This is a genomic window from Streptococcus sp. HF-2466, from assembly GCF_015594645.1.
GTDB classification, from domain to species: Bacteria; Bacillota; Bacilli; order Lactobacillales; family Streptococcaceae; genus Streptococcus; species Streptococcus anginosus.
Genome location: NZ_JADNQU010000002.1, coordinates 57672 through 115342 on the forward strand (window position 1 = coordinate 57672; position 57671 = coordinate 115342).

52 protein-coding genes, 2 tRNA genes and 1 other RNA gene (2 of these 55 cut by a window edge) are annotated in these 57671 nt (G+C 39.5%); 49 read left to right on the forward strand and 6 right to left on the reverse strand.

What is annotated here, in order from left to right; genetic code table 11:
- The 16 genes from mraY to IYQ91_RS03030 form a co-directional block, all read left to right on the forward strand.
- On the forward strand, positions 1-60 hold the end of the coding sequence (gene mraY / locus IYQ91_RS02955) for a phospho-N-acetylmuramoyl-pentapeptide-transferase (RefSeq protein ID WP_195673036.1). It extends 924 nt beyond the left edge of the window; the window shows 60 of its 984 coding nt (coding positions 925-984); its start codon lies off the left edge, out of view; it ends in the stop codon at positions 58-60.
- Between the two features lie 523 nt (positions 61-583).
- Positions 584-2542 (forward strand): peptide ABC transporter substrate-binding protein, encoded by a 1959-nt coding sequence (locus IYQ91_RS02960; RefSeq protein ID WP_022526819.1) that lies wholly within the window; start codon positions 584-586, stop codon positions 2540-2542.
- Between the two features lie 199 nt (positions 2543-2741).
- Positions 2742-2827 (forward strand) — tRNA-Leu (locus IYQ91_RS02965).
- Between the two features lie 203 nt (positions 2828-3030).
- Positions 3031-3912 carry a class II fructose-bisphosphate aldolase gene (locus IYQ91_RS02970; protein WP_003025917.1) on the forward strand — a complete coding sequence of 294 codons (882 nt, stop codon included), beginning with the start codon at positions 3031-3033 and terminating at the stop codon, positions 3910-3912.
- A 153-nt stretch (positions 3913-4065) separates the two neighbouring features.
- Positions 4066-4138 (forward strand) — tRNA-Thr (locus tag IYQ91_RS02975).
- A gap of 216 nt (positions 4139-4354) precedes the next feature.
- Complete coding sequence (locus tag IYQ91_RS02980; protein ID WP_003031093.1) at positions 4355-4801, forward strand: LytTR family DNA-binding domain-containing protein; 447 nt, start codon at positions 4355-4357, stop codon at positions 4799-4801.
- A gap of 5 nt (positions 4802-4806) precedes the next feature.
- Complete coding sequence (locus tag IYQ91_RS02985; protein WP_106101130.1) at positions 4807-5469, forward strand: LiaF transmembrane domain-containing protein; 663 nt, start codon at positions 4807-4809, stop codon at positions 5467-5469.
- A 134-nt stretch (positions 5470-5603) separates the two neighbouring features.
- Complete coding sequence (gene rpmB / locus IYQ91_RS02990) at positions 5604-5792, forward strand: 50S ribosomal protein L28 (protein ID WP_003025909.1); 189 nt, start codon at positions 5604-5606, stop codon at positions 5790-5792.
- A gap of 173 nt (positions 5793-5965) precedes the next feature.
- The gene (locus tag IYQ91_RS02995) at positions 5966-6331 is read left to right on the forward strand and encodes an Asp23/Gls24 family envelope stress response protein (protein ID WP_003025907.1); all 366 of its coding nucleotides are present in this window, start codon (positions 5966-5968) and stop codon (positions 6329-6331) included.
- A gap of 2 nt (positions 6332-6333) precedes the next feature.
- Entirely contained in the window at positions 6334-8001 is a 1668-nt protein-coding gene (locus IYQ91_RS03000; RefSeq protein ID WP_117644944.1) for a DAK2 domain-containing protein, read from the forward strand.
- 284 nt (positions 8002-8285) lie between these two features.
- The gene (locus IYQ91_RS03005) at positions 8286-9161 is read left to right on the forward strand and encodes an ABC transporter ATP-binding protein (RefSeq protein WP_003025904.1); all 876 of its coding nucleotides are present in this window, start codon (positions 8286-8288) and stop codon (positions 9159-9161) included.
- Between the two features lie 13 nt (positions 9162-9174).
- Positions 9175-9906, forward strand: a complete 732-nt coding sequence (locus IYQ91_RS03010; protein WP_049506846.1) for an ABC transporter permease — start codon at positions 9175-9177, stop codon at positions 9904-9906.
- Between the two features lie 4 nt (positions 9907-9910).
- Positions 9911-11008, forward strand: a complete 1098-nt coding sequence (locus IYQ91_RS03015; RefSeq protein WP_195673037.1) for a sensor histidine kinase — start codon at positions 9911-9913, stop codon at positions 11006-11008.
- Positions 11005-11604 carry a response regulator transcription factor gene (locus IYQ91_RS03020; protein WP_024052143.1) on the forward strand — a complete coding sequence of 200 codons (600 nt, stop codon included), beginning with the start codon at positions 11005-11007 and terminating at the stop codon, positions 11602-11604. Before IYQ91_RS03015 ends, IYQ91_RS03020 begins: the two co-directional genes overlap by 4 nt.
- A 117-nt stretch (positions 11605-11721) precedes the next feature.
- Complete coding sequence (locus IYQ91_RS03025) at positions 11722-12609, forward strand: SPFH domain-containing protein (protein ID WP_022526805.1); 888 nt, start codon at positions 11722-11724, stop codon at positions 12607-12609.
- Between the two features lie 109 nt (positions 12610-12718).
- Entirely contained in the window at positions 12719-12934 is a 216-nt protein-coding gene (locus IYQ91_RS03030; RefSeq protein ID WP_003025899.1) for a hypothetical protein, read from the forward strand.
- A gap of 514 nt (positions 12935-13448) precedes the next feature.
- Here the strand turns inward: IYQ91_RS03030 and IYQ91_RS03035 are convergent.
- On the reverse strand, positions 13449-14189 hold the full coding sequence (locus IYQ91_RS03035; protein ID WP_003031085.1) for an amino acid ABC transporter ATP-binding protein: 741 nt from the start codon (positions 14187-14189) through the stop codon (positions 13449-13451).
- Positions 14186-15751 carry an ABC transporter substrate-binding protein/permease gene (locus IYQ91_RS03040; protein ID WP_195673038.1) on the reverse strand — a complete coding sequence of 522 codons (1566 nt, stop codon included), beginning with the start codon at positions 15749-15751 and terminating at the stop codon, positions 14186-14188. Before IYQ91_RS03040 ends, IYQ91_RS03035 begins: the two co-directional genes overlap by 4 nt.
- Before the next feature lie 126 nt (positions 15752-15877).
- On the opposite strand from IYQ91_RS03040, the gene IYQ91_RS03045 reads away from it, so the two are divergent.
- From IYQ91_RS03045 to sufU, 8 genes are all read left to right on the forward strand, one after another.
- Positions 15878-17767, forward strand: a complete 1890-nt coding sequence (locus tag IYQ91_RS03045; RefSeq protein ID WP_195673039.1) for a DUF2207 domain-containing protein — start codon at positions 15878-15880, stop codon at positions 17765-17767.
- A gap of 66 nt (positions 17768-17833) precedes the next feature.
- On the forward strand, positions 17834-18676 hold the full coding sequence (locus tag IYQ91_RS03050) for an undecaprenyl-diphosphate phosphatase (protein ID WP_126466499.1): 843 nt from the start codon (positions 17834-17836) through the stop codon (positions 18674-18676).
- 125 nt (positions 18677-18801) lie between these two features.
- Positions 18802-19557, forward strand: a complete 756-nt coding sequence (mecA, locus tag IYQ91_RS03055) for an adaptor protein MecA (RefSeq protein WP_003025888.1) — start codon at positions 18802-18804, stop codon at positions 19555-19557.
- Positions 19548-20714, forward strand: a complete 1167-nt coding sequence (locus tag IYQ91_RS03060; RefSeq protein WP_003036405.1) for a glycosyltransferase family 4 protein — start codon at positions 19548-19550, stop codon at positions 20712-20714. Before mecA ends, IYQ91_RS03060 begins: the two co-directional genes overlap by 10 nt.
- A gap of 90 nt (positions 20715-20804) precedes the next feature.
- The gene (gene sufC / locus IYQ91_RS03065) at positions 20805-21575 is read left to right on the forward strand and encodes a Fe-S cluster assembly ATPase SufC (protein ID WP_003025885.1); all 771 of its coding nucleotides are present in this window, start codon (positions 20805-20807) and stop codon (positions 21573-21575) included.
- 39 nt (positions 21576-21614) lie between these two features.
- Positions 21615-22877, forward strand: coding sequence for a Fe-S cluster assembly protein SufD (sufD, locus tag IYQ91_RS03070; protein WP_195673040.1), 1263 nt, complete (start codon positions 21615-21617; stop codon positions 22875-22877).
- Between the two features lie 15 nt (positions 22878-22892).
- The gene (locus IYQ91_RS03075; protein WP_195673041.1) at positions 22893-24125 is read left to right on the forward strand and encodes a cysteine desulfurase; all 1233 of its coding nucleotides are present in this window, start codon (positions 22893-22895) and stop codon (positions 24123-24125) included.
- Complete coding sequence (gene sufU / locus IYQ91_RS03080) at positions 24112-24567, forward strand: Fe-S cluster assembly sulfur transfer protein SufU (protein ID WP_195673042.1); 456 nt, start codon at positions 24112-24114, stop codon at positions 24565-24567. The genes IYQ91_RS03075 and sufU overlap by 14 nt, the downstream gene beginning before the upstream one ends.
- 456 nt (positions 24568-25023) lie before the next feature.
- Here the strand turns inward: sufU and pbp3 are convergent, their stop codons facing one another.
- Positions 25024-26265 (reverse strand): D-alanyl-D-alanine carboxypeptidase PBP3, encoded by a 1242-nt coding sequence (gene pbp3, locus IYQ91_RS03085; protein WP_195673043.1) that lies wholly within the window; start codon positions 26263-26265, stop codon positions 25024-25026.
- A 157-nt stretch (positions 26266-26422) separates the two neighbouring features.
- On the opposite strand from pbp3, the gene IYQ91_RS03090 reads away from it, so the two are divergent.
- The 9 genes from IYQ91_RS03090 (at position 26423) to pepC (ending at position 36523) form a co-directional block, all read left to right on the forward strand.
- Positions 26423-27766 (forward strand): DEAD/DEAH box helicase, encoded by a 1344-nt coding sequence (locus tag IYQ91_RS03090; protein ID WP_195673044.1) that lies wholly within the window; start codon positions 26423-26425, stop codon positions 27764-27766.
- A gap of 159 nt (positions 27767-27925) precedes the next feature.
- Positions 27926-28735 carry an amino acid ABC transporter permease gene (locus IYQ91_RS03095; protein WP_195673045.1) on the forward strand — a complete coding sequence of 270 codons (810 nt, stop codon included), beginning with the start codon at positions 27926-27928 and terminating at the stop codon, positions 28733-28735.
- The gene (locus IYQ91_RS03100) at positions 28735-29478 is read left to right on the forward strand and encodes an amino acid ABC transporter ATP-binding protein (RefSeq protein WP_195673046.1); all 744 of its coding nucleotides are present in this window, start codon (positions 28735-28737) and stop codon (positions 29476-29478) included. The genes IYQ91_RS03095 and IYQ91_RS03100 overlap by 1 nt, the downstream gene beginning before the upstream one ends.
- A 108-nt stretch (positions 29479-29586) precedes the next feature.
- Positions 29587-29811, forward strand: coding sequence for a DUF4059 family protein (locus IYQ91_RS03105; RefSeq protein WP_003025868.1), 225 nt, complete (start codon positions 29587-29589; stop codon positions 29809-29811).
- 62 nt (positions 29812-29873) lie between these two features.
- The gene (trxB, locus tag IYQ91_RS03110) at positions 29874-30785 is read left to right on the forward strand and encodes a thioredoxin-disulfide reductase (protein WP_003025866.1); all 912 of its coding nucleotides are present in this window, start codon (positions 29874-29876) and stop codon (positions 30783-30785) included.
- 379 nt (positions 30786-31164) lie between these two features.
- Positions 31165-32541: an amino acid permease gene (locus tag IYQ91_RS03115; RefSeq protein ID WP_195673047.1), complete on the forward strand. Its 1377-nt coding sequence runs from the start codon at positions 31165-31167 to the stop codon at positions 32539-32541.
- A gap of 215 nt (positions 32542-32756) precedes the next feature.
- Entirely contained in the window at positions 32757-34217 is a 1461-nt protein-coding gene (locus tag IYQ91_RS03120; RefSeq protein WP_195673048.1) for a nicotinate phosphoribosyltransferase, read from the forward strand.
- Positions 34214-35038: an ammonia-dependent NAD(+) synthetase gene (gene nadE, locus IYQ91_RS03125; protein WP_195673049.1), complete on the forward strand. Its 825-nt coding sequence runs from the start codon at positions 34214-34216 to the stop codon at positions 35036-35038. Before IYQ91_RS03120 ends, nadE begins: the two co-directional genes overlap by 4 nt.
- A gap of 147 nt (positions 35039-35185) precedes the next feature.
- Positions 35186-36523, forward strand: coding sequence for an aminopeptidase C (gene pepC / locus IYQ91_RS03130; protein ID WP_021001315.1), 1338 nt, complete (start codon positions 35186-35188; stop codon positions 36521-36523).
- Between the two features lie 315 nt (positions 36524-36838).
- Here the strand turns inward: pepC and pbp1a are convergent, their stop codons facing one another.
- Positions 36839-39007, reverse strand: a complete 2169-nt coding sequence (gene pbp1a / locus IYQ91_RS03135; RefSeq protein ID WP_195673050.1) for a penicillin-binding protein PBP1A — start codon at positions 39005-39007, stop codon at positions 36839-36841.
- On the reverse strand, positions 39000-39602 hold the full coding sequence (recU, locus tag IYQ91_RS03140) for a Holliday junction resolvase RecU (RefSeq protein ID WP_024052121.1): 603 nt from the start codon (positions 39600-39602) through the stop codon (positions 39000-39002). The genes pbp1a and recU overlap by 8 nt, the downstream gene beginning before the upstream one ends.
- A 69-nt stretch (positions 39603-39671) precedes the next feature.
- On the opposite strand from recU, the gene IYQ91_RS03145 reads away from it, so the two are divergent.
- The 7 genes from IYQ91_RS03145 (at position 39672) to ahpF (ending at position 45933) form a co-directional block, all read left to right on the forward strand.
- The gene (locus IYQ91_RS03145) at positions 39672-40199 is read left to right on the forward strand and encodes a DUF1273 domain-containing protein (protein WP_195673051.1); all 528 of its coding nucleotides are present in this window, start codon (positions 39672-39674) and stop codon (positions 40197-40199) included.
- A gap of 69 nt (positions 40200-40268) precedes the next feature.
- On the forward strand, positions 40269-40610 hold the full coding sequence (gpsB, locus tag IYQ91_RS03150; protein WP_003036439.1) for a cell division regulator GpsB: 342 nt from the start codon (positions 40269-40271) through the stop codon (positions 40608-40610).
- Positions 40611-40623: 13 nt separating this feature from the next.
- Positions 40624-40990, forward strand: an RNA gene (gene rnpB, locus IYQ91_RS03155) — RNase P RNA component class B.
- A 55-nt stretch (positions 40991-41045) separates the two neighbouring features.
- On the forward strand, positions 41046-42200 hold the full coding sequence (locus tag IYQ91_RS03160; protein ID WP_195673052.1) for a THUMP domain-containing class I SAM-dependent RNA methyltransferase: 1155 nt from the start codon (positions 41046-41048) through the stop codon (positions 42198-42200).
- A 12-nt stretch (positions 42201-42212) separates the two neighbouring features.
- Positions 42213-43721, forward strand: coding sequence for a cell division site-positioning protein MapZ family protein (locus IYQ91_RS03165; RefSeq protein WP_195673053.1), 1509 nt, complete (start codon positions 42213-42215; stop codon positions 43719-43721).
- Positions 43722-43823: 102 nt separating this feature from the next.
- Entirely contained in the window at positions 43824-44390 is a 567-nt protein-coding gene (gene ahpC / locus IYQ91_RS03170) for an alkyl hydroperoxide reductase subunit C (protein WP_003036466.1), read from the forward strand.
- Positions 44391-44400: 10 nt separating this feature from the next.
- Complete coding sequence (gene ahpF, locus IYQ91_RS03175; protein ID WP_195673054.1) at positions 44401-45933, forward strand: alkyl hydroperoxide reductase subunit F; 1533 nt, start codon at positions 44401-44403, stop codon at positions 45931-45933.
- A 46-nt stretch (positions 45934-45979) separates the two neighbouring features.
- Here the strand turns inward: ahpF and IYQ91_RS03180 are convergent, their stop codons facing one another.
- A complete protein-coding gene (locus IYQ91_RS03180; protein ID WP_003025827.1) occupies positions 45980-46462 on the reverse strand; it encodes an S-ribosylhomocysteine lyase in 483 nt (160 codons plus the stop codon).
- Between the two features lie 216 nt (positions 46463-46678).
- On the opposite strand from IYQ91_RS03180, the gene IYQ91_RS03185 reads away from it, so the two are divergent.
- From IYQ91_RS03185 to liaF, 9 genes are all read left to right on the forward strand, one after another.
- The gene (locus IYQ91_RS03185; RefSeq protein WP_049507081.1) at positions 46679-48286 is read left to right on the forward strand and encodes a ribonuclease Y; all 1608 of its coding nucleotides are present in this window, start codon (positions 46679-46681) and stop codon (positions 48284-48286) included.
- Positions 48287-48450: 164 nt separating this feature from the next.
- On the forward strand, positions 48451-49077 hold the full coding sequence (gmk, locus tag IYQ91_RS03190) for a guanylate kinase (RefSeq protein ID WP_049516857.1): 627 nt from the start codon (positions 48451-48453) through the stop codon (positions 49075-49077).
- A 25-nt stretch (positions 49078-49102) separates the two neighbouring features.
- Positions 49103-49417, forward strand: coding sequence for a DNA-directed RNA polymerase subunit omega (rpoZ, locus tag IYQ91_RS03195; RefSeq protein WP_003031464.1), 315 nt, complete (start codon positions 49103-49105; stop codon positions 49415-49417).
- Between the two features lie 58 nt (positions 49418-49475).
- Entirely contained in the window at positions 49476-51857 is a 2382-nt protein-coding gene (locus IYQ91_RS03200) for a primosomal protein N' (protein WP_195673055.1), read from the forward strand.
- A gap of 73 nt (positions 51858-51930) precedes the next feature.
- A complete protein-coding gene (gene fmt, locus IYQ91_RS03205) occupies positions 51931-52866 on the forward strand; it encodes a methionyl-tRNA formyltransferase (protein WP_049516855.1) in 936 nt (311 codons plus the stop codon).
- Positions 52856-54169, forward strand: coding sequence for a 16S rRNA (cytosine(967)-C(5))-methyltransferase RsmB (gene rsmB / locus IYQ91_RS03210; protein ID WP_049516854.1), 1314 nt, complete (start codon positions 52856-52858; stop codon positions 54167-54169). The genes fmt and rsmB overlap by 11 nt, the downstream gene beginning before the upstream one ends.
- Before the next feature lie 18 nt (positions 54170-54187).
- Entirely contained in the window at positions 54188-54928 is a 741-nt protein-coding gene (locus IYQ91_RS03215; protein ID WP_144209537.1) for a Stp1/IreP family PP2C-type Ser/Thr phosphatase, read from the forward strand.
- The gene (pknB, locus tag IYQ91_RS03220; protein WP_195673056.1) at positions 54925-56799 is read left to right on the forward strand and encodes a Stk1 family PASTA domain-containing Ser/Thr kinase; all 1875 of its coding nucleotides are present in this window, start codon (positions 54925-54927) and stop codon (positions 56797-56799) included. The genes IYQ91_RS03215 and pknB overlap by 4 nt, the downstream gene beginning before the upstream one ends.
- Positions 56800-57059: 260 nt before the next feature.
- On the forward strand, positions 57060-57671 hold the 5' portion of the coding sequence (liaF, locus tag IYQ91_RS03225; RefSeq protein ID WP_003025810.1) for a cell wall-active antibiotics response protein LiaF. Its footprint extends 87 nt past the window's final position; the window shows 612 of its 699 coding nt (coding positions 1-612); the start codon lies at positions 57060-57062; its stop codon lies beyond the right edge, outside the window.

Genomic DNA, 57671 nt, shown 5'->3' on the forward strand with positions numbered 1-57671 from the left:
TTTTTCTGGGGAATTGGTCTTGTAGCTAGCTTACTAACACTTGCAATTTTATATTTATAAGAGAAACGAGGTGGGGACAATATTATTTCTGCCTCGCTTTTTTGTGACGAAAACTTCGTCCCTACCTCACTAGTCTTCTAGATTGCTGAATAACCACCCCTCTGAGAGAGGAGGTTAGAAACTAAAAAATGCAAATTTTATCTCTGGATGTCTCTTTTTTGTTTTTAAATAGCAGAAAATCCGAAAAATATATTAAAAAATCATGATTTTTCTTGTACTTATACGAAAAAAGTGTATAATAGGTTCAATATTTAGTTGAGGGAGGGGAGCAGTTGCTATCTTCATAAAGTAGAATGGCTTATTTTTTAACTTTAAAAGAATGTTTATTCAATTTGAGTCAAAAGATAAATTTATTGTTTTTGCTTCTTTATGTATTTTGCGGCTTATTTTAATCATATTATGCAGCAAATGACTAGTATTTTGAATAAATAATATTTTCTGTCAAAAACAGCTCTTTACTTTTTGAAACTATTTCGGTATAATATTCAATGTAACAAGATGTGACATTAGAGGAGGTTTATCTATGAAATCATCAAAATGGATTATTGCAACAGGAGTTGTGCTAAGCGCTGGAATCCTATTATCAGGTTGTGGCAAGTCAGCTTCTAGCACATCAACTTATTCATACGTGTATACACAAGATCCAGACACGCTAAATTATCTGATGGCGAACCGTGCGACAACTTCAGATGTTGTGACTAACTTAGTTGATGGATTATTGGAAAATGACCAATACGGAAATTTAGTTCCGGCGCTTGCTAAGTCATGGACAGTCTCCAAAGATGGCTTGACATATACGTATAAATTACGTAAAGATGCTAAATGGTACACATCAGAAGGTGAAGAGTACGCAAGTGTAAAAGCGCAAGACTTTGTAACTGGCTTGAAATACGCCGCAGATAATAAATCAGAAGCCCTTTACCTCGTTCAAGATTCTGTCAAAGGTTTAGATGCTTACATCAAGGGTGAAACGAAAGATTTTTCAACGGTTGGAGTAAAAGCTCTAGATGACTATACAGTACAGTATACACTCAGCCGTGCAGAGACTTATTGGAATTCAAAAACGACCAATAATATCCTCTTCCCAGTTAATGCAGATTTCTTGAAATCACAAGGAAAAAATTTTGGTTCTGTAAAACCAACCAGCATTCTATACAATGGTCCTTATCTATTGAAGTCTCTGACAGCCAAGTCTTCTATGGAATTTGCTAAAAATCCTCATTACTATGATAAAAAGAATGTTCATTTGGATAACATTAAATTGACATATTATGACGGCTCTGACCAAGAAGCCCTTATCCGTAACTTCACAGATGGTGCCTATAGTGCAGCTCGTCTTTATCCAAATAGCTCTAGTTTTGCTTCTGTTAAGAAACAATATGCTAACAATATCATCTATAGCTTGCAAGATGCGACCAGCTACTATTATAACTTTAATTTAAATCGTCAGTCTTACAACCATACATCGAAGAAAACAGATGCTCAAAAGGCTGCGACACAAGAAGCGGTGCTAAACAAAGCTTTCCGTCAAGCTATCAACTTTGCCTATAATCGTACTTCTTATGGTGCACAAAGTAATGGGAAAGACGGAGCAACAAAGGTATTGCGGAACACACTCGTGCCACCAACATTTGTTTCTATCGGTGATAAAACGTTTGGTGATGTTGTGTCTTCTAAGCTAGTAAACTATGGCTCAGAATGGTCAAACATGAATTTAGCCGATGCACAAGATGCTTATTACAATCCAGAAAAAGCTAAAGCAAAGTTTGCTCAAGCTAAAGCAGAACTGCAAGCAAAGGGTGTTCAGTTCCCTATCCACTTAGATGTACCAGCTGATCAGACAAGTAAAATTGGTGTTCAATGGGAAAGTTCCATGAAGCAATCTGTTGAGTCCGTCTTGGGCACAGAAAATGTTGTCATTGATATTCAACAAATGAGTTCAGATGAATTAAATAATATCAGTTATTTTGCTAATACAGCTGCTCAAAAAGACTACGATCTGTATAATGGTGGTTGGTCTGGTGACTATCAAGACCCATCTACTTATCTAGATACTTTGAATACAAAAAATGGTGGTAGTTTACAAAACTTTGGTCTGGAACCAGGTCAAGAAAATGATAAGATCAAGGCAGTTGGACTGGACACATATACAGAGATGCTAGCAGAAGCAAATGCTGAAACCAATGAAACTACACGCTATGAAAAATATGCCGAGGCACAAGCATGGTTAATCGATAGTGGCTTGACAATGCCAAACCTCTCTCTTGGAGGAACACCGTCCGTGACGAAAACAGTTCCATTTAGCCGTTCTTACTCATTAGTTGGAATCAAAGGTGCTTCAAGCAGTTACTTTAAATATGTCAAATTGCAAGACAAAATTGTAACAACAAAAGAATACGAAAGTGCTAAAAAGAAATGGCTAAAAGAAAAAGAAATCTCTAATAAAAAAGCACAAGATGACTACGAAAATCATGTGAAATAAAACAAATGTAAGAAACTTCTACAAACGATAAGCTTCGTAGGAGTTTCTTTTTGTTGTCATGTCTAAAGAACATATATTGAAGAAGTTTCAAACAAGAGTTGGCATTAGGGAGTGATTTTAAGTGCTGACAGATACATTTTTTCAAAAAATTTTCTTGACAAGGAGTTTCTATCCTGTTATACTAATAAGGTACTCAATCGCGGGGATGGCGGAATTGGCAGACGCGCAGGACTAAGGATCCTGTGACCGCTTTAGGTCGTGAGGGTTCAAGTCCCTCTCTCCGCATCAGGTAAGCTGGCTTCGGCCGGTTTTTTTGTTACTATAGTTATATTTTGTTTTATCATTTTTGAAATATGAAGCAGGAAAAACAGTTTTATAAGAGAAAGCGCTTAAAAGATTAGGAAATGCTGGTATTTTTTCCTAAAAAGTGATAAAATAAACAATGTAAATGGGAAAACCCATAAAAATAAATAGGAGGCCTAATACTAATGGCAATCGTTTCAGCAGAAAAATTTGTCCAAGCAGCTCGTGACAATGGTTATGCAGTTGGTGGATTTAATACAAACAACCTTGAGTGGACTCAAGCTATCTTGCGTGCAGCAGAAGCTAAAAAAGCTCCAGTTCTTATCCAAACTTCTATGGGTGCTGCTAAATATATGGGCGGTTACAAAGTATGTAAACTTCTCATCGAAAACCTTGTAGAATCAATGGGAATTACTGTACCAGTTGCTATTCACCTTGACCATGGTCATTATGAAGATGCACTTGAATGTATCAAAGTTGGTTACACTTCAGTTATGTTTGATGGTTCTCATCTTCCAGTTGAAGAAAATCTTGAAAAAGCTCGCAAAGTGGTTGAATTTGCGCATGCAAATGGCGTGTCAGTAGAAGCTGAAGTTGGTACAATCGGTGGTGAAGAAGATGGTATCATCGGTGATGGTGAATTGGCTCCAATCGAAGATGCAAAAGCAATGGTTGAAACTGGAATTGACTTCCTTGCAGCAGGTATTGGGAACATTCATGGACCATACCCAGCTAACTGGAAAGGTCTTCACCTTGACCACTTGCAAAAATTGACAGAAGCTGTCCCTGGATTCCCAATCGTACTTCACGGTGGTTCAGGTATTCCTGACGACCAAATCCAAGCAGCAATTAAACTTGGTGTTGCTAAGGTAAATGTAAACACTGAATGTCAAATTGCCTTTGCAAAAGCTACTCGTAAATTCGTTGCTGAATACGAAGCAAACGAAGCAGAATACGATAAGAAGAAACTCTTTGACCCACGTAAATTCTTGAAACCAGGTTTCGAAGCAATTACAGAAGCTGTTGAAGAACGTATTGACGTATTTGGTTCAGAAGGTAAAGCTTAATCGCTTACTAAATAGACAAGAAAATCTCGCCTTGTGCGGGATTTTTGTTTTTCTTTGAGTTATTTGATTGAATGTAGTATGGGATTTATTATTTTTTCTTTTCCTCTTGACAAATCAAATTTGCATGCTAGAATAGATTTATACGTTTATTACGCCGATTTAGCTCAGTTGGTAGAGCAACGCACTCGTAACGCGTAGGTCGTAGGTTCAAGCCCTATAATCGGCATTATTGAAGGTCTTCATTGAATTGAAGGCTTTTTTTGTTATTTATAAAGTGTTGTTGCGTAAAAAGGTGCTAGAATCTGGTCAACTTATGAAAAAGCAAGGAAGTTATTCAGATTTCACGACCACTTGCGTCTCGAAATGAACCACTTACTGAAAACCGCTTGAATTTCACGAACCAATTGTTATAATAAAATAAAGAAAAACGAGGGGAGCGTTTATGAAAATTCGAGTTGAGCTAGATTCTAATCTGGAAGAAGCAGAAATTGTCATTAAGGCACCTCGCTTTGATGAACAGATAGAGCGCATTCAGCGTTCTCTGGAAGAAGTTGCTAAGCCGTCTATTCTTTTTTACAAAGATACGAGCGAATATTATGTTGATTTAGCAGATATTCTCTTTTTTGAGACAGAGGGAAATAAGATTTTTGCGCATGCTCGAAATAATGCTTATGAAGTCAAACTGAAATTGTATGAGCTGGAAGAATGCTTGCCGCGGTATTTCTGTCGTATTTCTAAGTCAACAATTACGAATATTAAAGCAATTTATTCGTTGGAAAAGTCTTTTTCAGGGACCAGCAGCATTCGCTTTTATGATACCCATAAGCAAGTGCATGTGTCTCGGCATTATTTTCAATTCTTAAAAGAAAAATTAAGTGAAATGAGGTAAATATTATGAGAAAAACATTGTTTGGAGTGGGGCTTTTGGTATTGGCAGGCTGGGTGCTGCTACAAGGAAATTTTGGTATTCCAGTTATGGATTTTAATTTTTGGCCGATGCTCGTTGTACTGGGCTTTGCTTACTTTGCGATTGAAAATTTTTGGAGAGGAAATTTATCTGGTGGGGTTATTTTAGCCATTATTTCCTTAATCGTTGCAAATAGTAGCTATCACTTTTTGCCAATCTCATCTGGAACGATTTTTTTAGCAGGGATTCTGGCTTCTATTGGTATTGGCTTAATTTTCAAACCAAAACGAATTTGGGGTGTTTATCGTGGTTCAAATGCTCATCGCATTATAAATGGGGATATTAATTTTGGAAGTGGTACGCGCTACATCAATTCGGAAGATTTTACCTATGAAACACTAGATTGTACCTTTGGTAATGCCACAGTTTATTTTGACAATGCCACGATAAAAGGCGATTCCGCTACCTTTGATGTTGATATATCTTTTGGGAATGCAACGTTATATGTGCCTAGTAATTGGCGTGTGGAGTTGGATGTAGACAATGCTTTCGGCACAGTTACCAATCCCCGTAACATCAATGAGAAAGACAAGACCCTCTATGTAAAGGGAGATGTATCTTTCGGTCGTTTGGGAATTATCTATATTTAAGACTGATGGATTGGGCTGCCTTGGCTAAATTTTGAAATATAGAGAAAATAGTCTTGCAAAATCTTAAAAATTGTGATAAAATTTTACGGTATGTGGTATAAAGCCCGTGAAACTAATCAGGAGGACAAGTATAAATGGCAAAAGTATGTTACTTTACAGGTCGTAAAACTGTATCAGGAAACAACCGCTCTCACGCAATGAACCAAACAAAACGTACTGTGAAACCAAATCTTCAAAAGGTGACAATCTTAGTTGATGGTAAACCTAAGAAAGTTTGGGCTTCAGCACGTGCCCTTAAATCAGGCAAAGTTGAACGCGTTTAATTTATGAAGAATCGGACCTCTGGGGTCCCTTTTCTTTTTGTACAAGAAAATAGATTTTTTACGACAAGGAACCCCCAACATTGACTGAATCCTTTCTAATTATGTACTCTCTCTTTTACAGTCTGCGTAAAATATGGTAAAATAAACTATAAAATACTTTTGAGGTAGAAACTATGACTGTAAAAATCAATACAAAAGATGGTCAAATCGAACTGACAGATGATGTCATTGCGACAATTGTTGGTGGGGCAGCAACTGAAATTTTTGGTGTTGTTGGAATGGCCAGTAAAAATGCCATTAAAGATAATTTCCAAGCTTTATTAGGCAAAGAAAATTATGCGAAAGGCGTTGTAGTAAAAACAACGGAAGAAGGTAGCATTGCTGTTGATGTTTATACAGTTTTGAGCTATGGTACCAAGATTAGTGAAGTGTCTAAAAATATTCAAGAGCGTGTGAAATTCAGTCTTGAAAATCAGCTTGGAATTACTGCTGAAACAGTAAATGTCTATATCCAAAATATTAAAGTTGTAGGAGAATAATCGTGTCAAATATTACTACTAGTTTATTTCAAGAAATGGTGCAGTCTGCATCTACTCGTTTGAATAAACAGGCTGAATATGTCAATTCTTTAAATGTTTTTCCTGTGCCAGACGGTGACACAGGTACCAATATGGGAATGACCATTGAAAATGGTGCAAAGGAAGTTGCGGACAAATCTGCTTCTACTGTTGGTGAAGTGGCTGGAATTTTTGCAAAAGGTCTCTTAATGGGTGCGCGTGGGAATTCGGGTGTTATCACGTCTCAGCTTTTCCGCGGCTTCTCTCAAAGTGTGAAAGAGAAGGAAGAATTAACAGGACAAGATTTAGCCCTTGCTTTTCAATCTGGAGTAGAAGTAGCCTACAAAGCTGTGATGAAACCGGTTGAAGGAACGATTTTGACTGTTTCTCGCGGAGCTGCAATTGGTGCCAAGAAAAAAGCAGAAGAGACTAATGATGCTGTTGAAGTCATGAAAGCAGCTCTTGATAGTGCTAAGGTGGCTCTTGCTAAAACACCTGACATGCTTCCGGTCTTAAAAGAAGTTGGTGTTGTGGACTCTGGTGGTCAAGGTCTTGTTTTCATTTATGAAGGCTTTTTGTCAGCATTGACAGGCGAATATATTGCGTCTGAAGAATTTCAAGCAACGCCTGCAACTATGACAGAAATGATCAATGCAGAACACCATAAGTCAGTAGCTAGTCATGTGGCAACAGAAGACATCAAATATGGTTATTGTACGGAAATTATGGTAGCCTTGAAAAAAGGTCCAACGTATGTTAAAGAATTTGACTATGATGAATTTCGCAACTACTTGAATGAACTGGGCGACTCACTTCTTGTCGTAAATGATGATGAAATCGTAAAAGTTCATGTTCACACGGAAGACCCAGGTTTGGTCATGCAAGAAGGCTTGAAATACGGAAGTCTTGTCAAGGTCAAAGTAGATAATATGCGCAATCAACACGAAGCGCAGGTTGAAAAAGAAGAGCGTGAAAATAGCCAGCCAACAGAAGAAAAAGAATATGCAATCATTGCTGTCGTTGCAGGAGAAGGATTGTCAGACATCTTTAAAGCGCAAGGTGTGGACTACATCATCTCTGGCGGGCAAACGATGAATCCTTCAACAGAAGATTTCATCAAGGCAGTTGAACATGTGAATGCTCGTCATATCATTATCCTGCCAAACAACAAGAATATCTTCATGGCGGCGCAATCAGCGGCTGAAGTGATTGAACAATCTGCTGCAGTGATTGAAACAAGAACAATTCCGCAAGGTTTGACTAGCTTGTTAGCTTTTGACCCAAGCAAATCTATTGAGGAAAATCATGATCGTATGACTGCTGCACTTGCAGATGTTGTCAGTGGTAGTGTGACGACAGCTGTCCGTGATACAACGATTGACGGTCTTGAAATTCATGAAAATGATAATTTAGGTATGGTAGACGGAAAAATTGTTGTTTCCAATCCAGATATGCTGACGACATTGAATGAAACGTTCAGTAAAATGTTAGATATGGATAGTGAAATTGTGACGATTTACATCGGTGAAGATGGAAGTGAAGACTTGGCCAATGAATTAGCGCAAGACATTACTGAAAAATTTGAAGATGTAGAAGTAGAAATTCACAATGGCGGACAGCCAGTTTATCCATATCTCTTTAGTGTTGAATAAATAGAATAACTGATGAAAAGGACGACTTGAGAGAGTCGTCTTTTTTATGACATTTGTCATGTTGAGCGATGACAAAATCATCTAGTGGCGATAAAAGAGTTGAGCTATAATGAAAGTAACAAGAGGAAATGTAGAGTTAGAAACCAAGTCTACAACCTGTTTTATTCTTCTTGCTGCAAGTAACTCTGTGGTAATTCAATCGTTGACCAGAAACTTTCCTGAGCCAATTGCTAGGAGTTCTGCATGGGTTGTATTTCCACCAAAGAAATAATGAGGAGAAAAAGATGAAGCTGATTGAGGTGAACCATTTATCTAAAAAGATTCATGGAAAAGATATTTTGAAGGATATTTCTTTTACGATTAACGATGGAGAATGTGTGGCGTTGATTGGTCCGAATGGAGCTGGGAAAACGACTCTCATGGATTGTTTGCTAGGGGATAAATTTCTTACGAGTGGACAGGCTAGTGTTCGAGGATTAAAGCCAACAGATGAGCAATTACAGCAGATGGTTGCTATTTTGCCACAAGAAAATACAGTAGTGGAAGATCTGAAAGTGAAAGAACTATTGAACTTTTTTCAAAATATTTACCCAAACAGTCTAACCAATCAGGAAATTGATGCTCTTTTAAAATTTACGGATAAGCAAAAAGAACAGTTGGCTTCTAAATTATCAGGTGGTCAAAAACGCTTATTTTCCTTTATTTTAGCTCTTATTGGTCGTCCGAAGATACTTTTTTTAGATGAACCAACTTCTGCTATGGATACGTCAACTCGCCAGCATTTTTGGGAAATTGTGGATGAATTGAAGAAAAAGGGTGTGACTATTATTTATTCTTCTCACTATATTGAGGAAGTGGAGCATACAGCAGATCGTATTTTGGTTTTGCATAAGGGCGAATTGATTCGTGATACGACGCCTTATGCCATGCGCAGCGAAGAACAAGAAAAACACTTTACTATTCCGCTTTCTTACCAAACTATTTTGGAAGGGTTATCTGAAGTGACCGAAGTTGAAATCAAGCAAAATGCTCTGTCCTTTGCAACTAGAAAGGCTGGTCAAGTGTGGCAAGTCTTGGTAGATAATGGCTGTACGATTGAGGAAGTAGAAGTACGCAACCGGACACTATTAGATAGTATTTTTGAGACAACGCAAGAGTAAAAGGAGATGTATCATGAAAAATATGACCAGTTTAATGAAGGTTGAATTGATTTTAATGAAGCGGCAGGCCGCTTATTACCTCTTGTCTATTGGTTTGCCTAGTGTCTTTTATCTGATTTTTTCAGGCGTGATGTCAAGCGACACACCAACCAGTGTACTTCGACTATATCTCTTTTCAATGACGGTTTTCAGTATCATGTCTAGTGCTTTCTTTAGTATTCCCAGCTCCTTGCAATCTGATAAAACCAATAATTGGCAAAAAATGATTCAGCACTCACCTGTTTCTATGGTAGAATATTATATATCCAAACTTTTCAGTGCCTTACTGACTTTCCTTCTTTCCATAGTCGTTGTTTTTTCTGTTGGGCATTTTGTTCGTGGAGTCAGTCTTCCTACAATGGATTGGTTAATCATCGCCCTAATTATCCTGTTCGGAAGTTTGGTTTTCATCGCCATGGGAGTATTAGTGAGTTTGCTTCCCAGCGCTCAGCTTATGTCTGTTGTGGGGAATATTGCCTATATGGCTTTGGCAGTCCTAGGTGGTCTTTGGTTTCCTTTGAGCATGTTCCCAGCCTGGCTTCGCTCTATCGGTAAATTGATGCCTAGTTATCAACTCATGCAGGTTGTATCTTCTTATTTGGAACATCGTGAGTTTAATGCCATTGCAGCACTGATTGTTCTGGTTTACACAGTTGGTGTCAGTCTGGTGGTTCTTCAACTTAAAAAACGGATTGAGGTAAAATAAATTTATGTGGAAAAAACTAAAAAATATTCACTATATGTTTCATATTGCTTTAGTTTTTATTGTCTTTCCAATAGCGGGTGTCATCGGTGGGGACTACTCGCTTTTGCTCTTGTTGTGGACAGTATTTTTTATCGGAGCTTATTACAATCTTCTACTCGATAATCATCCGTTTCATCAGTGGCTGTCTTGGTGGATAATGATTGCCTACATTTTTTATAGTTCTATTTGGCTAAATCCAAGTTTTGTTTGGTATATCTTTTATCTATCAAATCTACTAATCTATCACTTTAATGAAATTCCATTTAAATCTTGGCGCTTTTGGACCTTTTTTACCTTACAGCCAATCATTCTGTTTTCTATTTTTCTGAAAAATCCGAGTGATTTATCCTATCTGATATTTTTGATTGCGACCTTTTTATTTGCTGATTTATTGACCTTCGGATTGTATCGCATGCAGGTGGCTGAATTGCTTCAGGAGGAAAAAAGAAAGCAGAATGCTCAACTCAATCTGTTTCTAGCTGAAAATGAGCGCAATCGTATTGGACGAGACCTACATGATAGTCTAGGGCATACATTTGCTATGCTCAGTGTCAAGACAGAATTAGCACAACAGTTTCTTCAAATGAAATCCTATGAGAAAGCTGGTAAAGAATTGCAGGAAGTGCATGAAATTAGCAAGCAGTCTATGGCAGATGTGCGACGGATTATTAATAATCTAAAAACACGAACCTTGGATGAGGAGCTAGTGACTATTCAGGCTATGCTAGAAATGAGTGGGATTCGGGTACAAGTACAGCGTCAACTCAATATTGCTAGTATCGCACCAAATATTCAATCAAGTTTAAGTATGGTTTTACTAGAATTAGCAACGAATATCATCAAGCATGCTCAGGCAAGCAGTTGCCAAATTCATTTGTATTCTGAAAAAAATCGGTTAATTACAGATGTTGAGGATAATGGGAAAGGTTTCAAAATTGTCACAGGAAAAGAGTTGCATTCCATTCGGGAGCGTGTGGAAGCATTGTCTGGACAAGTAGAGGTTTTAAGTTATAAACAGCCAACTATGATTCGAGTAAACTTACTAATGGAGGGATACAAATGAAATTATTAGTAGCCGAAGATCAAAGCATGCTACGGGATGCTTTGTGCCAATTGCTAGAAATGCAATCAGATGTGGAAACAGTTCATCAGGCTTCTAATGGGCAGGAGGCAATGGCCTTGCTGCAATCTCAAAAGATAGATGTAGCTATTTTAGATGTGGAAATGCCTAAGCAAACAGGGCTGGATGTGTTGGAATGGGTCAAGGTGCAGCAGTCAACCGTCAAAGTCGTTATTGTCACCACATTTAAACGTCCTGGTTACTTTGAGCGAGCGGTCAAAGCAGATGTAGATGCCTATGTTTTAAAGGAACGCAGTATTGCTGACCTCATGAAAACAATTCATACAGTATTAAAAGGGCAAAAAGAATATTCTCCTGAACTAATGGAAGCCATGATGACGAGTAAAAATCCCTTGTCCAATCAGGAAATTTTGGTTTTGCAAGCAGCAGCAAGAGGTCTGTCTAGTAAAGAAATTGCTCAAAAGCTTTATCTATCAAATGGCACTATCCGCAATTACATGTCAAGCATTCTAACGAAATTAGCAGCGGAAAATCGATTAGAAGCAGTTCGAATTGCGCAAGAAAATGGCTGGATTTAGTAAAGAGATTTAAAAAAACTTAAGCAAACTTATGGAGTGTTGCAACTATCGTTTCTGTTTGATAAACTCTTATAAGTGTGCTATAATCTTGGAAAAAGAAGATAGGAGTTTCATATCATGTTATTTTTAGTAGTACCAATTGTTGTTGTCGTACTTATTCTCATTCTTTTTAGTTCCTTATATGTTGTTCGTCAACAGTCTGTCGCGATTATAGAACGTTTTGGGAAATATCAAAAACTCAGTAATAGCGGGATTCATTTGCGTTTGCCGTTTGGTATTGACCATATCGCAGCGCGTGTACAATTGCGCCTCTTGCAAAGTGAGATTGTGGTTGAAACTAAGACACAAGACAATGTATTTGTCATGATGAACGTTGCGACACAATACCGTGTCAATGAAAATAACGTAACAGATGCTTACTATAAATTGATTCGCCCAGAAGCTCAAATCAAGTCTTATATTGAAGATGCATTGCGTTCATCTGTTCCTAAATTGACCTTGGATGAATTGTTTGAAAAGAAAGATGAAATTGCGCTTGAAGTCCAAAAGCAAGTGGCAGAAGAAATGTCTACTTACGGTTATATCATCGTAAAAACCTTGATTACTAAAGTTGAGCCAGATGCAGAAGTCAAGCAATCAATGAATGAAATCAACGCTGCCCAACGGAAACGTGTTGCTGCGCAAGAATTAGCTGAAGCTGACAAGATTAAAATTGTAACAGCCGCAGAAGCAGAAGCTGAAAAAGATCGCCTTCATGGGGTTGGTATCGCCGAACAACGGAAAGCGATTGTGGATGGCTTGGCAGACTCTATCAAAGAGTTAAAAGGTGCAAATGTTGAATTGAAAGAAGAACAAATCATGTCAATTCTTTTAACCAACCAATATCTTGATACATTGAATAATTTTGCAGATAATAAGGGAAATAATACAATTTTCTTACCAGCCAATCCTGACGGAGTAGAAAGTATCCGAACGCAAATTTTATCAGCTCTTAAAGCAAAATAAAGAATATTCTGAATTGTTTTATTCATCAAAATAGACAGCCTTTTCCATTGACAAAACAAACAAAAACCTTTACAATATTTAGTTAGAAATAATAAAATAGGAGAAGGAAATGGCTAAATCTAACTTTGAAAAAGTAGAATCAGTTGTTAGCTGGGTTCGTGATAAAAAAATCACGGGTTATCGCATCAGTAAAGAAACGAACGCTCGTGAAATGTCTATCATTGCCCTTGCTCAAGGCCGTGCTAAAGTGAAAAATATTTCATTTGAAACCGCTCTTGGATTGATTGATTTTTACGATAAAAACCACGAAAAGTTTGAAAACTAATCGTTGTATTTTTAGCAGGCTATCAGCCTGCTTTTTTTGTTTGCAATTGTAAAATAGTATGATTTTATATGGAAATAACAAATAATTATAAAGTGGAAAGTTTATTTATTCGTTATCTATCTAATTTTTAAAAATGAATATTTTTACAGAAAAATGATAAACCGCTTTCTACAATACAATCTATTTTAAAAAATATTCTTAAAAATTAGAGTTTTATTTTTAACAAGAAAATGTTCTAATGAATGTGTATTCAAACATTCTGTTTTGTTTGAATAAAAATTAGTTTTTCAATTGACTTCTTAAAGATTTTGAAGAGAAAATAAAGACGAGACTGGGACAAAAGTCCTTAACCTCGTCAGATTTTTATGAGTTTCTTGCAAGTCTCAGTGGTGAGTGGGTTCTATGCGGTTGATAAATCAACCTTTACAGCCCTACTCAACTGTGCGGGGGTGGGACGACAAAATCAAATTTCTTCGAAATTACCGATTTTTGTCCCACTCCCGTCGGTTGTGGATTATCGTAAGTAACGTTGTAAAAATTCTTTTGTGCGTTCTTTCTTAGGGTGAGTAAAAATGTCTTCAGGCTTGCCTTCTTCAGCAATGATGCCTTTGTCCATGAAAATGACACGATTGGAGACATCACGCGCAAACTCCATCTCGTGCGTGACAACAATCATGGTTAAGCCCTCTTGAGCAAGGTCTTTCATTATTCTCAGCACTTCGCCGACCATTTCAGGGTCAAGCGCTGAGGTTGGCTCGTCAAATAAAATGGCATCTGGGTTCATGGATAAGGCGCGTGCAATAGCAACCCGTTGCTTTTGTCCTCCAGAGAGTTGTTTTGGTTTGGCTTGCCAGTAAGGTTGCCCCATGCCAACTTTTTCAAGATTTTCTTTGGCGATTTTTTCGGCCTCTGCTCGTTCTCGCTTGAGAACAGTTGTTTGTGCGACAATGGTATTTTCAAGAACATTAAGGTTTTCAAAAAGGTTAAAGCTTTGGAACACCATACCGAGTTTTTCACGGTAATGAGTGAGGTTATAGTTTTCTTCTAGTACATTTTCACCACGATAAAGGATTTCTCCTCCACTTGGCTCTTCAAGGAGATTGATAGAGCGTAAGAAAGTAGATTTTCCACTACCAGAGCTTCCGATGATAGAAATGACTTCGCCGGAGTGGACAGTGAGAGAAATGTCTTTTAAGACTTCATTTTGTCCGTAGGATTTTTTAAGATGATTGATTTCTAAAATGGTATCGCTCATGCCTTTACTCCTTTCGTTTGCATTTGATTAGCGCCCGTTGTGTAATCATCTGTGTCAAAACGCCGTTCTACATAGCGGAGAATGCGTGTTACCGTAAATGTTAGGACAAAGTAGATCACGGCAATAATCGTAAAGGTTTGGAAATATTGGTAAGTTTGGGTGGCAATAGTATTTCCTGAGAAATAAAGTTCAACAACGGAGATAACATTCAGTACGGAAGTATCTTTGATATTGATGACAAATTCATTCCCTGTAGCAGGTAGAATATTGCGCACGACTTGAGGAAGGACAACTTTGCGCATGGTTTGGTTATGTGTCATTCCCAGAGCAGTTGCGGCTTCAAATTGCCCCTTATCAACAGCAAAGATTCCTCCGCGGACAATTTCACTCATATAAGCACCCGTGTTAATGGAAACGATAAAGATGGCTGCGATTGTACGATCAATGGAAACTCCAAATGCCTGTGCTGTTCCGTAGTAAATAACCATAGATTGAACAATCATAGGTGTTCCACGGAAAATTTCGATGTAGACATTCAGGAACCAACCGAATAAAGTTTGTAAAAGAGCGAGAGCTTTATTTTTGGCTGTAGGAGCGGTGCGGTAAACACCGATTAAGAGACCAATGATGAGCCCTGCAATTGTACCAGTAATGGAAATGAGAAGGGTTAAGCCAGCTCCGCGCAGAAATTGGGGCCAGTTGTCTTTCAGAATCTTTGTCACTTGTCCAAAGAAAGTAGTTTTATCTTTGCTGGTGTCAGTTTCAACAGGTTGGTTTTGAATCATCTTGTCCATTAAAGCGACTTGGTCTTTGGCACTGATTTTAGCGATAGCAGCATTGACTTGTTCTAGACGATTGTCGTTTTTGCGCATTCCGATTGCAATCGTAGCATCCTCTTCATTAACTTCAAAACCTTTTTTGAACTGAATCATTTTAAATTTTGAATTAGCGGATTCTGCTGTGAGGGCTTCGGGACGTTCAGAAATGTAGCCGTCTATCACTCCTGACTCAAGTGCTTGGCGCATTTGAGCGAAGTCGCCCATTGCAGTTTCTTGTTTAGCGCCTGTCAGTTGGGAAATCAAATTGTAGAGGTAGACACCTTGTTGAGAAGTGATTTTTGCTCCTTTGAAGTCCTTCAACGTTTTTGCATTGGCATAGGATCCGTCTTTGTTGACTAGTACCACAGGCTCACTGGTGTAGTAGCTATTGGAAAATGCGATTTCTTTTTTTCGCTCAGCAGTTGGACTCATTCCAGCGATAATCATATCTAATTTACCTGATGTCAATGCAGGGATCAATCCATTCCAAGAAGTTTTGACTACTAACGGTTTTTTGCCCAATGCTTTTGCGACTTGTTTGGCGATTTGGACGTCATAACCATTGGCATATTGGTTGGTGCCTTCGATTTTGACGGCACCATTTTTATCGTCATCTTGCGTCCAGTTGAACGGTGCATAAGCCGCTTCCATTCCGATTCGCAAGTATTCATCGGCTTGAGCTCTATTTGCAAATCCGAAACTAAGCAGCAGAAGTGCAAATAGAGATAAGAATAATTTCTTCATATTTTCTCCTCATCTAAAAATAGCTTCCTTTCATTGTACCGAAAAATGACATGCTTTTCAATATTGGGGAAACCCTTACTTAAAAAAATGGTATAATAAAGGCAATCAGTATAAGGAGATTACTAGATGAAAAAGTTTTTTTGGAGTATCATAATTTTTTTCTCATGTTTGTTCTTCAGTCAACGAGTCTTGGCGGTGAGTTATGATATTGAATCCTATAAAGGCAATTTACAGATTCATTCTGATAATACAGCGACATTTGTTGAAACAGTCACTTACCATTTCTCAAGCGGCTACAGAGGACAAATCATTACTTTGGGGACATCTGGTAAAGTTCCTCTGGGCTTTGATGTGGAAGGAAAGCCGACGATTCTAGCTTTAAGAAATGGACAACCAAAAACGGATATTACTGCTGTTCAGGAATACATTGCGGGTGGTTATAAATATAAAATTTATAATGCTGGTAATAAAGGGGATCGTGTGACTATTGCGGTTACGTGGAAACTGAAAAATATGCTGTTTGTCTACAGTGACATCGTGGAGTTGCACTGGATTCCAATTAGTAACTGGGATAAGAAGTTAAACAATGTGGAGTTTCGGATTTCAGTTCCAAAAAGTTCTCAGCAGACCGAATTGTATGCTCATACAGGTTATTTTATGAAGCCAGCTCAGGTGACGCATTCTGGGAATACTTACCTTATTCATGCGGGCAATATTCGTAAAGGAAAAAAACTAGAATTTCATGCTTATTGGGATCGGTCATTAATGACGGTTCCTGAAAATAGCTTGGCTATCACAAATCAGAATCGATTGCAAGGATTTTGGCAAGTCGAAAGAGAAGCTGCTCAGAAAACAAAAAGATATCAGAGATTGATGGACTGGGGTTTACCACTTGCTTTTGTGCTAGTTGGTCTGATTAGCCTAGCATTTTATGGTTTCTTTCAATTCACTATAAAACTCCGTGTAACGTTTCCTAAGCGTGCTCGTCTATACGAAATACCGCAAGATTTGCCACCAATGGTCATTGCTTCCAATGTTTATTCGGTAGATTTGACAGAGCTGGATCCAACGGAGAAGCAAGCAACGTCTTTGAAATTTGAAAATCTTGTACAAGCCACTTTGCTAGATTTGATTGATCGAGGTAATCTTGTTTTTACAGATGATACGAAACAGCCAAAATTACAAAGAGTGACAGATAAGGGTTTAGCTGATTTTGAAAAAGAATTTTTAAAAATGGCTATGGGCAACAACAAGCAGCTTCTTGTAAAAGAGCTATTTTCAGACTTTAAAATTGATAAGAAAGTGTATAACAGAGGTGAGGAAGCTGTCCGTAAAGCGGGCAACAGGGTAAAAAATCTCTTAAAATGTTATTTGAAGAATATTACAGAAAATGTGCATGAGATTATTGAGCGGGAGCAATTGCCAAATAATTACCGCCCAGTTGCTAAAAAGGAACTCTTGTATTTATATCTTTCAATCTCCTTGATGGCACTTATTATGGTCGTTTCTCTTGGTGTTTTGGCTTGGATATTCTTGTGGTACAGACTGATTTTCTTCCAATTCATAGTTAGTTTTCTCATTGCCGGCGGATTTTTGTATTACTTCTGGAGAAAATGCAAAATGGTGAAACGTGATGGAGTTTTAAATGAAGAAGGGGCAGAAAACTATTATTACTGGAAGAGTTTTGCCAATATGCTACGTGATATTGCTCATTTAAAGGACACAGAAGTTGACGGGGTCATTTTATGGAACCGATTATTGGTTTATGCTACTATGTTTAATTGTGCTGATAAGGTGACCAAGGCTATGAAGCTACGTAAAATCACAATTGACAATCCGTCTATGAATGCTTTTGTTTATCAGGATATGTCGTATACCTTCCATACTAGCTCCCACGCTTTTGTTAGTTATGGCTCAGAAGCCAATTCAGCTAGTAGCTTCACTGTTTCATCAGGTGGTAGCAGCGGAGGCGGCTTCACTGGTGGAGGCGGTGGAGGTGGAGGCGGTGCTTTTTAAAAAGTGCCTCTATTCTCTCACTTGAAATTATGCTATAATGAAACAAATCAACCTTAGGAGAAGAACATGTTTATCATTGAAATTTTAAAATCCATCATCTTTGGGATTGTGGAAGGAATTACAGAGTGGTTGCCTATTTCTAGCACAGGTCACTTGATTTTGATACAGGAGTTTATCAAGTATAAAAATCAGAATGCTGCCTTTATGGAAATGTTCAATGTCGTTATCCAATTAGGAGCAATTTTAGCAGTTGTCGTGATTTATTTTGATAAATTAAATCCGTTTAAACCGGGAAAGACAGCGCGTGAAGTGCAGAAAACATGGCAATTATGGGCAAAAGTAGTGGTTGCGGCTGCACCTGCTGCTATTATTGGTTTGCCTTTAGATAGTTGGTTTGATGCTCATTTTTATAACTTCATTTCTGTTGCTTGTATGTTGATTATCTATGGTGTTGCTTTTATTTTACTGGAAAAACGTAATAACAACGTAGAACCGACAATTACCAGCTTAGATCGATTGCCTTATAAAACTGCTCTCTACATTGGGTTATTTCAAGTATTGTCACTCTTTCCTGGTACCAGTCGCTCTGGAGCAACGATTGTAGGAGGGCTTTTAAATGGTACTAGCCGTTCCGTGGTGACAGAGTTCACCTTTTTCTTAGGGATTCCTGTTATGTTTGGTGCAAGTGCTTGGAAGATTTTGAAGTTTATCATCAAAGGAAATACACTTGGATTTGGTCAGTTCTTCTTGTTGCTTGTGGCAATGGGCGTTGCATTTGGGGTTAGTCTCTATGTCATTCGCTTCTTGACAGACTATGTGAAAAAGCACGACTTCACAATCTTTGGGAAATACCGTATTGGACTTGGTGTCCTGCTTATTATTTACGGCATTTTTAAAGCCATTTTCTAAGCATACAAAAACTCAGCAGAGATTGTTGAGTTTTTTATTGATAAAAGAAGACAAAGGCTATCTATTTTTTGTAAAAAACCCGAAATTTTAGTATAATGAAAAGACTAGAAGTATGAGGTAATGCGATGGAAATGAAGCAAATTAGTGATACAACGATTAAAATCACGATAAAATTAGAGGATTTAGAGGAACGTGGGATGGAAATGGCAGATTTTCTAGTCCCACAAGAAAAAACAGAAGAGTTTTTCTATGCGATTTTAGATGAGTTGGAAATGCCAGAAAGCTTTTTAGATAGTGGCATGCTCAGTTTTCGTGTGACACCAAAGCCCGACCGATTGGATGTCTTTGTCACCAAGTCTAAGATTGATAAGAATCTGAACTTCGATGATTTGGCGGATTTGCCAGATGTAGAAGAGTTGTCTCAAATGTCTCCTGATGAATTTTTAAAGACATTAGAAAAAAATATTTTTGAGAAAAGTAAAGACGATATGGAGGCTGTTCGTTCTTTGGAAACGGCGGAATCAGACGATAACACAAGCACTTCTGATATGGAAGAACAAGATGAAAATAGTGACGAGCTAACGCAAAAATATATTTATTACATTTTGAAATTTTCCAGCCTGAAAGAAGCAATTGTCTTTTCTAAGACAGTAGATTATGCTGTCAATACTTCGGAGTTGTACAAAATGGACGATCACTATTATTTGACAATTCTGGTGGATATTGAGGGACACCCGAAGCGTTATCCAGCTTGGCTCCTTGCCTCTATGCGTGAACATGCAGAAGACACAGATGTGACGAGAGCTGTTTTGCAAGAGCACGGTTATTTATTGCTTGTCAACGAGGCGGTTGCCAGTCTTAAAAAGGTTAAATGCTTATGATTCCCTTCCCTTTAAAATTCATTTTGGTGTTGCTTGGAACCTTTTTCATCGGTGTGATTCTCACGCCTTTGGTGCGTCTATTGGCATTTAAGATAGGTGCGGTTGATTATCCAAATGCACGAAGAATCAACAAAAAGCCGATGCCAAGCAGCGGCGGTTTAGCTATTGTCATTGCTTTTTCGGTTGCTACACTTGTTTTTATGCCGATGATTGTGCAAGCGACCTTTCATGGAAAGGGTTATTTTGATTATATTTGGCCGGTTGTCTTAGGAGGCGGCATCATTGCTTTAACAGGGCTTATTGATGATGTGAAAGAGTTGAAGCCTTTAGCAAAGATGTCAGGAATTGTGTTGGCTGCCAGTTTGATTTGGCTATTGACGGATTTCCGTTTGAATCATTTTAAAATCCCTTTTGGTGGGCCGCTGCTGCACTTTGCTCCTTGGTTGTCTTTTATTTTGACGGTTATCTGGATTATTTCGATTACCAATGCCGTTAATTTGATTGACGGGTTGGACGGATTAGTGAGTGGTGTATCCATTATTTCGCTGGTGACAATGGGGATTGTTTCCTACTTTTTCTTGCCAGATCACAATGTCTTTCTAACCTTAACTATTTTTGTCTTGGTCATGTCTATCGCAGGATTTTTCCCTTACAATTACCACCCCGCTATTATTTATCTGGGAGATACAGGAGCGCTGTTTATCGGTTTTATGATTGCGGTTTTGTCATTGCAAGGCTTGAAAAATGCGACAGCTGTCGCTGTGATTACTCCGATGATTATTCTGGGAGTGCCGATTACAGACACATTTTTAGCGATTGTGCGTAGAACTTTATCTGGACAAAAATTTTATACACCAGACAAGCGACATCTTCATCATCGGCTGTTATCCTTGGGCTTAACACATCGTGGGACAGTCTTGGTTATTTATGGCATTTCTATGATTTTTGCCATGATTTCTCTTTTGCTAAATGTTTCGAGCCGTATTGGTGGGACACTGTTAATTATTGGACTACTTTTTGGAGTGGAACTTTTGGTAGAACTAATTGGTGTTCTGGGTCCAAATCGAACACCGCTACTCAATATCCTTCGTTTTATCGGAAATTCTGCTTATCGGGAAGAAATCAGAACAAAGTTCAGAAATAGAAAAAAGAAGTAGACTCGCACTTAAACAAAATCAAAGCCTTTTTGGCTTTTTTTTGCTATACTGGTAAGGTAGATTATGGATATGAAGAAAGGAAAGTTTGCCATGTCTGTGTTAGAAATCAAAGACCTCCATGTAGAAATTGAAGGAAAGAAAATCTTAAAAGGAGTCAATCTGACTCTTAAAACAGGAGAAATTGCCGCCATTATGGGACCAAACGGTACGGGGAAATCCACCTTATCAGCAGCGATTATGGGAAATCCGAATTACGAGGTAACCGAGGGAGAAGTTCTCTTTGATGGTGTCAATATTTTAGAACTGGATGTGGATGAACGAGCTCGTATGGGACTTTTTCTTGCTATGCAGTACCCAAGTGAAATTCCAGGTATTACCAATGCAGAATTTTTGCGTGCAGCCATGAATGCAGGTAAAGAAGATGATGAAAAAATCTCTGTCCGTGATTTTATCATGAAATTGGATGAAAAAATGGAATTACTCAATATGAAAGAGGAAATGGCAGAACGTTATCTGAATGAAGGTTTTTCTGGCGGTGAAAAGAAACGCAATGAAATCTTGCAATTGTTGATGCTAGAGCCAACTTTTGCGCTACTGGATGAAATTGACTCTGGACTAGATATTGATGCACTGAAAGTGGTGTCTAAGGGCGTCAATGCTATGCGTGGTGAACATTTTGGTGCTATGATTATTACGCACTATCAACGTCTGTTGAATTATATTACGCCTGATGTGGTCCATATCATGATGGATGGGCGTGTAGTTGCTTCTGGTGGTCCGGAATTAGCTGTTCGTTTGGAGCAGGAAGGTTATGCCAAATTGGCTGAAGAACTTGGTTTTGATTACCAAGAAGAAGTCTAGTCAACCTTTCTTTTTACTTAGAAAAGATAGGAGAATGAAATGACAAAAGAAACCATTAAACATTTTTCTCAAATGCATGCGGAGCCTGAGTGGTTGGCAAATCTCCGTCAAGCTGCCTTTGATAAAATAGATAAGTTGGAACTGCCTGTTATTGAGCGGGTGAAATTTCACCGCTGGAATTTGGGAGACGGCACGCTGTCAGAAAGTGAGGTTCTTGCAAATGTGCCTGATTTTACAGCACTGAATGACCATTTGACATTGGTTCAGGTTGGAACACAGACTGTTTTAGAGCAATTGCCGGCTGAACTAGCGGAGCAAGGAGTTATCTTTACAGACTTTTACACTGCTCTTGAGGAAATTCCAGAAATCATGGAAAAGTATTTTATGTCTTCAGTTAAATATGATGAAGATAAGCTGGCAGCCTACCATACAGCTTATTTCAATAGTGGAGCGGTGCTCTATATTCCAGATAATGTTGAAATCAGTCAACCCATTGAAGGTATTTTTTACCAAGATAGTGAAAGTGATGTACCATTTAATAATCACATTCTAATTATTGCAGGGAAATACTCCAAGTTCACCTATTTAGAGCGTCTGGAGACCTATGGTTCTGGCAGTCTTTCTGCAACAGCAAATATCACGGTGGAAGTCATTGCCCAAGCAGGATCACAGATTAAGTTTTCAGCTATTGATCGATTGGGTGAAAATGTCACAGCTTATATCAGTCGTCGGGGCAAGTTGGACGATGATTCAATGATTGACTGGGCAATCGGGGTCATGAATGAAGGCAATGTGATTGCTGATTTTGACAGTGATTTATTTGGGCGCGGAAGTCATGCAGATATGAAAGTGGTGGCTCTCTCTCGTGGTAAGCAGATTCAGGGGATTGACAGTCGCATCACCAACTACGGTTGCAATTCGATTGGTAATATCCTCCAACATGGAGTGATTTTGGAAAAGGGAACGTTGACTTTTAACGGAATCGGTCACATTATCAAGGGAGCCAAGGGAGCAGATGCTCAACAGGAAAGTCGAGTGCTCATGTTGTCTGATAAAGCACGTTCAGATGCTAATCCTATTCTTTTGATTGATGAAAATGATGTCACAGCAGGGCATGCGGCTTCTATTGGTCAGGTGGATCCAGAAGATATGTACTATCTCATGAGTCGGGGACTGGATAAGGCGACTGCGGAACGTTTAGTTGTGCGTGGCTTCTTAGGCTCTGTTATCGTTGAAATTCCAGTCAAAGAAGTGCGTGCTGAGATGATTGAAAATATTGATGAAATTTTGGCTAAGAAATAAGAGATAGGAAAAGAAATGTCTAAACTTGATGTAGAAGTCCTTCGGAAAGATTTTTCAATTTTGGATCAAATCGTCAATGATGAGCCCTTGGTTTATTTGGACAATGCGGCTACAACCCAAAAGCCTACGCAGGTATTAGAGGCGATTGCAGCTTATTACGCAAAAGACAATGCCAATGTTCATCGTGGTGTTCACACACTAGCAGAACGGGCAACGGCAGCTTATGAAGCTGCGCGGGAACGAGTGCGCTCCTTTATCCATGCCGCTTCAACGAAAGAAGTTCTCTTTACGAGAGGAACGACAACGGGACTCAATTGGGTAGCGCGTTATGCTGAAAGTGTCTTGCAGCCAGGCGACGAAGTACTTATTTCCGTTATGGAGCACCATTCCAATACCATTCCTTGGCAGGAAGCCTGTAAGAAAACAGGTGCTAGATTGATTTATGCTTATCTGAAAGACGGTATGTTAGATCTCGCTGACTTTCGGTCGAAATTGACTGAAAAGACGCGATTTGTTGCTTTGGCGCATGTTTCTAATGTACTAGGTGTGGTGAATCCCATAAAAGAAATAGCAGAGTTAGTGCACCAGGCAAATGCTCTTTTAGTGGTGGACGGAGCTCAATCAGTTCCTCACATGAAGATTGATGTACAAGACTTGGACGTTGATTTCTTTGCATTTTCAGGTCATAAGATGCTAGGTCCGACTGGTATCGGTGTTCTCTATGGCAAAGAAGGACTACTTGAGCGAATGTCGCCTGTCGAATTTGGTGGGGAAATGATTGATTTTGTCTATGAACAAGAAGCGACATGGAAAGAACTACCTTGGAAGTTTGAAGCAGGCACACCCAATATAGCTGGTGCTATAGGTCTAGCTGTCGCCATTGACTATCTGGACAAGATTGGAATGGAAACAGTTCATCAGTATGAGCAGGAATTGATAGCTTACGTATTTCCAAGATTACAAGCTGTTGAGGGGCTTACCATTTATGGTTCGGAGGACTTGACTCAGCGGTCGGGTGTTATTTCTTTTAATCTAGCTGGGCTTCACCCTCATGATGTAGCAACAGCTCTGGACTATGAAGGCGTGGCTGTACGGGCTGGACATCACTGTGCTCAACCTTTGTTGAGTTACCTAGGAGTGGCAGCAACTGTTCGGGCTAGCTTTTATCTGTATAATACCAAAGCCGATTGCGATAAGCTCGTTGAAGCTTTACAGAAAACAAAGGAGTTTTTCGATGGCACTTTCTAAATTAAATAGTCTTTATAAAGCAGTTGTGACGGACCATTCAGCTCACCCTCATCATCAAGGTCGTTTGGATGGAGTGGAGCAAGTGAATCTCAACAATCCTACGTGCGGTGATGTCATCAGCCTGTCGGTTCAATTTGATGAGCAGGGCATGATTGAAGATATTGCCTTTGTGAATTCTGGCTGCAGTATTTCTACAGCTTCAGCCAGTATGATGACGGATGTAGTCCTAGGGAAGACGAAGGATGAAGCGCTAGCTTTGGCAGAAATTTTTTCTCAAATGGTGCAAGGTAAGGACGATGAGCAGCAAAAGGAACTAGGAGACGCAGCTTTTTTAGCTGGTGTTGCTAAGTTCCCTCAACGCATCAAATGCTCAACCTTAGGTTGGAACGCTCTTAAAAAGGCGATTGAGGAAGCTGGAAATTCTGAAAAGTTGAGTAAATGAAGCTAAAATAAATAAGCTGAGACAAAAGTGCTCAGCTTTCTTTGTTTATATCGTTAGCATTACAGACGCAGTAGCTAATTGCTCAAAGCACTGCGTTGAGGTTACGGATAGAGCTTGAAAAGCAAGTCTCAAGGCGATTCGCTTTTCAAGCTTGGAAGAGTACTTTTGACGAAAACTTTGTTTTCTTTATCTGCCACCTCGACAGTCTCTCAGGCTGTTGAGCAACCTTGTGGGAATGAGACTACAAACTAAAAATTTTTGATTTTGAGTTTTGTCACATTCCCAATTACTATTGAATGAGCTACAATATGTTCTATATCAACTTTTACAGCCTATTTGTCATCAAGTTACATTTGCTTATTTCCAACCTCAAAAGCTTCCTCAAGTCTTTCGAGCTATGCGGAGATGAACGATGAAATCAAGCTTCTACGAAATACTGATTTCTATTTCGCTCGTTTATAATTTTTCATTGACATATTGGACGAATTCATTCCACCATGATTTGAGGAAGAAAGGACGACCAATTTTCTCCGCTGAAAGCATGGAAATAGTTGGTGGCTTCTTGTCAAGATAGCCTTTTCCAATCAAATCATTATCAGTATAGGTCAATTTCCCAATAACGATACCCTTTTTTAAAGGAGTGGGATAACCGTTTTTATCAGTTGTAAAATGAACAGTCGGTTTTTTATGATTGTATCTCCGCACAATGGTGAGTTTTTCACTAGCAACAGCAGTGACTTCATCTTTTTGACCGTTAATGACGCGGGCAGAGCTTTTATTGTAGGCTTCACCTTTTTTCACAAGAGTTTGGACTGTGAATTGTTGATAAATATAGGTCATAAATCTAGAGGTAGCCGTAAAGCGGGCATTCTCATCCTCATCTGCATGATCAACATTGAGGAGAACCGTAATCAAACGCATCCCTCTTTGCTGGATTGTTCCGACAAAGGAAGAGCCTCCTTTATCAGAAGTTCCAGTCTTGAGGCCATCTACTCCGGCTCGAAAGGCGGGCATATTTTTGAGCATGTGGTTGGACGATGTAAGCGTCATGCCTGCAAAGTTAGACGTAGCTTTTTGGGTGATTTCTAGAACTTCTGGGTAATCAAGGATTAAACGCCGAGCAATAATTGCAACATCGTGGGCGCTCATTTTATTTTCGTCTTCTTTTCCTGAACCAGGATAAATATGTTCCTCTCCTAAAACAGAATTATTCAGCCCAGAAGCATTGATGATAGTAGTACCTTTGATTCCCCATTGTTGCAATTTAGCTTTCATCAAATCCACAAATTTTTTCTCACTGCCAGCGACTTTTTCAGCCAAGGCAATCGCTGGACTATTAGCACTTGCTATTAAAGAAGTTTCTAACAATTCTTCGACAGTATATTTTCTAGCTTCCAAAGGAACGTTACTGGCGTTCGGATTAACGGTTAGTTGATAAGGGTAGTCAGAAATATCTACGGAAGTTTGTAAAGTGAATTTTCCCTGATGAATCGCTTCATAGACTAAATAGGCTGTTAGTAGTTTAGTAATAGAAGCAATTTCAACTGGCTGATTAGCATCTTTTTCATACAAAATTTTTCCGGTTGCAACGTCAACTGCAATAGCATGCTTAGCACCTACTTCAAAGTTGTCTGCTAAAACCGTAGGAGCTAGGAAGATCAAGAGAGTCGTTACAAGAGTAATAATAAATTTTTTCATGGTCATCCCTTTTTTGTAAACTTATTATTATTGTACCATAAAATAAGGAGAGCTTCATAGAAAAGGGAGGAAATAAGAAGAGAAAAACATGATTCATTTTTATTTTTAAAGCAAGTTCTGGTATAATAGATAGGATAAGAGACGAATAGAGGAAAACATGAAATTTACAGAATTTAAGTTTAAAGATTATATCCAAGAGGCACTCAAGGATTTGAACTTTGTTGAGGCGACAGAAGTTCAGGAAAAACTCATTCCGGTTGTGCTTGCTGGTCGAGATTTGGTGGGAGAGTCCAAAACAGGTTCAGGGAAAACTCACACTTTCTTGTTGCCGATTTTTCAAACGCTGAATGAAGATGCAGATAGTGTTCAGGTCGTCATTACCACTCCTAGTCGTGAGTTGGCTAGGCAGATTTATCAGGCTGCACGCCAAATTGCTACTTTTTCTGATAAGGAAATTCGAGTTGCTAACTATGTCGGTGGAACTGATAAAAATCGTCAGATTGGGAAATTGAGTTCCAGTCAGCCGCACATTGTCATTGGTACGCCGGGACGTATTTATGATTTGGTCGAATCAGGTGACTTAGCCATTCATAAGGCGCATACTTTTGTCGTTGATGAAGCAGATATGACGCTTGATATGGGATTTTTAGTGACGGTGGATAAGATTGCGTCTAGTTTGCCGAAGGATTTGCAATTTCTAGTCTTTTCTGCAACCATTCCGCAAAAATTGCAGCCATTTTTAAAAAAATATCTATCTAACCCGGTCATTGAGCAAATCAAAACCAAAACAGTTATTTCAGATACCATTGAAAATTGGCTGATTTCGACAAAAGGACGTGATAAGAATGCGCAGATTTATGAAATCACACAGCTCCTACAGCCTTATCTAGCTATGATTTTTGTCAATACTAAAACACGAGCGGATGAATTGCATAGCTATTTGACAGCGCAAGGTCTCAAGGTGGCAAAGATTCATGGGGATATTGCACCGCGGGAGCGAAAACGGATTATGAATCAGGTGAAGAACCTAGATTTTGAATACATTGTTGCGACAGATTTAGCTGCGCGGGGAATTGATATTGAAGGCGTTAGTCATGTCATCAATGATGCGATTCCGCAAGATTTGTCCTTCTTCGTTCACCGAGTGGGACGAACTGGCAGAAATGGTCTATCGGGAACAGCCATTACACTTTATCAACCGAGCGATGATTCAGATATTCGTGAGCTGGAAAAATTGGGCATTCACTTCATTCCCAAGATGATTAAAAACGGAGAATTTCAAGATACCTATGACCGCGATCGTCGTGTCAATCGTGAAAAAACGCAGGAAAAATTGGACACGGAAATGATTGGTCTGGTTAAAAAGAAAAAGAAGAAAATCAAACCGAGCTATAAGAAAAAAATCCAGTGGGCTGTCAATGAAAAACGCCGTAAGACAAAAAGAGCTGAAAAACGCGCACGCGGTCGTGCAGAAAGAAAAGCGAAACGTCAAAGTTTTTAGTCTTAAAATTTCTTTATCACTCTCATAAATAAAAACAATTATTCTTTAGAGAACGAATGTGATAGACTAGTCTTGCTAGTCTATTTTTATCGTAGTAAATAATTGGTGAAATAAAAAAATTGTGATAGAATTAGACATTATCGAGAAAGGGAAGTTACTATGATTGTTACAACAGCGATTTTAACCTCTAATTGGTATCAAGAATTGGTTCAAAAGATTCCAGACGGACAGCTTTTTAGCTGGCGCTCTGTGTTTGACGGACTACCAAGAATTATCGAAAAATTACCAACAACACTACTACTGACCTTAGGAGGAGCTTTTTTTGGCTTGATTTTGGCTCTCATTTTTGCTATTGTCAAAATCAACCGTGTGAAAATTTTATATCCTCTGCAGGCTTTTTTCGTTAGTTTTTTGCGAGGGACACCAGTGCTTGTTCAGCTCATGCTGACTTATTATGGGATTCCTTTGCTTCTGAAGGCCATCAACTTGCGATTCGGTACGGGTCTGAATATCAATGCTATTCCAGCCTATCTATTTGCGATTGTAGCTTTTGCATTTAATGAAGCAGCTTACGCCAGTGAAACTATTCGAGCAGCGATTTTATCAGTGGATTCTGGAGAGATTGAAGCGGCTCGTAGTTTGGGAATGACAAATGGGCAGGTTTACTGTCGTGTTATTATTCCTAATGCTGCTGTGGTTGCTACACCGACCTTGATTAACTCTTTGATTGGCTTGACCAAGGGAACTTCTCTGGCTTTTAGTGCAGGAGTTGTTGAGATTTTTGCTCAAGCGCAGATTTTGGGTGGTGCGGATTACCGTTACTTTGAGCGCTTTATCTCGGTTGCTCTTGTCTATTGGGCTGTGAATATTGTGATTGAAGCATTTGGGCGGTTTATCGAAAAGAAAATGGCGATTGAAGCGCCTGATAATCTCAATCCACAAATACAGGCGAAAGGAGATGTTCGATAATGATTCGTATTTCAAATCTCAGCAAATCCTTTTCTGGACAAATGATTTTAAACAATCTTAGTTTAGAGATTCAAAAAGGAGAAGTGGTTGCTTTAATTGGTTCATCTGGTGCAGGAAAATCTACTTTCTTACGCAGTTTGAATTATCTGGAACAGCCAGACAGCGGCACGATTGCCATTGATGATTTTACTGTTGATTTTTCTAAGATTAGCAAGGAAGAAATCCTAACCTTGCGACGAAAGTTAGCTATGGTGTTTCAGCAGTTTAATCTCTTTGAGCGCCGAACGGCTTTGGACAATGTCAAAGAAGGTTTATTGGTTGTAAAAAAATTCTCAGACCAAGAAGCAACGAATCTTGCCAAAGAAGAATTGGCAAAAGTTGGTCTGTCAGACCGTGAAAATCACTATCCACGCCATCTGTCAGGTGGACAAAAACAGCGTGTCGCTTTGGCGCGTGCGCTTGCGATGAAGCCAGATGTTCTGCTTTTAGACGAGCCAACATCAGCGCTTGATCCTGAACTAGTAGGGGAAGTTGAAAAATCTATTGCAGATGCAGCCAAGGCTGGTCAGACCATGATTTTAGTCAGCCATGACATGTCTTTTGTGTCTCAAGTGGCAGACAAGGTACTCTTTTTAGATAAGGGGCACATCATTGAAATGGGAACTCCAGATGAAATAATGAACCACCCTAAAGAAGAACGCACAAAAGAATTTTTTGCCAGTTACAAACGGACATATATTTGATATAATAGAAAAAGAAGCCCAGTTGGCCTTGCTAGCTGGGTTTATTTTCAAGTTTGCGGCATTTGTTTTGAATGCCTTTAATAAAAGTTAGTTAATAGAGGAGTGGCTATGCTGTCTCAAGTTTTTTTACTCTATCTAGAGAGTTTACTGATTACGGCGCTATTGGTAGGGAGTTTTCTAGGATTATGGATTGGGCTTCGTGCTGTTCGGCGTGTTGATAAAACAATCAAAGATCGACAAGCTCATCTGTATGATATGCTATTGATTGCAGTGATGACGATTCCGATTTTATCCTTTGCAATGATGGGGATTCTGCTTATCTTCAGAGCATAATGTTTGAAAAAAGAGCTTAATAACGTTAGAATAACAATGATTACAATAAAGGAAGTAAATTTATGTACGACACAATTATTATTGGAGCTGGACCAGCAGGCATGACAGCTGCGCTTTATGCTGCTAGAAGTAATCTTAAAGTGGCTCTTTTGGAACGTGGCATTCCAGGCGGACAAATGAACAATACCTCAGATATTGAAAATTATCCTGGATATGCTAATATCAGTGGTCCAGAACTAGCCGAAAAAATGTTTGAACCGCTCGAAAATTTGGGAGTGGAGCATTTGTTTGGCTCTGTTGAAAAAATCGAACACCAAGGAGCAATAAAAAAAGTCTTTACAGAAGATGAGATTTTTGAAACCAAGACGCTTATTATTGCGACTGGAGCTGTTCATCGTCATCTAGGAGTTCCGGGTGAAGAAGAATTAAACAGCCGCGGGGTGTCTTACTGTGCAGTCTGTGACGGAGCCTTTTTCCGAGATGAAGATTTGCTTGTGGTCGGTGGAGGCGACTCTGCGGTGGAAGAGGCTGTATTTTTGACTCGTTTTGCAAAAACGGTGACGATTATTCATCGGCGCGATGAATTGCGAGCTCAAAAGTTACTACAAGAACGTGCATTTGCCAATGAAAAAATTCATTTTATCTGGGATTCAGTTGTGAAGGAAATCAAAGGTGACAAGCGCGTTAGCAGCGTTATGGTAGAGAATGTCAAAACGGGTGAAATATCTGAACATGAATTTGGCGGTGTCTTTATCTATGTTGGTTTAGATCCAGTTAGTGAGTTTGCCAAAGATTTGGGCATTACCAATGAAGCAGGCTGGATTGTAACCGATAATCATATGAAAACGGCTATTTCTGGCATCTATGCTATTGGAGATGTTCGCGAAAAAGATCTTCGCCAAGTAACGACAGCTGTCGGTGACGGAGCGGTTGCAGGGCAAGAAGTCTACAAGTATATCACAGAGAATTTTTAGAGCGAAAGACCAAAATCATCTTGAAAATTTTTGGTTCGTAGTCTCAGCCACGCAAGGCTTCTCAGCAGTCTCTCAGACTGTTTAGGTAGTGGATAAAAAACGAAGTGTTGGACAAAGGTACTCATTTGAACTGGCAAAGCGAATCGCCTTTAGACTTTCGTTCCAGCATTAAGTGTACTCTAAACGCACGATATAAACAAAGGAAGCTGAGCACTTATTCCAGCTTCTTTTTGATTAATAAAAAGACAGTGATACATTGGAAAATTAGAAATGAAAGGGCTTCTTTTGATTTGTTCAATTCTCGTGCTCTCATAAATGACTAGTGAAATTGTCAGAATTGTGGTAAAATGGAAAAGTTCATGTGAAAAGGAGGCTTCGTATGAGTGAAAAGAATTTTGAAAATAATAAGAATAAAATGGAACGTGGCTTAAAAAATCGTCATGTCCAAATCATTGCTATTGCTGGGACAATTGGAACGGGTCTCTTTTTAGGAGCAGGACGTTCGATTAGTCTGACAGGGCCGTCAATTATTCTCATTTACATGTTGACCGGCGTCTTTATGTATTTGATGATGCGGGCGATTGGAGAGATGTTGTATTATGATCCAGACCAGCACACATTTATCAACTTCATTACCAAGTATCTTGGGAATGGCTGGGGCTATTTTTCCGGTTGGTCCTATTGGATTTCTCTCATTTTTATCGGTATGGCAGAAATCACGGCAGTTGCACAATATGTCCAATTTTGGTTTCCGACTTGGCCGGCATGGCTGATTCAAATCGTCTTCCTTGCTGTTTTGAGTATGGTCAATCTGATTGCAGTCCGAGTTTTTGGTGAAGTTGAATTTTGGTTTGCCATGGTCAAGATTGTAGCGATTATTGCTTTGATTGTGACAGCGATTTTTATGGTGTTGACAGGCTTTAAAACGCCCAATGGTGTAGCCAGCATCAGCAATATCAGTCAAAATTTCCAATTATTTCCTAATGGTTTTATGAGTTTTGTCATGGGCTTTCAAATGGTCTTCTTTGCTTATCAAGCTATTGAATTTATTGGAATCACAACGTCTGAAACGGCAAATCCTCGGCAGGTATTGCCAAAGGCTATTAAAGAAATCCCCTTGCGGATCGTTCTTTTCTACGGTGGCTCTTTGCTTGCAATTATGGCGATTATCCCTTGGCGGGATTTAGCAACCACAGATTCTCCCTTTGTGATTGTTTTCAAGTTGGCAGGCCTTAAATGGGCAGCAGCTTTGATTAACTTTGTCGTATTGACTTCAGCTGCTTCAGCTTTGAACTCTACCTTGTATTCGACTGGGCGTCATTTGTATCAAATTGCACATGATTCACCTAATCGCTTTTTGAATGGAATCGGTGCTGGGAAATTATCCAGACAAAATGTTCCGCAAAACGCTATTTTGACCTCAGCGGTAGTGATTGCATTAGCTGCTTTTATTCAGGTGTTACCAGGAGTATCAGACTCCTTTGCTTTGATTACTGCTTCTTCATCAGGAGTTTATATTGCTATCTATGCACTCACTATGATTGCTCACCTGAAATACAGAAAATCAAAAGAATTTATGGCAGATGGCTATCTAATGCCAGCCTATAAGTTTCTCAATCCTCTTACTTTGCTCTTCTTTGCCTTTGTATTTATAACCCTCTTTTTACAAAAATCAACCGTTGTAGGAGCAATCGGTTCAGCTATTTGGATACTTGTATTTGGTATTTATAGCCAATTGAAATTTAAAGATAAATAATAATATAATAAAACCAAGGATAAATTTGCGACTTTTTTAAAGTTGTTCCAAATGCACCTTGGTTTTTAAGATGTTTTAAAACTGAAAATTTAAACAGCGCAATACAACAGAAAACTTGAGAATAGTTATTTAAACACCTAAAGTTGAACAAGATTTCCTCTTGCTCTTTTGATTTGTGGTATAATAAGTAAAAATACATCTTACAAGGAGTCGTTATGTATCCAGATGATAGTTTAACCTTGCATACGGATTTGTATCAAATCAACATGATGCAAGTTTATTTTAGAAGAAATATTCATAATAAACGAGCTGTTTTTGAAGTTTATTTTCGGAAAGAGCCCTTTCATAGTGGCTATGCGGTTTTTGCTGGCTTGGAGCGGATGGTTCATTATTTAAATCATTTGACATTTTCAGATAGTGATATTGCCTATCTTCGTTCTCTTGACTATGATGAAGAATTTTTAGACTATTTAGCAAATTTGAAATTGGAATTAACAGTGCGGTCTGCACAAGAGGGAGACTTGGTCTTTGCGAATGAACCCATTGTTCAAGTAGAAGGTCCTCTTGCTCAATGTCAATTAGTGGAAACTGCCTTATTAAACATTGTCAACTATCAAACCTTGGTAGCGACAAAAGCAGCTCGGATTCGCTCAGTCATCGAAGATGAGCCTTTAATGGAATTTGGTACACGCCGAGCACAGGAAATGGATGCGGCTATCTGGGGAACTCGTGCGGCAGTGATTGGTGGAGCAAATGGAACCAGTAATGTTCGTGCTGGAAAGCTCTTTGATATTCCAGTCTTAGGAACGCATGCTCATGCTCTCGTCCAAGTCTATGGAAATGACTATGAAGCTTTTAAGGCGTATGCTGAAACGCACCATGACTGTGTTTTCTTGGTGGATACCTATGATACATTCCGCCTCGGTGTGCCTGCAGCGATTCAAGTAGCGCGTGAAATGGGGGATAAAATCAATTTCCTTGGAGTGCGGATTGATTCAGGGGATTTGGCTTATATTTCTAAAAAAGTCCGCCAGCAACTGGATGAAGCTGGTTTTCCAAATGCTAAAATCTACGCTTCTAACGACTTGGATGAAAATACAATCCTCAACTTAAAAATGCAAAAGGCCAAGATTGATGTGTGGGGTGTTGGAACTAAGCTCATCACGGCTTATGACCAACCAGCACTGGGAGCCGTTTATAAGATTGTGGCTATTGAAGATGAACATGGCAATTTGCGTAATACGATTAAGCTCTCTAATAATGTGGAAAAAGTATCAACGCCGGGTAAAAAACAAGTTTGGCGGATTACTAGCCGTGCAAAAGGCAAGTCAGAAGGAGACTATATCACTTATGATGGCGTAGATGTGAATGCTATTGCCGAGTTAGAAATGTTTCACCCAACTTACACCTACATCAATAAAACAGTGACAAATTTTGACGCAGTACCTCTTTTAGTTGATATCTTTAAACAAGGCCAACTCGTATACCAATTGTCAACCTTAACAGAAATCCAACAATATGCTCGCAAGGAGTTTGATAAGTTATGGGACGAGTACAAACGTGTCCTCAATCCGCAAGATTATCCTGTGGATTTGGCGCGTGATGTATGGCAAGACAAGGTTGATTTGATTGATCAAATGCGCAAAAAAGCGAATCAAATGGGAGAAACAAAATGACCTTACAAGAAACGATTATCCAGCAATTAGGCGTGAAACCTGTCATTGACCCAGAGGAAGAAATCCGTAAATCCATTGATTTTTTAAAGGATTATCTTAAAAAACATTCTTTTTTGAAAACCTATGTTTTGGGAATTTCGGGCGGACAAGATTCAACTTTGGCAGGACGTTTGGCGCAACTGGCAATAGAGGAAATGCGTGCGGAGACTGGCGATGCTAGCTATCAATTTATCGCAGTGCGTTTGCCATATGGGGTGCAGGCTGATGAAGAGGATGCACAGCGAGCTCTTGCTTTTATCCAGCCGGATGTCAGTCTTGTGGTCAACATCAAAAAAAGTGCAGATGCTATGACAAAGGCGGTTGAGGCTACAGGAGCAACGGTCTCAGACTTCAATAAAGGCAATATTAAAGCTCGCAGTCGCATGATTGCGCAATATGCTTTAGCAGGCTCTTATAAAGGAGCAGTGGTTGGAACGGATCATGCCGCAGAAAACGTCACAGGATTCTTTACGAAATTTGGTGATGGTGGTGCAGACATTCTACCACTTTATCGTCTCAATAAACGGCAAGGTAAGCAACTGTTGGCTACCTTGGGCGCTGATTCTGCCCTCTATGAAAAAGTACCAACAGCAGACCTGGAAGAAGAAAAGCCAGGCATTGCAGATGAAGTCGCTCTCGGTGTCACTTACAACGAAATTGATGACTATTTGGAAGGTAAAACCATTTCTGACCAAGCGAAAGCAAGGATTGAATCTTGGTGGCACAAAGGGGAGCACAAGCGTCATTTGCCGATTACAATCTTCGATGATTTTTGGAAATAAGCAGGAGAATTGTTCTGACTTATGTTTTTTAAAATACGTCGGTTACTAAAATCAGCTGTATAACAAAAAGTTAGGTGCGCCTAACTTTTTGTTTGAAGAATTTTGAAAATAAGCTATAATAATGTTTAGAATTAGAAGGAGGTATCTATGAATTCTATAGATCAACAATTTACAGATAAATTATATGCAAATTATGAAGCAACTGCTAAGTATGCTGCAATTGAAAATGCAGTTAGCCACAATGGTTTATTAACATCGCTTGAAAAGCGCAGCAGTGCAATTGAAAACAATCCTGTGTTTTCCATTGATTTAACCAAAGATAAAGTCAGCAATCAAAAAGCGTCTGGACGTTGCTGGATGTTTGCAGCGCTCAATACATTCCGTCATAAAATGATTGCAGGCTTTCAATTGGAAGAATTTGAATTGTCTCAAGCGCACACATTCTTTTGGGATAAATATGAAAAATCCAACTGGTTTTTAGAGCAAGTCTTAGCAACAGCTGACCAAGACTTAACCAGTCGCAAAGTGAAATTCCTCTTAGATACGCCTCAACAAGACGGCGGACAATGGGATATGGTTGTGGCACTTTTTGAAAAATATGGAGTTGTTCCAAAATCAGTTTACCCAGAATCCATTTCATCTAGCAATAGCCGTGAGCTCAACCAATATCTCAATAAATTACTCCGTCAAGATGCACAAATCTTGCGTGATTTGGTTACTAGTGGAGCAGATGCGACAGCTATTCAAGCTAAAAAAGAAGAGCTCTTGCAAGAAATCTTTAATTTCTTAGCAATGTCACTTGGACTCCCACCTCGTACTTTTGATTTTGCTTATCGTGATAAAGATAACAATTTCCACAGTGAAACTGGACTGACACCACAAGCATTTTACAAAAAATACGTGGATCTTCAATTAGATGACTACGTTTCAATCATCAATGCTCCTACAGCTGACAAACCATACGGCAAATCTTATACAGTTGAGATGTTAGGAAATGTCGTAGGAGCACGTGATGTTCGTTATTTGAATGTTAATATGGAGCGTTTGAAAGAGCTGGCTATTGCTCAAATGCAGGCTGGAGAAACTGTTTGGTTTGGTTCTGATGTCGGTCAATCTAGCAACCGCAAAGCGGGCGTTATGGTTAATGACATGTACGATTTCACATCAAGCATGGATATTGAATTGACACAAGATAAGGCAGGACGTTTGGATTACAGCGAAAGTCTCATGACCCATGCTATGGTCTTGACAGGTGTTGATTTGGATGAAAATGGAAAATCAACAAAATGGAAAGTAGAAAATTCTTGGGGTGACAAAGTCGGAGACAAAGGTTATTTTGTTGCCAGCGACGACTGGATGGACGAGTACACTTATCAAATCGTTGTCCGTAAGGAATTCTTAACAGCAGAAGAACTAGCTGCTTATGAAGCAGAACCAAAAGTACTTGCCCCATGGGATCCAATGGGAGCTTTGGCTAGTAAATAATAAGAATTAAAAAGAAGCGGTATAAAAAATTTTGATACTTAATGAAAATCAAATTGCAAACTAAGAGATGAGTCCGTAAGCAGATTAAAAGAGGAGCTTTTGAGATCGCAGACGAAACTGACAAAGTTTGAAGAGATTTTCATAAGGTATAAGACTGCTTCATGGTGATTTCATCAGGAATTGAAATATTAAAAACACGAACAATCTTATAGCCAGTTATTTACTGGTCTTGATTGTTCGTGTTTTTTAATTTTTACAAAACTCTGATTTGAAGGTGTTAACTTTTAAACGGCTTGGCTTTCAGGAACTTGTTCATTATCGGTTTCGTGAAGGAGGAGTTTCTGAATTTCCACCGCCATTAGGAGAACTTGCAGACGTAGAAGCACTCGGTTCTGTACTTGATGAAGCAGAGCTGCTTGATGACTCTTGGGTAGAACTTTCTTGGCTACTTGAAGAAGATGATGATTCTTCAAGACTCGAACTGGAAGTAGAATTATAATAATTTCCTTGGTATCTATTAGTGGAATTGGCTAAAAAGACATAATTTCCGCTACGATAAAGGCCGCTAGGCATTTCCCAGTCTTCTGTCCCGCTTTCAGACAAGTAAGACATCATCGCACGGTAAACATCTGTTGCGACTTTCACACCATCGTCCAGAACGGGAGTAAGACGATTAGTGTAACCTGTCCATACCGCCATTGAATATTTCTGCGTATAACCAACAAAGAGTTCATCAGGAGTCACAACACTAGAGCCACCATAAGGCTTCGTTAGTTTCGCTAGTTCATCATCGGAATAGTTGGAAGTTCCTGTTTTACCGGCTTGATAGACACCAGATATAGCTGCATTGGTCCCAGTACCAGATGTAAGAACTGTTTTCAGCATATTTGTCATCATGTAAGCTGTTGTTTCTTTCATTGCGGTTGTACCTTGATTAGAGAAATCTTTTGAGGTTCCATCGCTAAAGACAACACGGCTGACATATTGTGGTTTGTAATAAGTTCCACCATTTGCAAAAGCAGCATAGGCAGCAGCCATTTTTTCACTGCTGGCACCATATTTTCGATCGGATTTTGTCGTGTTACTTGAAATGGCATTTGCATATACCATATCTGGATAATTAATGCCCAGTCCGCTTAGGAATTTCTTAGACTTGCTGAGTCCGACGGCTTCTAACGTCTTGACAGCTGGAACGTTCCGAGACTCTTGAAGTGCATACTGAATGGTGATGTTTCCAAAATAGCGCATATCCCAGTTGTAGACTGGAGTAGTTGTTCCAGGATAATTATAAGGAGCATCACTAATGTAAGCAGCCGTAGAAGTGTAAATGCCATTTTCAATGGCTGGAGCGTAATCCGTGATCGGTTTCATGGTTGAGCCCCAGTCGCGATTGGTTTCAACCGCTTGGTTAGTACCAAAAGAAACATTTGAAGCTTGATTTCGGGCGCCTAGTTGAGCAATCACCTTACCAGTTGTAGCATCTATAATGGTAGAAGCTACTTGTAATTCATCATCTGGATAAGCAACATATTCATTGCTATTATAAATGTTCCAAAGGCGTTCTTGAGCCGCTCTGTTTACGTTTGTATACACTTCCATTCCCGTCGTCAGCAAGTTATAACCCGTTTCTTCTTGGACTTGCTCAATAACTTGCTTTAAGTAGTTATCCATGTAAGCAGGATAAGAAGCTGAATTTTTTAAGCTTTGCAGACCATCTGTGACGGGTGTATTGACTGCTTTTTCATATTGCTCAGCAGAGATGTATTTGAGTTTATACATTTCTGACAATACAAGATTGCGACGATTTTTGGCTGCTTCTGGTTTTGTATAAGGGTCGTATTGGTTTGGTGCCTGAGGCATCCCCGCCAATAAAGCAGTTTGAGCTAAGCTCAAGTCTTTCAAATCTTTGCCGTAATAACTTTGAGCAGCTGTTTGCATACCGTAGTTACCATTTGACATATAGACCTTATTTACATAGTATGTAATAATTTCTTGCTTAGTGGCTTTGCGCTCCAATTGAATAGCTAACCAGGCTTCTTGAATTTTCCGTGATAGTGTTTGGTCGGCACTTGAAGTGGAGAAGTAGGTCAGTTTAATCAACTGTTGAGTCAACGTTGACCCTCCTTGTCGATTTCCTCTGCGCAGATTATTCAAGAAAGCACCCAAAATACGAACAGAGTCCACGCCGCGATGATTGAAGAAACGGTGGTCTTCAATTGCAACGATAGCTCGTACTAAGTCAGTTGGAATATCACTTGTTGCCGCATTGACCCTTTTTTCAGAACCTAAGTCAGCAACAAGATTGTTTTCACTATCATAGATTTTACTGGAAGTTGTGGCGACTAGTTTCTTTTCTGACAAGGCAGGTGCCTTGTGAACTTGATAGAGAAAAATTCCTCCACCAGCTACAACTCCAAGCATAAATAATGTAATGAGACCGATAGCTACATATTTTGCAGCTGTCAGTAAAGATTGCTTATTCATTTATTTTACCACCTAGTAAATTTTGTTGAATGATTTCAAGATAGGGAATGCTAGGAAGACCATTCTGTGAGATAGAATATCCATGCTTTTGAATGTAGTCAAGTGGCATGGACTTTTTCCCCTTGTCAATCTTGAAGAAGTTAATTAAATAAGGAGCAGGAAGTAGATATGTCAATTTTAAGGCTGAAAAGTGCAATAAAACGAAGCAAATTCCTCCTTGTTTGACGACTTGTTCCATGTGCTTGATTTGATGAGCATGAAAATTTTTCATCGGCATGGAAGCTTTTTGATGTGTTTCTTTTGCTTCAAAATCTATATAATGTCCCTGATAGACACCAGAATAGTCTGTTGTAGAGGCTTGTCGAAAGTAGGCTTCAACAATTTTTGCCCGACTACGTCTGGGATAATCCACTTTTACAATCTGAATAGGGGTCGGCTTCTTGTGAATGACCGCTAAATCGTGACTAAGATAATAATCATTCGTTTCATTGATCATTTTTTCAAACGACATTCCCCGATTCGCAAAGTCAACGGACTTCTTTTTGGGAAGTCTTAATGAATTTCGAGAGGGAACTTTATGTGGATAGTTGACCATATATCTCCTTATTGGTACAATAACATCACTCTATTATAACATAAAAAAGGAAATAAAGGGATAATTTAAGTGGTTAGCGTACTAATAGTGGGTTATCGGAATTTTGATTTGGGAATTTTTAATGACAAAGACCCTCGAATCAAGATTATTAAAAAAGCCATTCAGCGAGATTTAACGCGTTTATTGGAAGAAGGTGCGGAGTGGCTGATTTTCACTGGGAATTTAGGTTTTGAAGTTTGGACACTAGAGGTTGCAAAAGAATTGCAGCAAGATTACGATTTTCAAATTGCGACGATTTTTACTTTTGAGAATCAAGGTGAAAGCTGGAATGAAGCCAATCAAGAAAAATTAAGTCGTTTTAAACAGGTGGATTTTGTTAAATACGCCTATCCTCATTATGAAAATCCCAGCCAATTTCGTGATTACAATCACTTTCTACTCAGTAATACAGACGGGGCTTATATTTTTTACGATGAAGAAAATGAAACAAATTTAAAGTATCTTTACCAAATGATGAAGAAACAAGAACAATATTTTATCAAACAATTAACATTTGATGACTTGAATGAGGTCGCAGAAAATTTTTCCGAAAATTAGATGTTTAACCTTGATTTTTGCGGCTCATTTTTTATATAATTAAAGTAATGAACGAGAATGGAGAGAGAAATGGCTAGTATTATTTACACACCGAAAGATATTTTTGATCAAGATTTTAAAGTTGGCGTCCGTGGATATAGCAAGGTTGAAGTGGACGAATTTTTAGATGATGTCATTAAAGATTACGAAACGTATGCTGCTTTGGTAAAGGAACTGCGTGAAGAAAATGCTCGTTTGAAAGCAGAACTCGCTAAAAAGTCAAATGAGGCGGCAACTTCCCCTTTGACGCAATCTATCATGGAAACCCCTCAAGTGGCATCTGCTACGCTGACAAATTTTGATATTTTAAAACGTTTAAATCGTTTGGAAAAAGAAGTATTCGGCAAGCAAATCTTAAATAACGAAATTTAATAAGTAATGTGCAATTTTTGGATAATCGCGTGAGAATATTTTATTTTCATGAGGAAAGTCCATGCTAGCACGGGCTGTGATGCCCGTAGTGTTTGTGCTAGGTGAAACAATAAGCCTAGGGACGGAAGTATCCGTTACGGCGACTGAAATGGCTAAGTCTTTGATAAGTCAAAATAGGTCTGAAAGTGCCACAGTGACGTAGTTTTTGTGGAAACACAAGAAGTGGAACGCGGTAAACCCCTCAAGCTAGCAACCCAAACTTTGGTCGGGGCACGGAATGCGTGGAAACGAACGCAGCATTCTGACTGGAAACAGTAGACAGATGATTATCGAAGGAAATGATACCTAGTTATTTCTGGAACAAAACATGGCTTATAGAAAGTTGCATATAGGTTTAGCTAGCGTATTATGCTAGCTTTTATTTTGAGAGGACGAATGAAAACAAAATTTAAGTTGATTGCGACTGCTGCGGCTGGTTTAGAGGCTGTGGTTGGTCGTGAAATCAGAAATCTTGGCTTAGAATGTCAAGTGGAAAATGGGCGCGTGCGTTTTGACGGAACTGTTGAAACCATTATTGAAACTAATCTCTGGTTGCGTGCAGCAGACCGCATTAAGATTGTTGTTGGCAGTTTTCCGGCTAAGACCTTTGAGGAATTATTCCAGAGTGTTTTTGCTTTGGATTGGGAAAACTATTTACCGCTTGGAGCAAAATTTCCAATTGCCAAGGCAAAATGTGTCAAATCAAAACTTCACAATGAACCAAGTGTGCAAGCTATTTCTAAAAAAGCAGTAGTCAAAAAGTTGCAAAAGCACTATGCTCGACCAGAGGGTGTTCCCCTAATGGAAAATGGAGCTGAGTTCAAGATTGAAGTTTCTATTTTGAAAGACGTGGCAACTGTTTTAATCGATACGACAGGCTCTAGTCTCTTTAAACGTGGCTATCGGGCTGAAAAAGGTGGCGCACCGATTAAAGAAAATATGGCGGCTGCGATTCTGCTCTTATCCAATTGGTATCCAGATAAGCCCTTGGTTGATCCGACCTGTGGTTCAGGAACTTTCTGTATTGAAGCAGCTATGATTGGCATGAATATGGCGCCGGGGCTTCATCGCCATTTTGCGTTTGAAGAATGGAATTGGGTTGACTCAGACTTGGTTGGGCGTGTTCGTGCTAGAGCTTTAGGACAGATTAAGCAAGACATTCAGCTTGATATTTTAGGAACTGATATTGATGCACGTATGGTGGAGATTGCCAAACGAAATGCCGAAGAAGCAGGTGTTCCTGAGCAGATTCTTTTCAAGCAAATGCGCTTGCAGGATTTGCATACCGACAAGATAAATGGTGTCATTGTTTCCAATCCCCCTTATGGAGAGAGATTGCTGGATGATGATTCTGTAACCAAGCTTTATCAAGAAATGGGGCAGACTTTTGCACCACTAAAAACGTGGAGCAAGTTTATCTTGACGAGTGATGAAGCGTTTGAAGCAAAATTTGGCAGTCAAGCCGATAAAAAACGAAAACTCTATAACGGGACTTTAAAAGTTGATTTGTACCAATATTTTGGTCAGAGAGTCAAACGCCAAATAGATTAGAAAGGATTTGCCGTGAGTAAAGACGAAAAACATTTGCCAGAACAAGAAGAAAAAGAATCAATTCTTGATTTTGAAACAGCTAAAGAAATGACAGTTGGTCAAGCTGCTCGAAAAAGCGAAGAACTTGAAGCAGGGGTGACGGAAGAGGATAATGTGCTGGATAAATACATTAAACAGCACCGTCAAGAAATTGAAGCAGGAAAATTTTCGGCTCAACCTGCAGAAGAAATGTCTGAAGCAGAAGATCAAGAACAACTGAGCCAGTTAGACTTGGCAGAATTTATCCAGGAGATGCACGATGAGGTTCAAGAGGAAGCCCCCCTAGAATCTGCAGAGGTAGCGTCTGAGGAGTCTGCCTTTGATGAAACAGTAGCTGCACTTGCAGCCAGCGAAGCGGAACCGCAAGAAACTTCAGAAGAAAACAGTACACAAACTCCAGAGGAGTTAGAGGCTGAGACAAAAATAATGGAACCAATTCAGCCTGAAATGGATGATATTCCTGTGAGTTCAACTGAGTCAACGGAAAGCTATCCGACTTTTACAGCGTTAGATGAAGAAATGGAAACGGAGAAAGTTCCATTTTATAAAAATAAGAAAGTCCTCTATTCTGCAGCGAGTGTTATTTTACTGGCTTTAATCGGCGGAACAGCTTATCTGTCTTTGAACAAAAAGCAAGCGAAAACAACCACAACTTCAACGAGCCAAACAAGTAAATCTTCTACCACTTCTAGCTCTGAAAATAAGAATTTGAAAGCTTTCAACAGCCTTTATGATTCATTCTTTACAGATGCCAATAAATTGGCTTTGAAAAACAGCAGTTTCGGAAACTTAAACAAACTAAAAGCAGCATTGGAAAAATTAAAAAACACCAACGAGTACAATGTTGCCAAAGCAAAATACGATAGCTTGGTCAAACAAGTTGAGGCTGTTCAAAATGTGAATGCGCAATTCACTTCAGCAGCTATTACAGATGGTGTTTTGGATACTAAAGCAAAGGTTAAGGCTGATGCTAAATTTACAGATGTCACAACTGGAAATACGGACTTGGATAAGGTGTTGAAATCTGCGATTAGCTTAGGCAAGAGCCAGCAAGTAGTAACGCCAGCTCCTCAGACAGAAGAAGCCGCAACTGTTGCACCGTCACAAAGCTCCGCTCAACCACCTGTAGCAGAACAACCAGCTTCTGTACCAGCGCAAACAACTGCTCCAGCAGCACCAGCGTCAGGCACGAATTTACAGCGTCATTTAAGTCGAGTACCATACGACCAAACTAAAATTAACGACAGTAATAATCCAGCTTGGAATTTCAATCCTGGTGTGTTAGAAAAAATCTTAGCAACCTCACGGGAACGTGGCTATTTCACAGGAGATAATTATATTCTTGAACGTGTGAATATTATCAACGGAAATGGTTATTACAATTTATTTAGAACAGACGGAACCTACCTCTTTAGTATTAACTGTAAAACGGGTTATTTTGTAGGAAATGGCGCGGGTTACGCAGATGCTTTGGATTATTAGGAAACGTTTTCAAGCAAGATATTAGACACTAAAAATCTTATAGGCTATAATGGGCTTATAAGATTTTTATTTTATTATAAAACTAATTTTGGAGGTAATCTTATGTCACTTATTGGTAAGGAAATTGTCGAGTTTACAGCAGATGCTTATCACGCTGGAAACGGGAAATTTATCACAGTTTCTAGTGAAGATTTAAAAGGTCATTGGAGCGTTGTCTGCTTCTATCCTGCTGATTTTTCATTTGTTTGTCCGACTGAGTTGGAGGACTTGCAAGAGCAGTATGCAGCTCTTAAAGAACTAGGTGTGGAAGTTTATTCTGTTTCAACAGATACGCATTTTACACATAAAGCTTGGCATGATCATTCAGATGCCATTGGAAAACTTGAATACATCATGATTGGCGATCCATCTCATGCTATTTCACTTGGTTTTGATGTGTTAGATGAAAGTGGATTGTCTCAACGCGGTACTTTTATCATTGACCCAGATGGTGTTGTACAGGCACTTGAAATCAATGCAGACGGTGTTGGGCGCGATGCTTCTGTCTTGATTGACAAAATCCATGCTGCACAATATGTTCGGAGTCATCCAGGTGAAGTTTGCCCAGCTAAATGGAAAGAAGGAATTGAAACACTGACTCCAAGTCTTGATTTAGTTGGTAAAATTTAAGGAGGCTTATATGGCTTTAGATGAAACAATTAAAGCACAACTGAAGCAATACTTGGAACTTTTAGAATCTGATGTTGTATTTCAAGCTTCTTTAGGTCAAGATGAGCGTTCTGAGCAGGTGCGGGCTTTTCTAGAGGAAATTGTAGCAATGTCTCCACGTTTATCACTGGAAAATATAGAGACTAACCGCAAGCCAAGTTTTACCGTTACACAAGTGGGGCAAGCAGGGCGTGTGCAGTTTGCAGGACTTCCCTTAGGGCATGAATTTACATCTTTTGTGCTAGCTTTGCTGCAAGTCTCTGGTCGCGCACCAAAAGTAGAAGATGCTGTTATAAAACGAATTCAAGCTATTAAGCAGCCACTTCATTTTGAAACTTATGTTAGCCTAACCTGCCATAATTGTCCAGATGTTGTTCAAGCACTGAATACAATGACTGTGCTGAATCCAACTATCAGCCACACAATGGTCGAAGGAGGCATGTTTAGACAAGAAGTTGAAGACAAAAAGATTATGGCTGTTCCAACGGTTTTTCTAAATGGTGAAGAATTTGCAAATGGTCGTATGACAGTTGAGCAACTGCTTGATAAGATTTCTGGACCTGCTTCAAGTGAGGAATTTGACAATAAAGAACCATTTGATGTGTTGGTTGTTGGAGGCGGACCTGCAGGGAGCAGTGCAGCGATTTATGCCGCTCGTAAAGGCATTCGTACTGGTATGGTCGTTGAAACTTTTGGTGGACAGGTGATGGAGACCGTTGGTATTGAAAATATGATTGGTACTCCTTATACAGAAGGACCTAAGCTGATGGCGCAGGTAGAAGAACATGCCAAGAAATATCCAATTGATATCATGAAGAATCAACGTGTGAAAAACATCGAGAAAAAGGATTTGATTGAAGTGGAGCTTGAAAATGGCGCAGTTCTGAAAGCAAAAACGGCCGTTCTTTCTGTTGGTGCTCGCTGGCGAAATGTCAACGTCCCTGGTGAAGAAGAATTCCGGACGAAAGGTGTAACCAATTGTCCACATTGCGATGGTCCTATTTTTACAGGTAAAAAAGTGGCTGTTATCGGTGGAGGCAATTCTGGAATTGAAGCAGCAATTGACTTAGCTGGTCTGGCAGAGCATGTTTATGTACTAGAATTTCTACCAACTTTGAAAGCTGATCAAGTGTTGCAAGACAGGGTACAGCAACTTAAAAACGTGACGGTTCTAACCAATGTAGCTACAAAAGAAATTCATGGTTCCGATCAAGTTGAAGCCATTACTTATCTCGATCGTGCGAATAATGAAGAACATAAAATTGAACTCAGCGGTGTCTTTGTTCAAATTGGTCTTTTGCCAAATACAGATTGGCTTAAGAATAGTTCAGTTGCTTTAAATGAGCGTGGTGAAATCATTGTTGACAAACATGGTGCAACAAATGTGCCAGGAATTTTTGCAGCAGGTGATTGTACAGATAGCGCTTATAAACAAATCATTATTTCAATGGGGTCAGGAGCAACAGCAGCTTTGGGGGCATTTGATTATTTGATTCGTCAATAAAAAGAAAACGTGTAGGAAATCTGAGATTTCCTACACATTTTTAAGTTTATACAAGATGACGCTCGAAGGCATTATCAGAAATGCCTTTCTCTAAGATCAGTTTGCACCATTCTTTAGCGGAAAAAAGGCTGTGATCTTTGTAATTGCCACAAGATTCGATAGTCGTACCAGGGACATCATCCCAAGTGGTTATTTCAGCAATTTCCTCTAAAGATGCCTTGATGATTTTGGCAATTTCAGTTGAGCTATGCTGACCCCACATAATCATGTGGAATCCTGTCCGACAGCCAAAAGGTGAGCAATCAATCATGCCGTCAATGCGAGTACGAATGAGCTTAGCTAGCAGATGTTCAATCGTATGAAGTCCAGCGGTCGGAATGGCATCTTCATTAGGCTGTACTAGACGAACATCAAAGTTGGAAATGATGTCCCCTTTAGGTCCCACCTCTTCGCCAATCAAGCGTACGTAGGGGGCTTTGACAATCGTGTGATCTAACTCAAAACTTTCAACAATGACTTCTTTGACCATAAATAGAACTCCTTTTGCTTTTAATAAATTATACCATATTTTGCTCTAGCAAAGAAAAAAATTTCTACTTAACAAAGCCTGTCAGGAAAAAGGATTTGCAAAAAAGAATGTGAAAACAGTCACGTATTTATAAGAATTTAGTTTGTGAAAAATCGATTTTTATGATAAAATAATTAAGAATTTTACAATTCAATATCAATAATTTGAGGTAAAAACATGGAAATGATTTTTGCAGGTGTTTTTGCCGTCATCATTGGTTTAGTCATTGGATATGTAAGTATCACAGTTCGCATGAAATCTGCGAAAGAAGCTGCGGAACTTACTCTTTTAAATGCTGAACAAGAAGCAACTAATTTACGTGGACAAGCTGAGCGCGAAGCGGATTTGTTATTAAAAGAAGTGAAGCGCGAAAGTAAATCCCTTAAAAAAGAAGCACTGTTAGAGGCAAAAGAAGAAGCCAGAAAATATCGAGAAGAAGTTGAGGCAGAATTTAAATCTGATCGTCAAGAATTGAAGCAATTGGAAAGTCGTTTGACAGAACGTGCGACAAGTCTTGATCGTAAAGATGACAATTTGACCAACAAAGAAAAAATACTCGAGCAGAAAGAACAAAGTATTTCTGATAGAAACAAAAACCTTGAGGCGCGTGAAAACAAACTGACAGAGTTGGAGCAGCACAAAGAAGCAGAATTAGAGCGTGTTGCTTCACTTTCACAAACTGAAGCCAGAGATATCATTCTCACTCAGACTGAGGATAAGTTATCAAAGGAAATTGCGACGCGTATTCGTGAAGCAGAGCAAGAAGTCAAAGAACGTTCTGATAAAATGGCAAAGGATATTTTAGTCCAAGCCATGCAACGGATTGCAGGTGACTATGTTGCGGAGCAAACCAATTCAACAGTTCATCTGCCGGATGATACGATGAAGGGTCGCATTATTGGACGTGAAGGTCGGAATATTCGAACCTTTGAAAGTTTAACGGGTATTGATGTCATTATTGATGACACACCAGAAGTGGTGACTTTATCTGGTTTTGATCCTATTCGACGTGAAATTGCACGCATGACAATGGAAGCCTTGTTGAAAGACGGTCGTATCCACCCAGCTCGCATTGAAGAATTAGTAGAGAAAAATCGTCTGGAAATTGACCATAAGATTCGTGAATATGGTGAAGCAGCGGCTTATGAAATCGGTGCACCAAACTTACATCCGGATTTGATGAAGATTATGGGACGCTTGCAATTCCGTACGTCATATGGGCAAAATGTATTGCGTCATTCTGTTGAAGTTGCTAAGTTGTCTGGTGTTATTGCGAGTGAACTCGGTGAAAATGCTAACTTAGCTCGCCGTGCAGGCTTCCTTCACGATATTGGAAAGGCTATTGACCGTGAAGTGGAAGGTAGCCACGTGGAGATTGGAACAGAATTGGCTCGTAAGTATAAGGAACATCCAATTGTGGTCAATACAATTGCCAGTCATCATGGTGATGTAGAACCTGAAAGTGTGATTGCAGTTATTGTTGCAGCAGCTGATGCGCTTAGTGCGGCTCGTCCAGGTGCTCGCAGCGAATCCCTTGAAAGTTATATCAAGCGCCTGCAAGACTTGGAAGAAATTGCCAATAGCTTTGAGGGTGTGAAAAATAGCTTTGCCTTACAAGCGGGGCGTGAGATTCGGATTATGGTCAACCCTGGTCAAATCAAAGACGATAAGATTACTATTTTGGCTCATGATGTGCGTGAAAAGATTGAGAACAACCTCGAATATCCGGGCAATATCAAAGTGACGGTCATTCGGGAAATGCGTGCTGTGGATTATGCGAAATAGATATTGCTAAGAATGAATGTTTATCTAGCTAGTGTATAATTTTAGGCAGGTAAGAGTAACTTGCAATGTTTTCTCAAAAAACAAGCATCTACCTATGCTAAAAAGCAGTTGAAAAAATACTGCTTTTTTGTTACACTAGATAGAAAGACAATGAAGGAGATATGATGGCGGATCGTGGCTTGTTAATCGTTTTTTCTGGTCCCTCAGGTGTGGGGAAGGGAACGGTTCGACGTGAGATTTTTGAAAGCTCAGACAATCAGTTTCAATACTCTGTGTCCATGACAACTCGTGCTCAACGTCCCGGTGAAGTGGACGGGATTGACTATTTTTTCCGTACGCGAGAAGAGTTTGAGGAGTTGATTCGACAAGGTCAGATGTTGGAGTATGCAGAGTATGTTGGCAACTACTATGGAACTCCTTTGACCTATGTGAATGAAACCTTAGATAAAGGAATTGATGTTTTCCTTGAGATTGAAGTTCAAGGGGCGCTTCAGGTGAAGAAAAAAGTTCCAGATGCTGTCTTTATCTTTTTGACACCACCTGATTTGGCGGAATTGCAAGATCGCTTAGTGGGACGTGGAACAGATAGTGCCGAAGTAATCGCCAAACGCATTGCCAAAGCAAGAGAAGAAATTGCTCTCATGCGCGAATATGACTATGCGATTGTCAATGATGAAGTTCCGTTAGCGGCTGAGCGCGTCAAACGCGTCATTGAAGCTGAACATTTCCGAGTGGAACGTGTTATAGGTCACTATCAAGATATGTTGTCAGAACAACTTTCAGTAAGATAAGAATTTAGAAATTAGGTACAAGATTATGATGTTAAAACCTTCAATTGACACCTTGCTTGATAAGGTGCCTTCAAAATACTCCTTGGTGATTCTTGAAGCAAAACGTGCTCATGAATTGGAAGAAGGAGCAGCTCCGACTCAAGAGTTTAAGTCCGTCAAATCGACACTTCGTGCTTTAGAAGAAATCGAATCTGGCAATGTCGGGATTCACCCAGATCCTGAAGGCAAGCGAGAAGCAGTTCGTCGACGTGCTGAGGAAGAACGCTTGCGCAGAGAAGAAGAAGAACGTAAAATCAAAGAACAAATTGCGAAGGAAAAAGAAGAGGGTGAAAAGATTTAAGGTTGGGTCAGCTCAATCTTATTTTTTCTTTTAATGAGAAGTGAGAGGTGGTGAGAATGTGCAACTTGCAAAAGTCATTGTGGATGTCCCTTTAATGCAGACTGATAAACCTTACAGTTATACGGTTCCGAAAGAATTTTCAACTATGCTAGAAGTTGGTATGCGTGTGCATGTGCCTTTTGGGAAAGCCAATCGCTTGATTCAGGGGATTGTCGTAGAGCTGACAGAAGAAACGACACCAGAATTGAAAGAGATTGCAGAGGTTTTGGACTTTACGCCAGTTTTAAATGAGGAGCAGCTGTGGTTGGCAGAAGAATTGAGAAAATCTGTCTTTTCTTACAAAATTTCAATTTTAAAAGCTATGTTGCCGGGATTTTTGAATTCTAGCTATGATAAGATTCTTCATGCGCAACCTTCTTTGAATAAAGAAGATCGACTGCTCATTTTTGGCAATGCAGATCAGCAGCATTTCTCATCGCTTGATAAAGAGCTGCAAGCTAAGGTAATGCGTTTGACACGGCAAGGGGCGATTCAGGTAGAATACCAAGCGATAGATCAAAAGCATATTAAAACAGAAAAATGGTATCAAGTTAATCAAGAAATTTTGGAGCAGCTAGTCATTCCCCAACGGGCGAAAAAAAAGCAAGCCTTGCGAGACGTTTTGCAAGGTCAGACTGACATGTACCGTTTGGCGGATTTGAAAGAGCATTTTTCAAGAGAGGTCATTCATTATTTTGTGGAGCAAGAGGCTGTACAAATCATCGAAAAAGAAGTTAGTCGTTCTGAGGCTTATTTTGAAAATGTTGCAACAGATTCTGCATTGGTGCTAAATGAAGAGCAGGAAGCTGCGGTTCAAGCTATCACGCAGCAGATTGGGCAGGGTGGTAAGCCATTTCTGCTAGAAGGAGTGACAGGTAGTGGTAAGACAGAGGTTTATTTGCAGGTCATTCAAGAGGCGCTCAGCCGTGGCAAGACAGCCATTATGTTAGTGCCTGAAATTTCCTTGACACCACAAGTTACAAACCGCTTCATTTCGCGTTTTGGAAAGAAAGTAGCCATTCTTCACTCAGGTCTTTCAAATGGGGAAAGGTATGATGAATGGCGCAAAGTTGAGCGAGGAGCAGCACAAGTGGTTGTTGGTGCTCGTTCTGCTATTTTTGCTCCTTTAAAAAATATTGGTGCAATTATCATTGATGAGGAACATGAAGCGAGTTACAAGCAAGACTCCAATCCACGCTATCATGCACGAGATGTCGCTTTACTACGTGCAAAGTACAATCAAGCCATTCTGGTGTTGGGGTCGGCGACGCCGAGTTTAGAAAGCAGAGCGCGGGCTGGCAAAGGTGTGTATCACTTTTTGCAACTGACCAAGCGAGCAAATCCGCAAGCTCAGATTCCTGAAGTGGAAATTGTGGATTTTCGTGATTATATTGGGCAAAATGAAGCTAGTAATTTCACGCCTGTTTTGTTAGAAGCCATTCAAGATAAGCTAGATAGAAAAGAGCAGGTTGTCCTAATGTTGAATCGACGGGGCTATTCTAGTTTTGTCATGTGTCGTGAATGTGGAACGGTTGATACCTGTCCAAATTGTGATATTTCCTTGACCTTGCACATGGATACCAAAAGCATGAATTGTCACTATTGTGGTTTCTCAAAAGGGATTCCTCATAGTTGCCCGAATTGCTCCAGCAGGAGCATTCGTTACTATGGGACTGGGACGCAAAAAGCCTATGATGAATTAGCAGAAGCCTTTCCGCAGGCTCGTATTTTGAGAATGGATATTGATACTACTCGGAAAAAGGGCAGTCATGAACAAATTCTCAAAGAGTTTGGAGACGGACAGGCAGATATTTTGCTGGGAACCCAGATGATTGCAAAGGGTCTGGATTTTCCAAATGTTACTCTCGTGGGAGTGCTCAATGCGGATACGGCTTTGAATTTGCCAGATTTTCGTTCATCTGAGCGCACCTTTCAACTCTTAACTCAGGTTGCTGGGCGTGCAGGACGAGCTGAAAAGGAAGGTCATGTGATTATTCAAAGTTACAATCCGAACCATTATGCGATTACTTTTGCGAAAAATCAGGATTATGAGGGCTTTTATGCTTATGAAATGAGTATTAGAAAGCAGTTGGCCTATCCACCTTATTATTTTACGGTGGGGCTTACCTTGTCTCATAAAATAGAAGCAGAGGTTGTTAAAAAGTCATATACAGTGCTGAATATGATACGTTCTGCTCTGTCAGAGAAGGCTCAGATATTAGGACCAACTCCTAAGCCGATTGCCCGCACTCACAACCTCTATCACTATCAATTGATTATTAAATACCGTTTTGAGGAGCATTTGCAAGATGTGTTGAATCAGATTTTGGATTGGACACAAGAAAAGGACAATAAGGACTTACGTTTAAGCATAGACCATGAACCACAAAGTTTTATGTAGCCTTATTTTAGCCTTTTTTAAAGAAATACACGACTTCTTCTGATATAATAGTAAAAAAGAATATGAGGAAACCATGACAAACATTATTTTTATGGGAACGCCGGATTTTTCTGCAACGGTACTCAAAGGATTGCTGGAAAGCAAACAGTACGAGATTTTGGCAGTAGTTACACAGCCAGATCGCGCAGTAGGACGCAAAAAAGAAATCCGCATGACGCCTGTTAAAGAACTGGCTTTAGACTATGGCTTACCAATCTATCAGCCAGAGAAATTGTCTAAAAGTGCTGAATTAGATAGTTTGATGAATTTAAACGCTGATGGTATCGTCACAGCAGCTTTCGGTCAATTTTTACCAAGCAAATTGCTAGATTCGGTCAATTTTTCCGTCAATGTGCATGCTTCGTTGTTACCAAAATATCGCGGAGGAGCTCCCATTCACTACGCCATTATCAATGGTGACAAAGAAGCCGGTGTGACTATTATGGAAATGGTCAAAGAGATGGATGCGGGTGATATGATTGCGCGTCGAGCGATTCCTATTGAGGAAACAGACAATGTTGGGACGATGTTTGAAAAGTTAGCGTTGGTCGGACGTGATTTGCTACTTGAGAGCTTGCCTAGTTATCTAGCTGGAGATTTAAAACCAGTTCCGCAAGACAAAAATCAAGTTACCTTTTCACCAAATATTTCACCAGAAGAGGAGAGAATTGATTGGACCAAGACCAATCGACAACTTTTTAATCAGATTCGAGGCATGTATCCGTGGCCTGTAGCGCATACGCTTTTAAATGGAGAACGTTTTAAAATTTACGAAGCTACTCCAGTAGAGGGCTTAGGACAAGCTGGAGAAATCCTTGTTATCGGAAAAAAAGAATTGATTGTGGCAACTGGTGAAGGTGCACTTTCTCTTCAAACAGTACAGCCAGCTGGAAAGCCCAAAATGACTATCATTGATTTTCTGAATGGTCTGGGACGGCAATTATCAGTAGGTGATTTCTTTGGTCAATAAAATAAAAACAGCGCGGCAAACGGCTCTTGCAGTTTTAGAAGCAGTTTTTTCAGAAGGAGCTTATTCCAATATTGCTCTCAATCAGGCTTTGTTAGGAGTGCCTTTAAGTTCTGCAGACAAAGGACTTGTAACAGAAATTGTATATGGTACCGTTGCACGTAAAATCACTTTAGAATGGTATTTGTCTCATGTTATTGAAAATCGAGATAAGTTGGATTCCTGGCTTTATATTCTTTTGTTGATGAGTTTGTATCAAATACAGTATCTTGATAAAATTCCAGCGCATGCGGTCGTCAATGAAGCGGTAGAGCTGGCAAAGGCACGAAAAAAGGGAAGCGAAAAGTTCGTCAATGCAGTGCTGCGAAGACTATTGCGGGACGGTGTGGCAGATATAGGCAGTATTAAACGTAAAAACAAACGCTATTCTATTCAGTATTCTCTGCCAGTTTGGCTGGTTAAAGTGCTGATTGAAGAGTACGGTGAAAAACGAGCTCTAGCTATTTTCGAGAGTTTATTTCTTCGAAATAAAGCCAGCGTTCGAGTAGTGGACCTAAGCCGTAAAGAAGAATTAAAACAACTGTTGCAGGCAGAAGATTCGCTATTAGCTCCGAGTGCGTTGGTGAAAAGCCACGGTCATTTTGCAGGGCATGCCTTGTTTGAAGAAGGTGCTATTACTATTCAAGACGAATCTAGCCAATTGGTCGCGCCAACTCTTGAATTGCGCGGCGATGAAAAAGTGTTAGACGCATGCAGTGCACCCGGTGGTAAAACCATGCACATTGCTTCTTACTTAACGACAGGACAGGTCACGGCATTAGATCTCTATGAGCATAAGTTGGCTCTGATAAAAGAAAATGCACAGCGCTTAGGTGTGGCAGATAAAGTGATTACGAAAAAGCTAGATGCGAGAAAGGTTTTTGAAACTTTTGGAGCAGACGCCTTTGATAAAATTTTAGTAGATGCGCCGTGTTCAGGAATTGGTCTAATCCGACGGAAACCAGATATTAAATACAATAAAGAAAATGCAGATTTTGCCTCGTTGCAAAAAATTCAGCTTGAGATACTGGATAGTGTTTGTCAAAGCTTGCGAAAAGGTGGTATAATAACTTACAGTACCTGTACGATTGTTTCGCAAGAAAATTTTCAAGTTGTTGAGCAGTTTTTGGCAGCTCATCCAAATTTTAAACAGGTAAAACTAGAACATAATAGACAGGATATTCTAAAAGATGGCTGTATTTTAATTACGCCAGAATTATATGGAAGTGACGGATTTTTCATCAGTCAATTCAAACGAATATCCTAACAGGAGGAAACTGACAGTATGGAAATTTCATTATTAACAGATGTTGGTCAGAAGCGTACAAATAATCAAGATTATGCCAATCAATTTGTTAATCGTGCCGGTATGACAATGGTTCTTTTAGCAGATGGTATGGGAGGTCACCGTGCCGGTAACATTGCTAGTGAAATGGCAGTAACAGACCTCGGTGCCGCTTGGGTGGATACTCAAATTGATTCCATTAACGGCGTTCGTGAGTGGTTCGCAGAACATCTCGAAACAGAAAATCAAAAAGTTCATCAATTTGGTCAAGATGAAGAATATAAAGGCATGGGAACGACGCTTGAAGCCTTAGCGATTATTGGTAATCAAGCAATTTATGCCCATGTAGGGGATTCTCGTATTGGTTTAGTGCGCGGTGAAAGTTATCGTCAGTTGACGAGCGACCATTCTTTGGTAAATGAATTGCTTAAGGCGGGACAAATTACGCCTGAGGAGGCAGAGCGTCATCCACAACGCAACATCATCACGCAATCAATCGGCCAAAGAGGTGAAGTGCAGCCTGATGTTGGTATGATTAGTCTAGAGGACGATGATTACATTGTTTTAAATAGCGATGGTTTGTCCAATATGATTTCAGAAAGTGAAATTTATGACATTATGACAAGCGATATTGCTCTTTCAGAAAAGGCAGAAACCTTGATTCGTTTTGCAAATAATGCAGGCGGTCTGGACAATATTACAGTTGCCCTAGTTCATTATCATAAGGAGGACGCAGAATGATTCAAGTCGGCAAGATATTTGCCGGACGATATAAAATCATCAAGCAAATTGGTCGAGGTGGCATGGCAGATGTTTACTTGGCCAAAGATTTGATTTTAGACGGGGAAGAAGTCGCGGTTAAAGTCCTAAGAACGAATTATCAGACGGATCCGATTGCTGTGGCGCGTTTTCAAAGAGAGGCGCGAGCTATGGCAGACTTGGATCATCCTCATATTGTTCGGATTACCGACATTGGAGAAGAAGAAGGTCAGCAATATCTAGCAATGGAATATGTGGCTGGACTCGACTTAAAGCGCTATATCAAAGAGCATGCTCCTTTGTCTAATGAAGAAGCGGTTCGAATCATGGGACAAATCCTTTTGGCGATGCGTTTGGCACACACGCACGGGATTGTTCACCGTGATTTGAAACCTCAAAATGTCCTTTTAACTCCAGATGGCGATGCAAAAGTCACTGACTTTGGAATTGCGGTAGCTTTTGCAGAAACGAGCTTAACGCAAACCAACTCTATGCTGGGGTCTGTACATTATTTGTCACCAGAACAGGCGCGTGGTTCAAAAGCGACCGTTCAGAGCGATATTTATGCCATGGGGATTATTTTCTATGAAATGCTGACAGGACATATCCCTTATGATGGAGATAGTGCTGTTACGATTGCCCTACAGCATTTCCAAAAGCCTCTTCCTTCTGTGATTGCTGAAAATCCAAACGTTCCACAAGCATTGGAAAATGTAGTCATCAAGGCAACGGCAAAAAAATTGACGGATCGTTATCAGTCAGTTGCAGAAATGTATGTGGATTTATCAAGCTGCTTATCTGCTGACCGTCGAAATGAGAAAAAACTAGTTTTTGATGACACTGCTAAAGCAGACACAAAGACACTGCCGAAAGTATCACAAAATACCTTGACTTCTGCGACGAAGTCAACACCTACTCCTACAAAAGAAGCAGTCAGTAGTAAGCCTACGCCTACGCCAAAAGCAAAAAAGAAGCGCCGTTTAAGAACGCGCTATAAAGTTTTGTTATCAGCGGTGGTTTTAGTCATCGTAGCTCTGGTGGCTTTGGTCTATTTGAGTCCATCAAATGTAAAAATTCCAGATGTTACTGGAAAAACTATTGCCCAAGCTCGTTCTGCAATTGAAACTGCAGGTTTGAAAGTTGGCAAGGAAAAAGACGAATACAGTGATTCTGTTAAAAAAGACTCAGTCATTCGCACCAATCCAGAAGCGGGAACGCAACGTCGTGAGGGCAGTACGGTGGATCTGATTGTCTCAAAAGGGACTAAAACTTTTATTATGGAAGATTATAAAGGTCAGAAAAGAGCAGATGCCATCAACAATCTGGTACAAAAATACAAGGTTTCAAAAGGCTTAATTAAAACAGAAGAAGTTGAAAGTAGTGAGTATGCGGCAGGAACAGTTGTTGATCAAACACCAGCAGCAGGCAGCACTTATGATTTGACTTCAAAGACCCGTATTACGTTAAAAGTAGCGAAGTCCGTTTCAAGTGTCACGATGCCAAGCTATATCGGTTCAACCTATGAATTTGCTTATAATAATTTGACGGAAGTGATTGGTATTCAAGGTGCGAATATTGAAAAACGTACGGTTACAACAGCTCCAGCGGGTACACAGGCAAATACGATTATCAGACAAGCCCCAGAAGCTGGTCAGTCTTTGAATTTGAAGAGTGATCGCATTGTCTTATATGTATATGAGCCAAAAACCGAAGATTCTTCAACATCTGAAAGTAGTTCACAATCTGATAGCAGCTCAGATAAAACTAGCCCATCCTCTAGCAGTTCGTCAACTAGTGGTAATGATGGAAGCAGCTCAAAAACACCAGACACAAGTGCTAGTGCAAGTAATTAAAAAAGAGAGAGGATAAAATCGTAGTTTTGTTAAACCGATTTTCCCTCACTCTTTTTTTGCACTCGTTTTACATCATTGATAAGCATTGTTTTTGCTCAATCAAGTTTATCCAGTATATTGTAAATAAAAATGTTAGCTTCTAGGACTACAAACTAGAACTTGAAAATATTTTCTTCCAGTTCACTCCCTTCTTTTCATACCTTAGCCGGAGGAATTTTTGTAAGTTTTTGATACAATAGAGTAAGAAAGGTATCGAGGCTATGAGAAAGATCCAATTTTTTATCTTTGTTGAATCTATTCTATTAACATTTGCATTAGTGACCATTTTGTCTGGTCATTTTTCACGTGTTATTCTTTTTTTGGTGCTCTTCTTGTTATTGCTCTATTATTATTTTGGAAAACAAAGAGGAAATTTTCTGCTAGTAACCTCTACCATACTGCTCTTTTTCATTATTATGCTCAATCCTTATGTTATTGCTGCCTTGCTCTTTGCGGTCATTTATGGCATGATTGTGGCTTATCCTTACATTTATAAGGAAAATGGAGTGACGAATCTCATCTTTGATGATGCAGTAGAACAAAAACGTGAAAAAAATCAATGGTTGGGAAATCTTCATCATTTTGGCTCATCAGATACCTGTCGATTTGATGACATCAATCTTTTCCGTCTTATGGGTAAAGATACGATTCATTTGGAACAAGTCATTATCACAAACCATGACAATGTGATTATTTTGCGAAAATTTTTCGGAAATACAAAAATCATCGTGCCAGTTGATGTGGCAGTCAGCCTGAAAGTGAATAATTTATATGGTGAATTGCAGTTTTTAGATCAACCTGTTTATGAATTGCGAAATGAAAGTATCAGCCTA

Excerpts from the sequence above, each read along its gene's own strand:
- IYQ91_RS03045 (WP_195673039.1), top strand. The coding sequence starts at position 15,878 with ATGAAAAAGTTTTTTTGGAGTATCATAATTTTTTTCTCATGTTTGTTC.
- recU (WP_024052121.1), bottom strand. The coding sequence starts at position 39,602 with ATGGTCAACTATCCACATAAAGTTCCCTCTCGAAATTCATTAAGACTT.
- IYQ91_RS03025 (WP_022526805.1), top strand. The coding sequence starts at position 11,722 with ATGTTATTTTTAGTAGTACCAATTGTTGTTGTCGTACTTATTCTCATT.
- IYQ91_RS03010 (WP_049506846.1), top strand. The coding sequence starts at position 9,175 with ATGAAAAATATGACCAGTTTAATGAAGGTTGAATTGATTTTAATGAAG.
- IYQ91_RS03005 (WP_003025904.1), top strand. The coding sequence starts at position 8,286 with ATGAAGCTGATTGAGGTGAACCATTTATCTAAAAAGATTCATGGAAAA.
- ahpF (WP_195673054.1), top strand. The coding sequence starts at position 44,401 with ATGGCTTTAGATGAAACAATTAAAGCACAACTGAAGCAATACTTGGAA.
- IYQ91_RS03020 (WP_024052143.1), top strand. The coding sequence starts at position 11,005 with ATGAAATTATTAGTAGCCGAAGATCAAAGCATGCTACGGGATGCTTTG.
- IYQ91_RS03215 (WP_144209537.1), top strand. The coding sequence starts at position 54,188 with ATGGAAATTTCATTATTAACAGATGTTGGTCAGAAGCGTACAAATAAT.
- IYQ91_RS03160 (WP_195673052.1), top strand. The coding sequence starts at position 41,046 with ATGAAAACAAAATTTAAGTTGATTGCGACTGCTGCGGCTGGTTTAGAG.
- IYQ91_RS03050 (WP_126466499.1), top strand. The coding sequence starts at position 17,834 with ATGTTTATCATTGAAATTTTAAAATCCATCATCTTTGGGATTGTGGAA.
- IYQ91_RS03115 (WP_195673047.1), top strand. The coding sequence starts at position 31,165 with ATGAGTGAAAAGAATTTTGAAAATAATAAGAATAAAATGGAACGTGGC.
- gpsB (WP_003036439.1), top strand. The coding sequence starts at position 40,269 with ATGGCTAGTATTATTTACACACCGAAAGATATTTTTGATCAAGATTTT.
- IYQ91_RS02980 (WP_003031093.1), top strand. The coding sequence starts at position 4,355 with ATGAAAATTCGAGTTGAGCTAGATTCTAATCTGGAAGAAGCAGAAATT.
- IYQ91_RS02995 (WP_003025907.1), top strand. The coding sequence starts at position 5,966 with ATGACTGTAAAAATCAATACAAAAGATGGTCAAATCGAACTGACAGAT.
- IYQ91_RS03030 (WP_003025899.1), top strand. The coding sequence starts at position 12,719 with ATGGCTAAATCTAACTTTGAAAAAGTAGAATCAGTTGTTAGCTGGGTT.
- IYQ91_RS03060 (WP_003036405.1), top strand. The coding sequence starts at position 19,548 with ATGCTTATGATTCCCTTCCCTTTAAAATTCATTTTGGTGTTGCTTGGA.
- rpoZ (WP_003031464.1), top strand. The coding sequence starts at position 49,103 with ATGATGTTAAAACCTTCAATTGACACCTTGCTTGATAAGGTGCCTTCA.
- fmt (WP_049516855.1), top strand. The coding sequence starts at position 51,931 with ATGACAAACATTATTTTTATGGGAACGCCGGATTTTTCTGCAACGGTA.
- IYQ91_RS03040 (WP_195673038.1), bottom strand. The coding sequence starts at position 15,751 with ATGAAGAAATTATTCTTATCTCTATTTGCACTTCTGCTGCTTAGTTTC.
- IYQ91_RS02970 (WP_003025917.1), top strand. The coding sequence starts at position 3,031 with ATGGCAATCGTTTCAGCAGAAAAATTTGTCCAAGCAGCTCGTGACAAT.
- ahpC (WP_003036466.1), top strand. The coding sequence starts at position 43,824 with ATGTCACTTATTGGTAAGGAAATTGTCGAGTTTACAGCAGATGCTTAT.
- mecA (WP_003025888.1), top strand. The coding sequence starts at position 18,802 with ATGGAAATGAAGCAAATTAGTGATACAACGATTAAAATCACGATAAAA.
- sufC (WP_003025885.1), top strand. The coding sequence starts at position 20,805 with ATGTCTGTGTTAGAAATCAAAGACCTCCATGTAGAAATTGAAGGAAAG.
- IYQ91_RS03095 (WP_195673045.1), top strand. The coding sequence starts at position 27,926 with ATGATTGTTACAACAGCGATTTTAACCTCTAATTGGTATCAAGAATTG.
- rpmB (WP_003025909.1), top strand. The coding sequence starts at position 5,604 with ATGGCAAAAGTATGTTACTTTACAGGTCGTAAAACTGTATCAGGAAAC.
- sufU (WP_195673042.1), top strand. The coding sequence starts at position 24,112 with ATGGCACTTTCTAAATTAAATAGTCTTTATAAAGCAGTTGTGACGGAC.
- IYQ91_RS03075 (WP_195673041.1), top strand. The coding sequence starts at position 22,893 with ATGTCTAAACTTGATGTAGAAGTCCTTCGGAAAGATTTTTCAATTTTG.
- IYQ91_RS03185 (WP_049507081.1), top strand. The coding sequence starts at position 46,679 with ATGGAAATGATTTTTGCAGGTGTTTTTGCCGTCATCATTGGTTTAGTC.
- IYQ91_RS03120 (WP_195673048.1), top strand. The coding sequence starts at position 32,757 with ATGTATCCAGATGATAGTTTAACCTTGCATACGGATTTGTATCAAATC.
- pbp1a (WP_195673050.1), bottom strand. The coding sequence starts at position 39,007 with ATGAATAAGCAATCTTTACTGACAGCTGCAAAATATGTAGCTATCGGT.
- sufD (WP_195673040.1), top strand. The coding sequence starts at position 21,615 with ATGACAAAAGAAACCATTAAACATTTTTCTCAAATGCATGCGGAGCCT.
- IYQ91_RS03100 (WP_195673046.1), top strand. The coding sequence starts at position 28,735 with ATGATTCGTATTTCAAATCTCAGCAAATCCTTTTCTGGACAAATGATT.
- IYQ91_RS03105 (WP_003025868.1), top strand. The coding sequence starts at position 29,587 with ATGCTGTCTCAAGTTTTTTTACTCTATCTAGAGAGTTTACTGATTACG.
- IYQ91_RS02960 (WP_022526819.1), top strand. The coding sequence starts at position 584 with ATGAAATCATCAAAATGGATTATTGCAACAGGAGTTGTGCTAAGCGCT.
- pepC (WP_021001315.1), top strand. The coding sequence starts at position 35,186 with ATGAATTCTATAGATCAACAATTTACAGATAAATTATATGCAAATTAT.
- IYQ91_RS03090 (WP_195673044.1), top strand. The coding sequence starts at position 26,423 with ATGAAATTTACAGAATTTAAGTTTAAAGATTATATCCAAGAGGCACTC.
- gmk (WP_049516857.1), top strand. The coding sequence starts at position 48,451 with ATGGCGGATCGTGGCTTGTTAATCGTTTTTTCTGGTCCCTCAGGTGTG.
- IYQ91_RS02985 (WP_106101130.1), top strand. The coding sequence starts at position 4,807 with ATGAGAAAAACATTGTTTGGAGTGGGGCTTTTGGTATTGGCAGGCTGG.
- pknB (WP_195673056.1), top strand. The coding sequence starts at position 54,925 with ATGATTCAAGTCGGCAAGATATTTGCCGGACGATATAAAATCATCAAG.
- trxB (WP_003025866.1), top strand. The coding sequence starts at position 29,874 with ATGTACGACACAATTATTATTGGAGCTGGACCAGCAGGCATGACAGCT.
- IYQ91_RS03015 (WP_195673037.1), top strand. The coding sequence starts at position 9,911 with ATGTGGAAAAAACTAAAAAATATTCACTATATGTTTCATATTGCTTTA.
- pbp3 (WP_195673043.1), bottom strand. The coding sequence starts at position 26,265 with ATGAAAAAATTTATTATTACTCTTGTAACGACTCTCTTGATCTTCCTA.
- nadE (WP_195673049.1), top strand. The coding sequence starts at position 34,214 with ATGACCTTACAAGAAACGATTATCCAGCAATTAGGCGTGAAACCTGTC.
- IYQ91_RS03180 (WP_003025827.1), bottom strand. The coding sequence starts at position 46,462 with ATGGTCAAAGAAGTCATTGTTGAAAGTTTTGAGTTAGATCACACGATT.
- IYQ91_RS03035 (WP_003031085.1), bottom strand. The coding sequence starts at position 14,189 with ATGAGCGATACCATTTTAGAAATCAATCATCTTAAAAAATCCTACGGA.